At 39.3% G+C, this 57,671-nt stretch carries 53 protein-coding genes, 1 pseudogene and 1 riboswitch; of the genes and pseudogenes, 27 read left to right on the top strand and 27 right to left on the bottom strand.

The window, feature by feature from the left end:
• Nucleotides 1–10: 10 nt before the first annotated feature.
• Together L655_RS0111235 and L655_RS0111230 are read left to right on the top strand one after the other, a co-directional pair.
• A complete protein-coding gene (locus L655_RS0111235; protein ID WP_029751782.1) occupies nt 11–1,144 on the top strand; it encodes a 1-acyl-sn-glycerol-3-phosphate acyltransferase in 1,134 nt (377 codons plus the stop codon).
• Nucleotides 1,145–1,249: 105 nt separating this feature from the next.
• The gene (locus L655_RS0111230; protein WP_008170756.1) at nt 1,250–1,495 is read left to right on the top strand and encodes a DUF1289 domain-containing protein; all 246 of its coding nucleotides are present in this window, start codon (nt 1,250–1,252) and stop codon (nt 1,493–1,495) included.
• On the opposite strand, the gene L655_RS0111225 is transcribed toward L655_RS0111230, so the two are convergent.
• A complete protein-coding gene (locus L655_RS0111225; protein WP_024596203.1) occupies nt 1,492–2,190 on the bottom strand; it encodes a transporter substrate-binding domain-containing protein in 699 nt (232 codons plus the stop codon). The genes L655_RS0111230 and L655_RS0111225 overlap by 4 nt on opposite strands.
• Nucleotides 2,191–2,309: 119 nt before the next feature.
• Here L655_RS0111225 and L655_RS0111220 point away from each other — a divergent pair, with 119 nt between their 5' ends.
• From L655_RS0111220 to L655_RS0111210, 3 genes are read left to right on the top strand one after another with little or no spacing between them, the layout of a single operon-like run.
• Entirely contained in the window at nt 2,310–2,513 is a 204-nt protein-coding gene (locus L655_RS0111220) for a DUF3283 family protein (RefSeq protein WP_024596204.1), read from the top strand.
• Nucleotides 2,514–2,527: 14 nt separating this feature from the next.
• On the top strand, nt 2,528–2,929 hold the full coding sequence (locus L655_RS0111215; protein WP_024596205.1) for a GNAT family N-acetyltransferase: 402 nt from the start codon (nt 2,528–2,530) through the stop codon (nt 2,927–2,929).
• A gap of 25 nt (nt 2,930–2,954) precedes the next feature.
• On the top strand, nt 2,955–7,460 hold the full coding sequence (locus L655_RS0111210) for an EAL domain-containing protein (protein WP_024596206.1): 4,506 nt from the start codon (nt 2,955–2,957) through the stop codon (nt 7,458–7,460).
• A gap of 13 nt (nt 7,461–7,473) precedes the next feature.
• On the opposite strand, the gene L655_RS0111205 is transcribed toward L655_RS0111210, so the two are convergent.
• A complete protein-coding gene (locus L655_RS0111205) occupies nt 7,474–8,427 on the bottom strand; it encodes an ion transporter (protein ID WP_024596207.1) in 954 nt (317 codons plus the stop codon).
• Nucleotides 8,427–11,096, bottom strand: coding sequence for a bifunctional acetate--CoA ligase family protein/GNAT family N-acetyltransferase (locus L655_RS0111200; protein ID WP_024596208.1), 2,670 nt, complete (start codon nt 11,094–11,096; stop codon nt 8,427–8,429). Before L655_RS0111200 ends, L655_RS0111205 begins: the two co-directional genes overlap by 1 nt.
• Before the next feature lie 114 nt (nt 11,097–11,210).
• Between L655_RS0111200 and L655_RS0111195 the strand changes: the two genes are divergently transcribed.
• Nucleotides 11,211–11,927, top strand: a complete 717-nt coding sequence (locus L655_RS0111195) for an SIMPL domain-containing protein (protein WP_024596209.1) — start codon at nt 11,211–11,213, stop codon at nt 11,925–11,927.
• Between the two features lie 320 nt (nt 11,928–12,247).
• Entirely contained in the window at nt 12,248–12,691 is a 444-nt protein-coding gene (locus L655_RS0111190; protein WP_024596210.1) for a hypothetical protein, read from the top strand.
• On the opposite strand, the pseudogene L655_RS01000000125505 reads toward L655_RS0111190, so the two are convergent.
• The 8 genes and pseudogenes from L655_RS01000000125505 to L655_RS0111150 all read right to left on the bottom strand — a co-directional run bounded on the left by L655_RS01000000125505 (nt 12,674) and on the right by L655_RS0111150 (nt 19,699).
• Nucleotides 12,674–13,343: pseudogene (locus tag L655_RS01000000125505) on the bottom strand (hypothetical protein). The gene L655_RS0111190 and the pseudogene L655_RS01000000125505 overlap by 18 nt on opposite strands.
• 90 nt (nt 13,344–13,433) lie before the next feature.
• Nucleotides 13,434–15,272 (bottom strand): DUF885 domain-containing protein, encoded by a 1,839-nt coding sequence (locus L655_RS0111180; protein WP_024605074.1) that lies wholly within the window; start codon nt 15,270–15,272, stop codon nt 13,434–13,436.
• A 68-nt stretch (nt 15,273–15,340) separates the two neighbouring features.
• Complete coding sequence (gene hemW / locus L655_RS0111175) at nt 15,341–16,477, bottom strand: radical SAM family heme chaperone HemW (protein WP_024596213.1); 1,137 nt, start codon at nt 16,475–16,477, stop codon at nt 15,341–15,343.
• The gene (gene rdgB, locus L655_RS0111170; protein WP_024596214.1) at nt 16,474–17,073 is read right to left on the bottom strand and encodes an RdgB/HAM1 family non-canonical purine NTP pyrophosphatase; all 600 of its coding nucleotides are present in this window, start codon (nt 17,071–17,073) and stop codon (nt 16,474–16,476) included. The genes hemW and rdgB overlap by 4 nt, the downstream gene beginning before the upstream one ends.
• Nucleotides 17,074–17,077: 4 nt before the next feature.
• Nucleotides 17,078–17,521 carry a DUF4426 domain-containing protein gene (locus L655_RS0111165; RefSeq protein ID WP_024596215.1) on the bottom strand — a complete coding sequence of 148 codons (444 nt, stop codon included), beginning with the start codon at nt 17,519–17,521 and terminating at the stop codon, nt 17,078–17,080.
• Between the two features lie 64 nt (nt 17,522–17,585).
• Nucleotides 17,586–18,119, bottom strand: a complete 534-nt coding sequence (locus L655_RS0111160; RefSeq protein ID WP_002962568.1) for a YggT family protein — start codon at nt 18,117–18,119, stop codon at nt 17,586–17,588.
• Nucleotides 18,120–18,146: 27 nt separating this feature from the next.
• The gene (proC, locus tag L655_RS0111155; RefSeq protein ID WP_024596216.1) at nt 18,147–18,968 is read right to left on the bottom strand and encodes a pyrroline-5-carboxylate reductase; all 822 of its coding nucleotides are present in this window, start codon (nt 18,966–18,968) and stop codon (nt 18,147–18,149) included.
• A 17-nt stretch (nt 18,969–18,985) separates the two neighbouring features.
• Nucleotides 18,986–19,699, bottom strand: a complete 714-nt coding sequence (locus tag L655_RS0111150) for a YggS family pyridoxal phosphate-dependent enzyme (protein ID WP_024596217.1) — start codon at nt 19,697–19,699, stop codon at nt 18,986–18,988.
• A 2-nt stretch (nt 19,700–19,701) separates the two neighbouring features.
• Between L655_RS0111150 and L655_RS0111145 the strand changes: the two genes are divergently transcribed.
• Nucleotides 19,702–20,742 carry a type IV pilus twitching motility protein PilT gene (locus L655_RS0111145; RefSeq protein ID WP_024596218.1) on the top strand — a complete coding sequence of 347 codons (1,041 nt, stop codon included), beginning with the start codon at nt 19,702–19,704 and terminating at the stop codon, nt 20,740–20,742.
• Nucleotides 20,743–20,751: 9 nt separating this feature from the next.
• A complete protein-coding gene (locus L655_RS0111140; protein WP_024596219.1) occupies nt 20,752–21,888 on the top strand; it encodes a PilT/PilU family type 4a pilus ATPase in 1,137 nt (378 codons plus the stop codon).
• Nucleotides 21,889–21,976: 88 nt separating this feature from the next.
• Here L655_RS0111140 and ruvX read toward each other — a convergent pair whose 3' ends face one another.
• The 6 genes from ruvX to L655_RS0111110 all read right to left on the bottom strand — a co-directional run bounded on the left by ruvX (nt 21,977) and on the right by L655_RS0111110 (nt 26,441).
• A complete protein-coding gene (ruvX, locus tag L655_RS0111135; RefSeq protein WP_024596220.1) occupies nt 21,977–22,426 on the bottom strand; it encodes a Holliday junction resolvase RuvX in 450 nt (149 codons plus the stop codon).
• A 37-nt stretch (nt 22,427–22,463) separates the two neighbouring features.
• Nucleotides 22,464–23,021: a YqgE/AlgH family protein gene (locus L655_RS0111130; RefSeq protein ID WP_024605073.1), complete on the bottom strand. Its 558-nt coding sequence runs from the start codon at nt 23,019–23,021 to the stop codon at nt 22,464–22,466.
• Nucleotides 23,022–23,176: 155 nt separating this feature from the next.
• Entirely contained in the window at nt 23,177–24,127 is a 951-nt protein-coding gene (gene gshB, locus L655_RS0111125; protein ID WP_007585399.1) for a glutathione synthase, read from the bottom strand.
• Between the two features lie 54 nt (nt 24,128–24,181).
• Nucleotides 24,182–24,916 carry a 16S rRNA (uracil(1498)-N(3))-methyltransferase gene (rsmE, locus tag L655_RS0111120; RefSeq protein WP_024605072.1) on the bottom strand — a complete coding sequence of 245 codons (735 nt, stop codon included), beginning with the start codon at nt 24,914–24,916 and terminating at the stop codon, nt 24,182–24,184.
• A gap of 69 nt (nt 24,917–24,985) precedes the next feature.
• Complete coding sequence (locus tag L655_RS0111115) at nt 24,986–25,462, bottom strand: hypothetical protein (protein ID WP_024596223.1); 477 nt, start codon at nt 25,460–25,462, stop codon at nt 24,986–24,988.
• Nucleotides 25,463–25,547: 85 nt separating this feature from the next.
• Nucleotides 25,548–26,441, bottom strand: coding sequence for a hypothetical protein (locus L655_RS0111110; protein ID WP_024596224.1), 894 nt, complete (start codon nt 26,439–26,441; stop codon nt 25,548–25,550).
• A gap of 77 nt (nt 26,442–26,518) precedes the next feature.
• Between L655_RS0111110 and glnE the strand changes: the two genes are divergently transcribed.
• Nucleotides 26,519–29,314, top strand: coding sequence for a bifunctional [glutamate--ammonia ligase]-adenylyl-L-tyrosine phosphorylase/[glutamate--ammonia-ligase] adenylyltransferase (gene glnE / locus L655_RS0111105; protein ID WP_024605071.1), 2,796 nt, complete (start codon nt 26,519–26,521; stop codon nt 29,312–29,314).
• Between the two features lie 61 nt (nt 29,315–29,375).
• Here glnE and L655_RS0111100 read toward each other — a convergent pair whose 3' ends face one another.
• The 3 genes from L655_RS0111100 to tolC form a co-directional block, all read right to left on the bottom strand.
• Entirely contained in the window at nt 29,376–29,948 is a 573-nt protein-coding gene (locus tag L655_RS0111100; RefSeq protein WP_024596226.1) for a toxin co-regulated pilus biosynthesis Q family protein, read from the bottom strand.
• Nucleotides 29,949–29,989: 41 nt separating this feature from the next.
• Nucleotides 29,990–30,919 (bottom strand): LpxL/LpxP family Kdo(2)-lipid IV(A) lauroyl/palmitoleoyl acyltransferase, encoded by a 930-nt coding sequence (lpxL, locus tag L655_RS0111095; RefSeq protein WP_024605070.1) that lies wholly within the window; start codon nt 30,917–30,919, stop codon nt 29,990–29,992.
• 111 nt (nt 30,920–31,030) lie between these two features.
• Entirely contained in the window at nt 31,031–32,386 is a 1,356-nt protein-coding gene (gene tolC / locus L655_RS0111090; RefSeq protein ID WP_024605069.1) for an outer membrane channel protein TolC, read from the bottom strand.
• Between the two features lie 151 nt (nt 32,387–32,537).
• Between tolC and L655_RS0111085 the strand changes: the two genes are divergently transcribed.
• The 10 genes from L655_RS0111085 (at nt 32,538) to L655_RS0111035 (ending at nt 43,386) form a co-directional block, all read left to right on the top strand.
• Nucleotides 32,538–33,164, top strand: a complete 627-nt coding sequence (locus L655_RS0111085) for an NUDIX domain-containing protein (protein WP_024596229.1) — start codon at nt 32,538–32,540, stop codon at nt 33,162–33,164.
• Nucleotides 33,165–33,190: 26 nt separating this feature from the next.
• Complete coding sequence (locus L655_RS0111080) at nt 33,191–33,649, top strand: DUF1249 domain-containing protein (protein ID WP_024596230.1); 459 nt, start codon at nt 33,191–33,193, stop codon at nt 33,647–33,649.
• Nucleotides 33,636–34,421, top strand: a complete 786-nt coding sequence (locus L655_RS0111075; protein ID WP_002961959.1) for a metallophosphoesterase — start codon at nt 33,636–33,638, stop codon at nt 34,419–34,421. Before L655_RS0111080 ends, L655_RS0111075 begins: the two co-directional genes overlap by 14 nt.
• Nucleotides 34,406–34,966, top strand: a complete 561-nt coding sequence (locus tag L655_RS0111070) for a YqiA/YcfP family alpha/beta fold hydrolase (protein WP_002961960.1) — start codon at nt 34,406–34,408, stop codon at nt 34,964–34,966. Before L655_RS0111075 ends, L655_RS0111070 begins: the two co-directional genes overlap by 16 nt.
• A 107-nt stretch (nt 34,967–35,073) precedes the next feature.
• Entirely contained in the window at nt 35,074–36,963 is a 1,890-nt protein-coding gene (gene parE, locus L655_RS0111065; protein ID WP_024605068.1) for a DNA topoisomerase IV subunit B, read from the top strand.
• Nucleotides 36,964–36,992: 29 nt separating this feature from the next.
• Complete coding sequence (locus L655_RS0111060; protein WP_024605067.1) at nt 36,993–38,087, top strand: PQQ-dependent sugar dehydrogenase; 1,095 nt, start codon at nt 36,993–36,995, stop codon at nt 38,085–38,087.
• Between the two features lie 10 nt (nt 38,088–38,097).
• Entirely contained in the window at nt 38,098–40,392 is a 2,295-nt protein-coding gene (gene parC / locus L655_RS0111055; protein WP_024605066.1) for a DNA topoisomerase IV subunit A, read from the top strand.
• A gap of 162 nt (nt 40,393–40,554) precedes the next feature.
• Nucleotides 40,555–41,268 carry a 1-acylglycerol-3-phosphate O-acyltransferase gene (locus L655_RS0111050; protein WP_024605065.1) on the top strand — a complete coding sequence of 238 codons (714 nt, stop codon included), beginning with the start codon at nt 40,555–40,557 and terminating at the stop codon, nt 41,266–41,268.
• The gene (gene rraB, locus L655_RS0111045) at nt 41,268–41,603 is read left to right on the top strand and encodes a ribonuclease E inhibitor RraB (protein ID WP_002961968.1); all 336 of its coding nucleotides are present in this window, start codon (nt 41,268–41,270) and stop codon (nt 41,601–41,603) included. The genes L655_RS0111050 and rraB overlap by 1 nt, the downstream gene beginning before the upstream one ends.
• A 610-nt stretch (nt 41,604–42,213) precedes the next feature.
• Nucleotides 42,214–43,386 (top strand): polysaccharide lyase family 7 protein, encoded by a 1,173-nt coding sequence (locus L655_RS0111035; protein WP_024605063.1) that lies wholly within the window; start codon nt 42,214–42,216, stop codon nt 43,384–43,386.
• 56 nt (nt 43,387–43,442) lie between these two features.
• On the opposite strand, the gene L655_RS0111030 is transcribed toward L655_RS0111035, so the two are convergent.
• Complete coding sequence (locus L655_RS0111030) at nt 43,443–44,414, bottom strand: zinc transporter ZntB (RefSeq protein ID WP_024605062.1); 972 nt, start codon at nt 44,412–44,414, stop codon at nt 43,443–43,445.
• A gap of 287 nt (nt 44,415–44,701) precedes the next feature.
• Between L655_RS0111030 and L655_RS0111025 the strand changes: the two genes are divergently transcribed.
• Genes L655_RS0111025 through L655_RS0111015 form a run of 3 tightly spaced genes read left to right on the top strand, consistent with a single transcriptional unit; the run spans nt 44,702 to nt 47,089 of the window.
• The gene (locus L655_RS0111025) at nt 44,702–45,136 is read left to right on the top strand and encodes an ATP-dependent zinc protease (RefSeq protein ID WP_002961974.1); all 435 of its coding nucleotides are present in this window, start codon (nt 44,702–44,704) and stop codon (nt 45,134–45,136) included.
• A gap of 2 nt (nt 45,137–45,138) precedes the next feature.
• Complete coding sequence (gene rimK, locus L655_RS0111020; RefSeq protein WP_002961977.1) at nt 45,139–46,044, top strand: 30S ribosomal protein S6--L-glutamate ligase; 906 nt, start codon at nt 45,139–45,141, stop codon at nt 46,042–46,044.
• On the top strand, nt 46,031–47,089 hold the full coding sequence (locus L655_RS0111015) for a succinylglutamate desuccinylase/aspartoacylase family protein (protein WP_002961978.1): 1,059 nt from the start codon (nt 46,031–46,033) through the stop codon (nt 47,087–47,089). The genes rimK and L655_RS0111015 overlap by 14 nt, the downstream gene beginning before the upstream one ends.
• Nucleotides 47,090–47,179: 90 nt before the next feature.
• Here the strand turns inward: L655_RS0111015 and L655_RS0111010 are convergent, their stop codons facing one another.
• The 4 genes from L655_RS0111010 to recQ all read right to left on the bottom strand — a co-directional run bounded on the left by L655_RS0111010 (nt 47,180) and on the right by recQ (nt 51,802).
• Nucleotides 47,180–47,752, bottom strand: coding sequence for a mechanosensitive ion channel domain-containing protein (locus L655_RS0111010; protein ID WP_024605061.1), 573 nt, complete (start codon nt 47,750–47,752; stop codon nt 47,180–47,182).
• 64 nt (nt 47,753–47,816) lie between these two features.
• Nucleotides 47,817–49,526: a BamA/TamA family outer membrane protein gene (locus L655_RS0111005; protein ID WP_024605060.1), complete on the bottom strand. Its 1,710-nt coding sequence runs from the start codon at nt 49,524–49,526 to the stop codon at nt 47,817–47,819.
• A 160-nt stretch (nt 49,527–49,686) separates the two neighbouring features.
• Nucleotides 49,687–49,971 (bottom strand): DUF3630 family protein, encoded by a 285-nt coding sequence (locus L655_RS0111000; RefSeq protein WP_024605059.1) that lies wholly within the window; start codon nt 49,969–49,971, stop codon nt 49,687–49,689.
• A gap of 7 nt (nt 49,972–49,978) precedes the next feature.
• Nucleotides 49,979–51,802: a DNA helicase RecQ gene (gene recQ, locus L655_RS0110995; RefSeq protein ID WP_024605058.1), complete on the bottom strand. Its 1,824-nt coding sequence runs from the start codon at nt 51,800–51,802 to the stop codon at nt 49,979–49,981.
• A 133-nt stretch (nt 51,803–51,935) separates the two neighbouring features.
• On the opposite strand from recQ, the gene L655_RS0110990 reads away from it, so the two are divergent.
• On the top strand, nt 51,936–52,391 hold the full coding sequence (locus L655_RS0110990) for a thioesterase family protein (RefSeq protein WP_024596241.1): 456 nt from the start codon (nt 51,936–51,938) through the stop codon (nt 52,389–52,391).
• A 51-nt stretch (nt 52,392–52,442) separates the two neighbouring features.
• Nucleotides 52,443–53,360, top strand: coding sequence for an EamA family transporter RarD (gene rarD / locus L655_RS0110985; RefSeq protein ID WP_024605057.1), 918 nt, complete (start codon nt 52,443–52,445; stop codon nt 53,358–53,360).
• A 16-nt stretch (nt 53,361–53,376) separates the two neighbouring features.
• Here the strand turns inward: rarD and L655_RS0110980 are convergent, their stop codons facing one another.
• The gene (locus L655_RS0110980) at nt 53,377–54,612 is read right to left on the bottom strand and encodes a response regulator (RefSeq protein WP_024605056.1); all 1,236 of its coding nucleotides are present in this window, start codon (nt 54,610–54,612) and stop codon (nt 53,377–53,379) included.
• A gap of 86 nt (nt 54,613–54,698) precedes the next feature.
• On the bottom strand, nt 54,699–55,073 hold the full coding sequence (locus tag L655_RS0110975) for a DUF413 domain-containing protein (RefSeq protein WP_024596244.1): 375 nt from the start codon (nt 55,071–55,073) through the stop codon (nt 54,699–54,701).
• Between the two features lie 91 nt (nt 55,074–55,164).
• Here L655_RS0110975 and L655_RS0110970 point away from each other — a divergent pair, with 91 nt between their 5' ends.
• Both L655_RS0110970 and L655_RS0110965 read left to right on the top strand, forming a co-directional pair.
• Nucleotides 55,165–56,037: a LysR family transcriptional regulator gene (locus L655_RS0110970; protein ID WP_024605055.1), complete on the top strand. Its 873-nt coding sequence runs from the start codon at nt 55,165–55,167 to the stop codon at nt 56,035–56,037.
• A 166-nt stretch (nt 56,038–56,203) separates the two neighbouring features.
• On the top strand, nt 56,204–57,097 hold the full coding sequence (locus L655_RS0110965; protein WP_024605054.1) for a porin: 894 nt from the start codon (nt 56,204–56,206) through the stop codon (nt 57,095–57,097).
• Nucleotides 57,098–57,157: 60 nt separating this feature from the next.
• Nucleotides 57,158–57,292: riboswitch (cobalamin riboswitch) on the top strand.
• The last annotated feature ends 379 nt before the right edge of the window (nt 57,293–57,671 follow it).

The following is a 57,671-nucleotide window of genomic DNA, read 5'->3' as shown; positions in this document are numbered from 1 at the left end:
AGATGTAGTAATGAGTGAATTAGAAGATAAATACGCAGATATACGCCCATACAACGACGACGAAGTTGCGGCGTCGCTTACACGTTTGATTAACGATGATGCGTTTATTGATGTAATAGCAAAGTATAATTTACCGCGCTTTTTATCGGCAGTGCCTTTTATTGCACGTCCAATGGTAAGAAGTCAGTTACGCAAAAAATGGGGCAAAGTAAGCACCGTCGAAGACGTGCAAAACGAAGTTGCGCAATACTTAGATAAATTAGTAAAGCGCACCACGTCAAAAGTAACCTTTTCTGGGTTAGATCAGTTAGATGCTAACCAGGCCTATTTATTTATTTCAAACCACAGAGACATAGTGCTTGATCCTGCATTAGTAAACTGGGGTTTATATCAACATAAAATGAAAACAGTGCGTATTGCTATTGGCGATAATTTATTGCAAATACCTTACATTACAGAGCTTATGCGTCTAAATAAAAGCTTTATCGTTAAGCGCTCTGCTAAAGCACCAAAAGAGATGTTAAAAGCACTGACTCAATTATCGTCATACATTTACGATTCTGTAGTGGGTGGAAATTCTATTTGGATTGCGCAAAAAGAAGGGCGTGCAAAAGACGGTTTTGATCAAACTGATCCTGCGCTTCTAAAAATGTTGCAATTAAACGGGCGTAAACAAAAGAAAGAGTTTGGCGATTATATTAAAGAGTTAAAAATAGTGCCGGTTTCTATTTCTTATCAATATGAGCCGTGTGCAATTGCTAAAGCCAAAGAGCTTTACCATAAACAACACCATGGTGAGTACGTTAAATCGGCTGGTGAAGATATTGCGAGCATTGTTGAAGGCTTTAGTACTGCGAAAGGGCATGTGCATTTAGCATTTGGGCAACCAATTGAATCTAAATGTGATAGTGCTGAAGAGCTTGCTAAAACGATTGATAGGCAAATTGTTGATTCGTTTTATTTACACCCAGGCAATTACATTGCTGGTGGCTGTAAAGAGGCGGTAATAGACTCTCCAGATACAGCGACGTTTGAACAGCGTTTAGCCTGTGTACCAGAAGAGTTAAAACCGTTAGTGCTGGCCATGTACGCTAAGCCATTTCACCGTAAAACAGAGATAAATACCAATAGCTGTGAGTATTAATAATCCCAGCTCAACAAAACTAAGCAGCAATTAAATTGCTGCTTTTTTTTTGCTCAAAAATAACGCTATACTAATACCTCCTATTCAACTGGGAGGTACTTATGCATGCAACAAATTGAAATATTTGATATTCCAAGTCCTTGCAAAAGTATTTGCTTAGTTAACAACAGAGGGTATTGCAAAGGGTGTTATCGTAGTCGGGATGAGCGCTTTTCGTGGAATACCTTATCGAACGACCAAAAAAAGAAGGTGCTTAGTTTGTGCCAGCAGCGCTACAAGCGCTACCTTCAAAAAAAGCAGCAAAATGCAGTGCCAAGCACGCAGGCGCAGCAGCAAGGGTTCGACTTTTAAAAGCTTAATCCATATTTGGCTCTTAGTGCGTACACAGTGCCATTGTTAGTTAGGTTAATTAATGACATTTTAAGCTTTTCTACTAAGTTTTCATTACGTTTATTTAAATAATGATAAAGCGGATAAGTACTCAATACTTCTTTTACAAAGCAGCCTTGAGGTGACGGGAGTTCATTGTTTTGCATTATAAAGTTAATCATTAAAGCTCCCTGTACTTTTTTCTGAGCAAGCAAATTAAGTTGGGTATTCATGCTTTTAACTTTAATAATATTCCCTGCAAACTGTGTGCTTACTAAATAATGTTCTTGCACAGGGTAGCCATCAACAATTGCGACGCTATCGAGCTGTTCTAAACTGTTAGGTAAACAGTTTTTATATAATACTAAGTCAAACTTAAATAGCTCATAATCGACTCTAATTAAGTTTTCGTAATTTTTTTCAATGCTTGCATCTCTTCCTAACTGCCCATCAAGTACGCCATTATTTGCAGCGAGCAAAGCATTTTGGTGACTAAAATCGATTATATGTATTTTAAAACCGATATCTGCGTATGCTAACTTTAATAGCTCTAAGGCATAATCAGCTTGAGGTGTACTTTGCGGACGATTAAAAGTGAGGTTGTATTGATGACTAAAACAAGAGGCACTAAAAAATAAATTTACCAATAATAACAAGATACTAAAATGTCTATTCATTATCAGTTCCAATTACTACAGAAATAAATAAAATAAGACGCGTATAATAACAAGGAGATTACCTCTTGCCCAGTTTAGAGGGGGAATCAAATAATCTTAAAAGCGAATGAGGAAGTATTGTGAGTTTTAATTTATGCCTATTACCACGTGAAGAAAAATATCAAATTCAGTTAGATTATGAAGCGTCTTTTTGGGCGTATCAAATTAAGCGTAATAAAAAAACGAGAGAGCAAGTTTACAACACAATCCACAGCCGCCCAGTGGCAGAGCAAATGGTTTTGAAACAAAAATTTGAACAGTATTTAGCGCTAATGCTTAGCTAAATATCGATATAAAAATGTATAAAGTTGAAGTGTTAAATGAACTAAAAACCCCACTTGTGAATAAATTCTACAAAAAGCACAGCGTAAGAGGGCGTGCTAATAAACAAGATAAGGTATGGGTAACTTACTATAATAATGAAATAGTGGCAGCATGTAGGTTACAAGATAAAACAGAGTTTTTATTTTTATCTACCATGTTTGTTGCGCTGGAACATCGCGGTAAAGGGATTGCAAAACAATTGCTTTCAACACTCTTAAAGTCGCAAAATAGAGAGATAAAGACCTTCGCATATGAAAACGTAGCTGATTTATATTGTGCTATTGGTTTTAACCAGGTGTTAACATATACTCTTGCTTTACAAGTACTTTTTGATACTTACAAACATCGAAATATAGTCGCTCTAGAGTACCCATAATAATAAATAATAATATGGAATAAGCATGAGTAAATACGTTAATGGGATCATTAGTTGCTTTGTAGTTTTAATAACTATTCTAAGTTGCCAAGTAGGGGCACAAGTAAAACGTTTATCTCCTAGCGAAGGCTTATCACAAAGCTACGTTAATACAATGCTTATAGACACTAACGGTTACCTTTGGCTTTCGACAGAGGCCGGGCTTAATCGTTATGATGGCTATCAAGTTATTCCAATAAACGGCCCTAATGGTGAGTTAGAAGAGGCGATCATCGATCGTATTTACCAAGACCCTCAAGGGCACATTTGGATAGCCTCTTTACTTGCAGGCCTGTTTAGATACGACCCCGTAACAGATTCATATCAGCAATTTCTAGAAAAACCGACCAGTGAAGAAGAAATTATCAATCAGTCTGTTTTTAGTATGGTGGCCGTTGATAAAAAAACACTTTGGATTGGGCGAGGCCGCGATTTTGCAAAGCTTGATATAGCAACCGGAAAAATAACAACTATTTTTGAGCTTCCGGCTAAATATAAAAATACTCTTGTGAGAAAGCTGTTTGCCTACAATGGTTATATATTTATAGGTACAAGCCATGGTGCATACGTATTTGATATTGCCACCGAGCAAGTTAGACCTCTACAGCATTTAAAAGGTGAAGCTGAACATATTTACCAAAATAATGTGAAGTCTTTCGCATTAGGTGAAAATAAACAGTTGTTAGTAGGGGCGGTACAAGGCTTATACGAAGTTGATATTAGTAACTTATCAAAAATGTTTGAACGCCCAGATTTACCTTTTAAAAGTAAAATATTACTCAATGATTTAAATGTGTGGAGCATAGTAAACGAACACGGAAAAATAGATTTAGCCACCGATAAAGGCTTGTTTAAATTTGATTTAAACACAAAAGAGATGATTAAAAATACCCGAATAGCCCAAAGTAAGTACACACTTGCTGATACCAGTATTATTGATATGGCTAAAGATAAATCGGGTGGTACGTGGGTTGCGACTAAAACTGATGGTGCATTTTACTTATCTCACGACAGCTATCATTTCAATAATGTCGATGGCACTTTGCTCGGAGGTGATGGTTTATCGCATCATTCTATTTGGGGTATTACCGAGTATAAAGACAAGCTTTGGCTTGCAACGCATAATGGTATTACTGAGGTTGATTTAAAAACAAACATTGGTAAAGCTTATTTAAAAGACTACAAAGTTGACTTACTCACCACTGAATTTACCGTATATGAAATAACGCCCTATAAAGATAATTTATGGCTTTATACAAACCGTGGTTTATTTATTTTTGACCCTGTAACGCATCAAGTTAGCGAACCTAAAGTACATAACCCTGCTGATCAAGAGCTGATTACTGGTAGGGTGCATGGCGTTACACTAATGCCAAATGGCGATCTATACTTTGTGCACTCAGATCATGGGGTATTTATATACAATATAGATTCACAGGTAGTAACGCGTTTGGGTGGCCAATTGGATCAATTTGAACCCTTTTTAGCTCATGGCTTTTTACCCGCGTTGAGCAATAAGCCAGACTCGCCACTATTTTTTAATGCTGGAATTTTATATCAAGTAAACCCAAGTGATTTAGCACTTAAAATGATTTACAAAGTGCCAAAGCAGCACGAAAACGTAGCCATTAGCGTGCTTTCTTATTTAATTGATAACAACAATATATTGTGGATATCACTTTCTAATTTTGGCTTGATAGGCCTTGACGCATCTACTTATCAATTAGTACATACAATCGATTTAGAGAAGAATAAATTAGGCACATTGCTTTACGATATGGTGCTAGATGATGATGGCATGATCTGGATGAGTAGCCATAAAGGCATTTGGCGATTAAACCCAGAAACACTTCATTTTCAACAATTTTCTACGTCAGAAGGGCTACTCTCTGCTGAGTTTAATAGTAACGCCATGGCACAGCTCAAAGATGGCCATATTGCGTATGGTAGCTTAAAAGGTTTTACTTATTTTCACCCAATGGAAAACCAAAATTACCAATCACTTATTGATCACGTAAATATTACGCGAGTTGATTTAATGTCACGAGATCTATCGCTTGATTTAAAACAGCCGCTCAACGAAGTTGTGTTAAACCATGATGATATTGGGCTTGAAGTGGCATTTTCGGCCATGGCATTTAGTAATCAAGAACGCATCATTTATGAGTATCAACTCGATAACGGACAAAAAAGTTACACTCGAAATAACAACCGCGTATTGTTTCCAAAATTGAATCCAGGTAATTACCAATTAAAAGTTTGGGCTAAAGACCCCCTGACTGGCGAATATACCTCGCCTGCTATTTTAAAAATAAAAGTAAAGTATCCGCTTTGGCGTGCACCTTATTTTATGGTGCTTTACGCCATGCTGTTTATTGGTTTTGTTGCTATGTGGGTTATGCGCCGTAATAAAATTCAGCGTATTTTATTGGCAGCAAATAAAGAAAGTAAAGAAAGCGAAGCGCGTTTAAAATTAGCACTTGAAGGCAGCGAATCGGGTGTTTGGGATTGGGAGTCGAGCAACCCAAGCATTTACCAACCTCGCTTAGCGAGTGAGTTAAGCTACGAAAATGAAACCGTAAGCCTTGATGAATATTTATCTAAAATTCATCCGCAGGACAAACAGCTATTTCGCTTAGAGTGGCTTGAATTTTTATCTACCGATAAAGGCTACTTTAATTGTACCTACCGCCTGCGCCATGCAAAAGGCTATTGGCGCTGGTATAAGGACTTTGGAAAAGTAGTGGAGTGGGATGATAAAACTCCACAAAAAGTAGCGGGTACTTATACAAATATGACCCGTGAGATGGTGTTTGAAGAACACGCTTTACTATTTACGGCAGCATTTGAGCAAACACGTGATTGGGTGTTTATACTCGATAAAAACTTAAATATTCGGGCTTCTAATAAATCACTGCAAACCGCCTTTAACTTCACCGCTGAGTCGTTATCTAGCCGGACTTTAAATTTAGGTATATCGCGCAGCAATCGTTTTGATTATTTACGCATTATGCAAAAGCTATCTGTTGGGGAGCATTTTTCGTGCGAAGACAGTGTGGTTTTAGCTAATGGTGAATCGCGTCATGTACTTGTGAAAATAAGTGCAGTGGCCGATAACGAGCAGCGCCTTAATAGTTATGTCATTATTTTAACCGATATAAACGCACAAAAATCAGCTGAAAACGAGCTGCACCTATTGGCCAACTACGATGCCTTAACTGGGCTGCCAAATCGTACATTATTTAATGACCGCGTTGAACACGCCCTTGAACAAGCAAAACTGCATGGATGCAAAGTGGCTTTGTTACATATCAATATTAAACGTTTTAAATACTTTAATGACTCATTAGGGCACGAAGCGGCTGATGAGCTAATTAAAGAAGTTGCTGAGCGCTTAAAGTGCTCTTTGCGACCATCGGATAGTGTTGCGCGATTTGGTGGCGATGAGTTTGTCGTGTTAGTAGAAGATATTCATCAGATAGAGCAAGTACTTATAATATGTACTAAGTTGATGGATTGCGTGAATCAAAATATTGCGATTAATGGTCAAGTTGTAAACGTTAATTTAAGTATTGGTGTGTCGATATCGCCAGATGACGCAGAGCAAGGCCCCGCACTTTTAAAAGCTGCGAGCATAGCGTTATATCATGCAAAAGACTCTTTAGAAGGGCGCTACCAGTTTTATAAGCAAGAGATGAACCAGCATGTTCAAAGAGCGCTGCATCTTGAATCTCAGCTTACTAGAGCGTATCGAGAAGAAGAGTTTTGTAATTACTATCAGCCTATTATTAATGCTAAGAGCCAAAAAACAGAAGGCTTTGAAGTGCTGCTGCGTTGGCCCGAAAATAAACTAGTACAAACTCAAGAGTTTTCGCTGGCTGCAGAGGGGATAGGCTTAATTACAAAAATTATGCTGCAGACCTTTGCGCGCGCTTTATTGGAGTTAAAAGAGTGGCGAAAAGCCTCACCTCACTTGTATCTTTCTATTAATTTATCGGCGCTCGATTTTGAATTCGAAGATTTAGTACCCGAGATTAGAAATGCGCTAAATCATGCGCAGGTATCATCAGAAGCCATTGTTTTTGAAATAACAGAATCTGTACTTATGCGCGACTCTCATCAAGCTCTGCAAAGCATGGAGCAACTTAAAAAGCTAGGTTGCAAGCTCTACATGGATGACTTTGGTACGGGGTATGCATCGCTCACTTATTTAAAGCGCTTTCCGATTGATGTATTAAAAATTGATAGGAGCTTTGTAGAAGATATTGGGATTGATTCTGACGACGAAGCCATTATTCAGTCAACCCTTGCATTGGCCCACAGCTTAGGAAAAGAGTGTGTTGCGGAGGGTGTAGAAAGCTCGCATCAACTTACCTTTTTAAAGGCTCGAGGATGCAAGCATTTCCAAGGGTATTTGTTTAGTAAACCGGTACCAAATAACGAAGTGCTGGCACTTATTAATCGCGATTGGAGCGATATTTTCAATCAATAATAGCGATAGAAAATTAAGGGCGTTTACCACAATGGCGACAATAAATATGACTATTGTGCTGATTGAGTTGGGTCTTAATCGCTTTATTGGCCTCAAGTTTACTTAGCCCTAATTTGTAGCGTAGATCTTCTAAGTGTTCGTGTTGGGCTTGGTTAAGTGTGCCATCTTGAATTTGTTCATGCACTGCATCCTCAAAAAATTGGCGGCGCTTACGTATTTGTTCTGAAAAGCTAGACGCCAATAACCCTGTAGGAATTGCGACCATGCCCATGCTTAGCAATGTGATCACACCGCCAAAAAATTTCCCCATTGCCGTTATAGGCACTACATCCCCATAGCCCACGGTAGTTAGCGTTGCCATTGCCCACCACATAGCCGCAGGAATAGAGCCAAAAGTATCTGGCTGTATATCGTGCTCAATTAAATAAATTCCGCATGAAGCTAAAATAAGCACGACGGCCATTATAAAAAAAGCAGCCATTAATGAACTACCTTCATCCATAAATGCTTGTAACAATAACTGCATTGCACGGGAGTAACGAGTGAGTTTAAATACTCTTAATAACCTAAGTACGCGTAAAAAGCGTAAATCGAGCGGGAATAAAAACATCATTAAGCTAGGTAAAATAGCAATTAAATCAATAAGTGCCAGTGGCGATAAAAAATATTTTAATCTGCGTTTACTGTTCGAGCCTTCCATTGCTACATATTGTGTTTTATCTATACAGGCCCAAAGTCTGGCTAAGTATTCAACAGCAAAAATAGCGACAGAGACAATTTCTAAAACTAAAAATTCGTCATAATATTTAAGCGCCACACTGGGAATAGACTCAATAACAATGGCTACAACGTTAATCATTATTATGCTAATGAGTGCAATATCAAGAATATGCCCTGAACGTTGATATTGACCTGTACCTTCAAACAGGCAAGCCATTTTTTGGCGTAAAGTTTGCGGTTCATTCATTATTTAAGTTTAAGTACCATGTTAATACTGCCTTCTTCAAAGTCGCGACTAATTTTAAAACCTAACTTACGGGCAAGCTCAATCATCCCCGTATTCTCTGGTAAGGTTATGCCTTCAATCGATTCCACACCTTGGCGTTTACAGTGGTTAATTGCAGCACTCATTAGTATGCGACCAAGCCCTAAACCTTGGCAATCTGAGCGTACTACAATGGCAAACTCAGCATGCAGGTTATCGGGGTCCATAATAACGCGAGACACACCCAGTGTACGAGTTTTACCTTCAAAGCGTTGGCAAACAATAAACGCCATTTCGCGGTCATAATCAATTTGGGTCATTTTAGCGAGTTGGTCGTGGTTAAATTGTGGTAGTTCGCCAAAAAAGCGTTTATATCTGTCCTCTTTATTAAGTGACTCGTCAAATGCTTTATGGGCTTGTTCATCTTCTGGCTTTATCGGTCTGAGCGTAGCTTGGGTGTTGTTTTTAAGCGTTACCACTTCAACAAGTTCAATAGGGTAGGGACGAATAGATAAGCGCTTACGATTGATCTGAGTTTGATAGCGGCTAAGTGTCATGGTGGCATCGAGCACTAAAAATTGACCATTACTGGCAAGTATAGGATTTAGTTCCATTGAGCTTATGTCAGGTTGATCAATAACTAACTGAGAAATACGCGTTAGCAGTGCACACAAACGATACTTATCAACTTTTTCGGGGAGTATGCGCTCCTTTAATACGCCTTTATCGTGCGCTGCGGCAATTAAATATTTTGCTAAGTTCATATTCAGAGGGGGCAGAGCAACGGCGGCTTGCGCATATTCAAGGCCGGTGCCTGCTTCACCTAGTAATATAACAGGGCCAAAATTAGGCTCGGTTTTAATCGCAATTCGCAGCTCATTAGCGCCTGCTCGCGGCGCCATTTTTTGTAATGAAAACCCTTCAATAACAGCATCCGGATACGTATTTTTAATACGGATAAGCATCGCAAAAGCAGTTTGTTCAACCTCGTTGGCGTCGTTTAAGTTAAGTACCACACCACCTACTTCAGACTTCGAAGCAATACTTGGGCTAATAAGTTTTAACGCGACCGGAAAACCAAGCTCAATGGCTTGCTCTTTGGCTTCTGTTGGGGTGTAAGCCACTTCAGTTTGAATGCATTTAATACCATAGTGGTTTAATACTTGGCTTGCCTGATGAGTAGGTAAGTAGCTTTGTGCATCATCTAAAAACTCATTAATAAGGGTTCTAGCTGCCACCTTATTTATTTTAGCGTCATCAGTGTTCGACTCGGGTGTTTGCGTTAAATGCTTTTGGTTACGACGATACGTTACCAAGTGCATAAATGCACCAACAGCCCCCTCTGGTGTTCTATAAGTGGGTATTGCGTTGTTTGAGCACACTTTTCTGGCAGCGTAAGATGCGTCTTCACCCATAAAGTTAGTTATAACGTAAGGGCGCGCCATTTTAGGTAATGTTTGTAAGGTTTCTACAATAATGTTGGCGTAGTCTTCGCTGGGCGCAAGCGCTGAGGGAGTATGGATAATCAGTAAGTTTTTAACTTCTTTTGCGTGCAGTAAAACTTCTAATGCTTGCTTATAACGTGCAGGTGCTGAGTCGCCAAAAATATCCACAGGGTTTGAGGTGGTTTCGGATTGTGGGATGACTTTATTTAGCGCATTTCGGGTCTCAATGCTTAGCTCTGCTAATTTACCGGAGCTTTGAATTAGCTCATCAACGGCCATAACACCCGGGCCGCCACCATTAGTTAAAATAGTCAGTTGCTCTACTTTTAATAATTTGGGGTGCATGGCGAGTGTTTGTGTCGCTGCAAACAGTTCACGTAAGTCATTTACGCGCAGCATACCAGCGCGTTGAAATAACGCATCGTAAACAGCATCAGAGCTTTGCTTTCCGCCGGTGTGAATTTCGGCCGCGAGTGCGCCGGCACTTGTTTTACCTGTTTTAATCGCAATTACAGGTTTGCTAAAGGCCGCAGCTCTTGCTGCTGATATAAAGCCACGAATATCTTCAATGTTATCAATGTAGAGTAAAATAGCTTTGGTTTTAGCATCGCGACCTAAAAAGTCGAGTAGTTCATTAAAGTTTATATCAAGGCAATCGCCTACTGATACAAAATATGAAAAGCCAATTTCTTTGTTTTTAGCCCAATCTAAAATGGTTGAGCATACTGCTGCTGATTGCGATACAAATGCTATTTTACCTGGGCTTGCCACGGTATGTGAAAAGCTCGCATTTAACCCAATATGAGGGATCAGCAAGCCTAAACAGTTGGGTCCAAGCAAAGTAACTTGCTTGGCTTGAGCGCATGCTTCAAGCGCGCTTTTTTGCTCCCCAGACAGCCCATCGGCAATAACAATAGCGGTTTTACAGCCAAGCTCTCCAAGCTGCTCAATAATATCAATTAAGGTGTTTTTGTTAGTACAAATAACAGCAAGGTCGGGTACTTTTGGTAAGTCAGCAATAGAAGGGTAAGCAAGTACGCCATGTACTGCGCTATGGCTTGGAGTAACAGGCATTATCGGCCCTTTAAAGCCACCTTGAAGTAAGTTGCGCATAACCACAAAACCAGCCCGAGTTGATATGTTAGAGGCGCCAATAACGGCCACTGAGCTTGGGTTAAAAAATTGGGTTATACGCTTAAGGCTCATGGTTTTTCCTAGGCTGATTAAATTTTGCGTTATTTATAGTTTCAATGTACCCTGTTTACTGTGTTATTTCGAGCGTCTCGATGCTTATTATTGATATCAATCAAGGAGATTATTGTGAATAAAACCCCCGGTTTTTACATTGTTATAGCGGCTATTTGTTTAAGTATAGGCTTAATTAGCTTAGGGTTTATTTTAAAAAGTACCGCTTTGAGTGTGAAAGGAATGGAACGTACTGTGCAGGTTAAGGGATTGGCCGAGCGAGAAGTAATAGCCGATACGGTAATTTGGCCTCTGCAATTTAGTGATGCCGACAATAATCTTGAAAAATTAGTAAGCCGGGTTGAGAAAAAAAATGATGCGGTAACTGCTTTTTTAAAACTCCATGGTTTTGACAACGATGAAATAACAATAGGTAGCCAGTCAGTTATTGATAAGCAAGCACGTGAATACAGTAATGAAAATCAACAATTTAGATACATAGTGCGCTCAAATATTATTGTTTATTCTGCTGCGCCAGATAAAGTGCAAAACGCGCTGAGTAAAGTAAGCCAGCTTGCTAAACAAGATATCGCAATAGTGCAAGATAGCTACGAAACAAAAGTTGAATACATCTTTACTGGCCTCAATGATGTAAAGCCTGCGATGGTGCAAGAAGCAACTGAAAAAGCGCGTGAAGTCGCTAATAAATTTGCTAAAGACTCTAATTCAAAATTAGGCAAAATAAAAACAGCTCGCCAAGGGCAATTTAGTATCAGTAATCGAGATTCAAACACACCGCAAATAAAAAATATAAGAGTGGTAACCAGTGTTGAATATTACTTAAATGACTAGGGCCTGTTGACCTTTCAGAATTAAAATTTGTTCAATCTAGGTGCGATTTAATCGCGGCGTGAGGTTTGTAACCTAGCGGGCTAAGTAAAAACCGAGCTAAGCTTCCGCGTCCTGCTCACGCCCCTTACCTACATCCATGTAGGCAACAAAGAGTAAATTGCCCCTAGGCAGAACCCTTCGGCAGCGCATGTTTGGCATTTATTCCACGTTACCGCCTATTTATGGGAAATAACCACACTGCATAGGCTCTGCCTTGCCTAAATACCAAACATACTGCTGCAAATTTAACCTCGAAAGATAAATAGGCTCTAGGAAATAATATGTCAGAGTCTAAATATGGTCAGTTTGTACTGGCGCCCCGTTCGTATTTTTTCACTGCTATAGCGAGCGTAGTATTTGCGTTTATAGGCTTTAGTTATAATGCATGGCGGGTGGAGGCAAGTGAAGATAACAACAATACACGCATTGTTAGCTTTCAAATTTTACAAGAACTAGCCGAGCTTGAGCTTATTGTATTTGCAGCACATTACGATAATAACAAAATAGATGGCAGCCCCAGAAAAGGCTGGGTTAAAGTTAACTTAATTCATGACTTAAGCTACTTAGCCGTTGATAAAGTACATTTAAAAACAAAAGACTTACAAAAGGTCTGGCAAACAAATTGGCCAAATATGGTTGATCACCAAAGTGCTGCGCAATCTATTACACATGCCATAGACAGTGTGCGTACAGAAGTTGTGAGTGAATTAAAGCGCCTTGATTAAGTGAGCAACTTGCGCCGTTGAGCGTTGCAAGTAAGCGGCGCTCAGTAAAATTGTGGTCTCGTTAACTTTTTGCCCTTTTATTACGTTGGTAAGCTGCTGTTTAGCGTTAGGATTTTGTTTTTGCTCTATTTCCATTAATGCTAACAAAGCTGAAAATTCATGCTTTACCGGTGTGCTAGGTTTATTTGCATAGGCTATGTAGCAGGCAACCGGTGTTAAGCCATGAGAGTTGGGCTGCGCCAGCGCTTTAGCTAACTCATCATTTGATTCAAACAACATCAAAGAGCGCACATAGTTAAATGGCAGCTTTGTAGCATCGGCATGCTTAAACACATTGTGCAGTACGTTATTTCCTTGTGTATCTTGTACTAAAAAGCCTTTATTTACTCTCAGCGCTGGGGTAAAAAAAACTCAATGCGTCAATATTAGTGAGTTGATTAATAAATGGAGAAGGTGCTGTATTAGTACTTAGTATACGGGTTGCTATGTTTTGCATAAAGTCATACTTAACACTCAACCGTTGGGCACTGTCATATAAATGGTTAAGCTGCAAAGTTTGCTGAGCAGGGCTTAACTGCTTAAAGTCGTTATCGAGCTCATTTAACTGCTGCTTTGAAATACGCGCATTAAGTAGTTGTATGCTTAAATCCATTATTATTTCCAAAAATCTTTTTTACTACTATAAAACAAAAAAGGCCGCAAATGCGACCTTTCATATTTAAAGCAATTGTTTAAATTGGTTTTAAGCCTTTTTGCTTGCTACCCATTCATTTACAAAATTTTCTAGTACATTTAGTGGTACAGGACCATTTTTAAGTACTACGTCGTGGAACTGGCGAATATCAAATTTATCACCCAGTTGCTTTTTAGCGTCTTCACGAAGTTCTAGAATCTTAAGCATACCCACTTTATAAGCCGTTGCTTGTGAAGGCATTACAATGTGACGCTCAACCATTTTAACACCGTCAGATGTTGCATTAGGCGTGTTATTTACGTAGTAATCAATACCTTCTTGGCGAGTCCACTTCATTGCGTGAATACCCGTATCAACTACTAGACGACATGCGCGCCATAATTCCATTGAAAGACGACCAAAATCTGAGTAAGGGTCTGAGTACATGCCCATTTCTTTAGGAATGAACTCTGAGTATAAACCCCAGCCTTCAATATACGCTGTGTAGCCACCAAACTTACGGAATTTAGGAACACCTTCTAACTCTTGCGAAATAGCTATTTGCATGTGGTGTCCTGGAATACCTTCATGGTAAGCCAGTGCTTCCATTTGATACGTTGGCATTGCTTCCATGTCGTAAAGGTTTGCGTAGTAAACACCTGGGCGTGAACCATCCGGAGCTGGCTGTTGGTAAAATGCTTTACCTGCCGCTTTTTCACGGAATGCTTCAACTGCTTTTACTTTTAAATCAGCTTTTGGCTTAACAATGAATAGCTCATCTAAACGCGTTTTCATTGTATCAATAAGCCCAGTGGCTTCATCAAGATAGCGTTGTTTACCTTGTGCATCATTAGGGTAGTAAAATTGCTTGTCAGTTTTCATAAACTGCATAAACGCTTTTAAGTCGCCTTTAAAGCCCACTTTGTCTTTAATTTCACGCATTTCATCATGAATACGTGTCACTTCAGATAGACCAATTGCATGAATTTCTTTAGCCGTTAAATCTGTTGTAGTTGTGCGCTTAAGTGCGTTGTTATAAAACGCTTCGCCGTCAGGTAGTTTCCATGCGCCATCGCGATCATCAGCACGTTTCTCAAGCTGCGCTAGGTAATTAATTAGCTTAGAGTAAGATGGTTTAACAGCCGATTTTAATGCATCCGATGCATCGCTGATTAACGAGTCTTTTTCGTCTTGGCTAATCTCAAGCGCTGTTACTTTACGTTTAAAGTCAGCAAGCAATGTAGAATCATCGCCTTTTTCAAACGGTGCACCGTGAATAATGTTTTTGCTTGAATCAATAACATGTGGGAACACAAATTTAGGGGCAATGATGCCTTTTTCTGCACGTACAGTTAAATCAATAATAAGCTGATCAATAACACCAGTTACACCATTTAAACGTGAAATGTAGTCTTTAGCTTCTTTTACATTACTAATTGAGTGCTGATTAATTAAAAATGCAGGGATCATAGAATGTGTACCAAACATTTGGTTCACAGGGTAGTTATGGTAACGCCATTTAAAGTCAGCAATTGAGCTTTCAAGATCTTGTTTTTTTAAGTCGTAGCTAACTTTTGTCGCATCATCTAATAAATCACGGCTAATTGCTTTTAGTGCAACGAGGTCAGCTTTTGTTTGCGCTAAATCTTTAAGCTGTCTTTCTTCGCTGCCATCGTCCCACTTATCGTAATCTTGCTTAATACCCATGTATGTTTGATATACAGGACTGCTCATTACATCGCGGTTAAATGTATCTTCAAAAAACGCATTGGCTTTGTCTATTTCACTTTGTTGTGATTGAACTGCTGTTTGTGCAATAGGAGCTGAAGTCGCTTGTTGTGTTGTTTGCTGGCAACCAGCAAGTAGTGCAACGCTTACTGCGGCCGCAATAAAGGTAAGTTTACGCATTGTTTTCCCTTTTGTTGTTAGAAACCCATTAGGGTGTTTTATATTTATTTTTTGTGTAGCGCTGGGCGCTACACAAATAATTCTAGCAGGTCATTCAAAAAGCGATGACCTTTTAAGCTTACCTGCCAATGACTGCCTGTTTGAGTCAATAAACCTTTATTAATTGCTTGGTTTAATGCACTTTGCTGACTTTGCAGTGGCAGTGTTGTTAATTTATTAAAATCATTAATTGGGCAAGGCTCAACAAGGCGAAAGCGATTCATAAAAAATTCAAACGCTAAATCGTCTTGCTCTACATGCCAGCTTTTGTACATATACGGTTTAATTAAATCCATATAGCCGCGTGGGTGTTTAACCTTTTCGGTACGCGTAATAAGCCCTGTATTTGCATCAGTAACCTTACCATGCGCGCCGCAGCCAATACCGAGATAATCGCCAAAACGCCAATAATTCAAGTTATGTTGGCACTGATAGCCTGGTTTTGCATAGCCTGATATTTCGTATTGTATGTAACCTGCTTGAGCTAGTAACTCGACCCCTTGTTCTTGAATGTCCCACAGTGTTTCGTCTTGTGGCAAGGTGGGAGGTTTTGATGCAAACTGAGTATTAGGTTCAATAGTTAGTTGATACCAAGATATATGCGGAGGATCTAGCGCTATTATTTGCTTTAAATCACTCAGTGCATCGTCAAGTGTTTGCCCCGGTAAGCCGTGCATTAAATCAAGGTTAAAGCTGTTTAAACCGGCTTCTTTAGCTTGCTGCGCAGCATAATTAGCCTCGTCGCAGCCATGAATCCGACCAAGTGCTTTTAACTTGTCGTTTTGCATGCTTTGCACGCCAATAGAAATACGGTTAATACCTGCTTTTACGTAATCTTTAAAACGACCTGTTTCTACTGTGCCAGGGTTGGCTTCAAGGGTAATTTCGCAGTTGTCTTCAAGTCCAATTAGGCTATCGACTTCTTTTAGTAAGCGGGTGTAAGCTGTACCAGTTAATAAGCTTGGAGTGCCGCCACCAATAAAAATGCTGTGAATTTTACGCCCTTGCACTAAGTGCAAATCAGCTTTTAAATCATCAATTAAATGCTGAACATATTCAGCTTCAGGTATTTCACCTTTTTGTCCGTGGCTATTAAAATCGCAGTACGGGCATTTTTGCACGCACCAAGGCACGTGCACATATAAGCTCAGTGGTGGAAGGTTCACAGGCCGCCTTTTTGCTTTAGCTCTAGCAATAATTTTTGTAGCGCTTGTCCGCGATGACTCACTGCATTTTTTTGCTCTTTTGTAAGCTCAGCACTCGTACAATTTTTCTCTGCTACAAAAAACACCGGATCGTAACCAAAGCCACCGTTGCCATTTTGAGTGAGCGTAATTTCGCCTTCCCAGCTTGCACTGCAAATAAGTGGAGTAGGGTCATCTGCGTGGCGCATTAATACCAGTACACACCAAAAACGTGCACTACGGATAGGGTTATTACCCAAATCAACGAGTAACTTATCAATGTTATCTTGATCGCTGGCACCTAGGCCTGCAAAGCGGGCTGAGTAAACACCGGGTGCGCCATTTAAGCCATCAACTTCTAAACCAGAGTCATCGGCAATAGCTGCCATGCCAGTAATTTTAGCGGCATGGCGTGCTTTAATAATGGCATTTTCAACAAAGGTAGTGCCGGTTTCGGCAACTTCACTTACATTAAAATCGCTCTGTGGAACTACATTAATATTCAGAGAGCTTAGCATGTTAGCTAGCTCTTTTACTTTGCCAGGGTTACCTGTAGCAAGTACTAAAGTTTTGGTCATGTTATTAATCTACGTAAAATTTTTGCTGAAACTGTAATTTTTGAAATTGATTACTTTGTTGTATTTCAATCTCAAAGCGTAAAATCTCTTCGTTGGTGTAATCAACTTGGGCAAGGTAATAAATTGACTCACCTTCTTTTACTTCTTTAAAAGTAAGCGTTTGCTTGTTGCCAAGTAGGTTTTTAGCTGTGCCTGTAAGCTTTGCCGTTTGGGCTGTGTTTTCGGCATCATTTTTTAAAACAGAAATATTCACAATGCCTTTGTATCCGCTTCGCTCAAGGCCATACGCTTTCGCTATTTTTGGCTGAATAAAAGTAGAAGGAAAAGCGATGTAATGCACTTGCCAAGGGCCAAGCTCTTTGTATTGTGCGCCTTGCATTTCTTCGCTTTGCGCGTTAAATGCAAATGCTAAACAAGCAATAAAACAAAACTTAATTAAACGGTTCATTATGTATTCCTCAAAACATATAAAAAAGAGGCCTTTGGGCCTCTTTTACTCAAAAATTAAGTGCTTAGACTAAAAAGTCCATAAGCAACATTTGCAAAAACTGAATACCAATAATAAGCACTAAAACTGATAAATCTAAGCCACCCATTGATGGTAATATTTTACGAATTGGTTTTAGCATTGGCTCAGTAAGCTGATGGAAAACCGCTTCTATAGGGTTATAACCTTGGCTAACCCAACTTAAAATAGCGCGAATAATAAGTACCCAAAAAACTAAGTTAAGGCCTTCTTTTAGTACCGTTATAAGTGCTTGAATAAGTACAGGCTGTATTGCCCACGCATTATATATAACAAGCATTAAAGTACTAATTTTGGCTACAGCCACTATAAATGCCAGCAACAAAGATGCTAAATCAAGTCCGCCAAACCCCGGAATGATTTTACGCAGTGGTTTTACCGCAAACGACGTGGCTTTAACCACAAACTGGCTCATTGGATTATAAAAGTCGGCTTTTGCCCACTGCAGCCAAAAGCGCAGTAATACCACCATTAAAAACAAATCAAACAGGGTACTGATCAAAAATTGCATGGCATTCATAGTGTAACCTTCAATAAAAAAGTGGTTTTAAAGTTCTTTTTCCATTTGCATCGCACGCGCAATACACGCATCCATTGCATCGCCAACGGTTTTAGTTAAGCCTTCATCTTTTAAGTGCTCAACAGCTGCGTGAGTCGTACCGCCTTTAGATGTTACGTTTGAACGTAGTTGCGAAATAGTAATATCAGGTTGGCTAAGTGCCATTTCGGCGGCGCCAAGGGCTGTTTGTTGTACCAGGCGACGAGCGTCTTCATCATTAAAGCCCAGCGCTTTGGCTTTTTCTTCTATGGCTTCCATAAATAAGAAAAAGTAAGCAGGCGAAGAGCCAGTCACAGCAATAATGTCGTTAATTTGAGATTCTTTTTCAACCCATACAACAATGCCAGTGCATTCAAAAACTTGTTGTACAAACTCGTGTTCGCTTTGTGTTTCGCCCGCGCCATATAAACCTGATACACCACGGCCTAATAAAGACGGTGTGTTTGGCATACAGCGTACCATTTTAACGTCTTGACCTAGCATTTCGCGAAGGCGTTTTACAGTTAAGCCCGCAGCAACAGAAATGAATAGTTTGTCGCTAAAATCTACGCCCGAATCTTGAAACGATTTACATAAATCGCCCATCATTTGTGGTTTAACAGACAAAACAATTACATCAGCATCGCGCAGGGCTTCGTTATTGTCACTGGTGGTTTGCACCTTGAAATCGGCTGCTACCTTTGCAAGCTTTTCTTGGTTGCGGTTAGTCGCAATAATGTTACTTGCGTTAAAACCGTTTTTTACCATGCCACCAATAATGGCGTAGCTCATATTACCTGTGCCTATAAATGCGATTTTTTTATCTGACATAAATCTGTTATCACCTTTTAAGTTCGTGTTCCAAAAATGTCTGTGCCGACTCTTACCATGGTTGAACCTGCACTAATGGCAGCTTCAACATCACCGCTCATACCCATCGACAAAGTATCTACTTGAGGATATTGGGTCTTTAGTTTATCAAAGCAAGTTTGTAATTGCTCAAAAGATTGAATTTGCGTATCCAGATCGTCACTTTTAGCCGGAATTGCCATTAAACCGCGAAGTGTTAAGTGCTTACATTGGTTAATAAAATCGGCAAGTTCAGAAATTTGCCCAACACTACAACCCGATTTGGCTTCTTCTTCGCTTATATTTACTTGAATAAGTATATTAAGAGGCGATTTATCGTTTGGGCGCTGGGAATCTAATCGTTTGGCTATTTTTATACGATCAACACTTTGCACCCAATCAAAGTTGGCAGCCACTAAAGCACTTTTATTTGATTGAATAGGTCCAATGAAATGCCAAATGATATCGCTATATGACTGTAGTTGAGCTATTTTATCTATAGCCTCTTGAACATAAGATTCACCAAATTCGCGCTGGCCATGCTCATAAGCTGCAATAACATCTTCGCTTGGTTTAGTTTTAGACACTGCCAGTAAAGTGACTTCGTTAGTGTTTCGCTGTGCGTTTTTTGCCGCGTCTGCAATTCTAGCGTAGGCGGATGTGAGTCGTTCTGCTATTGTAACCATATATTTATCAGTTAGTTGTGGAGTCATAAATGGATATTACCGAATTATTAGCGTTTAGTGTGCAACACAAAGCATCCGATTTACATTTATCGTCGGGTGTTTCACCTATGATACGCGTAGACGGTGATGTTCGCCGCATTAACATACCAGCCCTTGCAGACAAAGACGTAAACAGTCTGGTTTACGATATTATGAACGATAATCAACGCAAGGACTACGAACAAAACCTCGAAGTGGATTTTTCGTTTGAAGTGCCTAATTTAGCACGTTTTCGTGTGAATGCGTTTAACTCTAATCGCGGGCCTGCTGCGGTATTTCGTACCATACCAAGTGAAGTGTTAACGCTTGATGATTTAGGTGCGCCAGATATTTTTAAAACAATCTCTGATACCCCACGTGGACTCGTGTTAGTAACAGGGCCAACGGGTTCAGGTAAATCAACAACACTTGCCGCTATGGTCGATTATATAAATCAAAATAAACATCACCATATTCTAACAATAGAAGATCCAATCGAGTTTGTTCACGATAATAAATTAAGTTTAATTAACCAACGTGAAGTTCACCGCGATACACATAGCTTTTCAAACGCGCTACGTAGTGCATTGCGTGAAGACCCTGATGTAATACTGGTGGGTGAGTTACGTGATTTAGAAACAATTCGTCTTGCAATGACTGCTGCCGAAACGGGTCACTTAGTGTTTGGCACGCTACATACAACATCTGCACCAAAAACCATTGACCGTATTATTGATGTATTCCCAGGTGAAGAAAAAGCCATGGTGCGTTCAATGTTATCTGAATCTTTACGTGCGGTAATTTCACAAACGCTGCTTAAAAAAATTGGTGGTGGGCGAGTTGCAGCACACGAAATTATGATTGCAGTTCCTGCTATTCGTAACTTAATTCGTGAAGATAAAATTGCACAAATGTATTCGTCTATTCAAACCGGTGCGTCTGTGGGCATGCAAACAATGGATCAGTGTTTAACTAATTTAGTTAATCACGGTATTGTTACAAATACGGCAGCGAAAGAAAAAGCGCAAGACAAAACACAATTTGGTGGGTAAGAAATTATTATGGCTTTATCTTTAAACGACTTTTTACTCATAATGATTGAGAAAAAGGGTTCTGACCTATTTGTATCGAGTCAATTACCCGTGAGTGCAAAAATAAACGGTGAACTAACAGCTCTCAGTGACGATAGACTGACTGATGAGCAATCACTTGAGTTAGTAGAATCTGCAATGAGCGAAAAGCAAAAAGCAGAGTTTCATACAACGAAAGAATGTAACTTTGCGATTGCTACCGACGAAGGGCGTTTTCGTATTTCTGCTTTTTGGCAGCGCGATAGAGCGGGTATGGTTATTCGCCGTATTGTGACGCAAATTCCTGATGTAAGTGATTTAGGTCTGCCATCTACGCTGACAGATGTAATTATGTCTAAACGCGGTCTTGTCTTGTTTGTAGGTGGTACAGGTACGGGTAAGTCGACCTCACTAGCTGCACTTATTGGTTATCGAAACCGTAACCAACGAGGTCATATACTGACCATTGAAGATCCGATTGAGTTTGTTCATGAGCATCGTAAAAGTATTATTACTCAGCGCGAAGTAGGGCTTGATACAGAAAGCTTTGAGTCGGCACTTAAAAGCTCATTACGCCAAGCTCCAGATGTTATTTTGATTGGTGAAATTCGCTCGCAAGAAACCATGGAATACGCCCTAAGCTTTGCTGAAACCGGTCACCTGTGTGTTGCAACACTACATGCTAATAATGCGAACCAAGCGATTGACCGTATTATGCATTTAGTACCAAAAGAAAAACACGATAAGCTTAAGTACGACTTAGCACTTAACTTACGTGCCATTGTTGCTCAGCAACTAGTGCCGACTGCTGATGGTGAAAGCCGTGTTGCAGCTATTGAAATATTGCTTAACTCACCAATGGTCGCTGAACTGATTAAAAATGGTGATATTGGCGGAATTAAAGAGGCAATGGCTAAGTCAAAAGAGATGGGCATGCAAACCTTTGACCAAGCGCTATTTGAGTTGTACAGGCAGCAGCGAATTAATTACGCTGATGCACTGCATCATGCTGATTCGCCGAATGATTTACGCTTAATGATTAAACTGCGCAATAACGAACAGCAAGGTGCGGGCTTTTTACAAGGCGTTACTATTGATGGCCTTGATGATAAAAATAGCGATCAATAAACTAAAGATTTATTATATAAATACTTAATAAATAAAAAGCGCCAATTGGCGCTTTTTTTGTATATAACGAGTTGTTTATATAGCCCGCTTATTCACCGTAACTAGATTCAAAAAAACTTTCTAAAATAATAACCGCAGACATATTATCTACGTTACCTTTGCCTAAGTTTTTATAGCCACCACTTTCAAAAAGTCGCGCTTTAGCATCCGCGGTCGTTAAACGCTCATCTTGTGTTTGCACAGGAATGCCATAATGATTATGCAATCTGTTGGCAAACTTTTTTGCTTTAAAGGTAACCTCTTGTGACGTTCCATCCATATTTAGTGGTAAGCCAACAATCATTAAGTCAGGCTGCCACTCGGCTACTTGTACAGCAATATGGTCCCAATTAGGAATACCATCTTGTGCTTTTACAGCCTTAAGGCTAGAGGCGCTGCCTGTTAGCTCTTGCCCAATAGCAATACCAATACTTTTGGTGCCAAAGTCAAAGCCCATTACAGTGCGTTCGCCTTGCGGCTTAAGCGATTTTTTTGTCATGTGTATCTTGTTTAAGTTTGCTAAGGGTTAGTTACTATTATGCGTGACCAGCTTCAGGGCTGAGTTGGCTAATATCAAAGCCCAACATTGAAACTGCTTTTTCCCACCGTTTTTCAACGGGGGTATTAAAAATGATCTTTGGATCTGCTTCTATGATCAACCAGCTGTTATCAAGTAACTCTTGTTCGAGTTGTCCTTGCTCCCACCCTGAATAACCCAGTGTAATAATAAATTGCTCAGGTGCTTGTGCTGTGGTTAAGCTTGCTAAAACGTCTTTTGAGGTAGTGATCATAATATCGCTACTGAGCTTTTGACTTGCTGAATAACCCGGTTGAGGAGAGTGCAGTACAAAACCACGGTCAGTTTTAACGGGTCCGCCTGCAAATACACTTATTTTTGCTGCGTTTTGAGTTTTGTCGTTATCAATTTCTATTTTATCTAAAAGTTCGCCAACAGTAACATCAATAGGTTGGTTTATTACCAAGCCCATAGCCCCATCTTCATTGTGCTCACAAATATAGGTAACAGCACGTTTAAAAAAAGGGTCTTGCATCGACGGCATCGCGATTAAAAAATGATTTTCTAATGATTGCATAGACTTCACCCTTTTTAGTTAATGAACTTTGAGTATGGCACATACCTTTGTTTTTAAAACTAAAAAAGCACTCTCATACGGTTTAAAGATTAATAGTTAACAACTATATTAAAATTCATGACACGAAAGTGCTTTTAATAACGACAGATAGATGCTTATTTATCTAACTTTCTTTCAATTGCATCAAACAAAATACCTGTAATAGAGATATCATAAGCAGCTTCAATTTCGCGCACGCACGTTGGTGCAGTTACGTTAATTTCAGTTAATTTATCGCCAATAATATCTAAACCTACAAATATTAAGCCTTTTTCTTTAAGCGTTGGCGCAACTGCTTGCGCAATTTTTAAATCAGATTCACTAAGTGGGCGCGCTTCGCCTCGACCGCCAACAGCTAAATTACCGCGTGTCTCACCATTTTGTGGAATACGCGCTAAACAATACGGAATAACCTCGCCATCAATAACCAATACGCGCTTGTCGCCTTGTTTGATCTCTGGAATGTAATTTTGCACCATAGCAAAGCGGCTGCCGTGCTCGGTTAGCGTTTCACAAATTACACCAATGTTGGCATCGTCTTCTCTAAGGCGGAAGATAGATGCGCCGCCCATGCCATCAAGGGGTTTTAAAATAATGTCTTTATGCTCGGCTAAAAACTCACGAATTTGTTTTTGACTGCGTGTAACCAGGGTATCTGGTGTATGTTCGCTAAACCATGCTGTAAATAGCTTTTCGTTAGCATCGCGAAGGCTTTGTGGCTTGTTAATTATTAACGTACCTTCTTGTTCTGCACGTTCTAAAATATAAGTCGCGTAAATGTATTCAGTATCAAAAGGAGGATCTTTACGCATTAAAATCACATCAAGATCGGCAAGCGCTATAGTGGCTTTTTCTTCAAGCTCGTACCATTTTTCTGCATTATTAAACACTTGCGCTTTAGACGCTGTAGCGTACGACTTACCTTTACGAAGAGATAAATCATCCATCTCCATATAATAAATTTCGTAGCCGCGTTCTTGCGCTTGCATCATCATTGCAAAACCGGTGTCTTTTTTGATGTTAAATCCACTAATAGGATCTGAAATAATACCTAACTTAATTGCCATGCGCTGTGCCTTACTATAAATGTTACTGTTTATATGAGGGTGCTTTTAGTTATTTCAATTAGCTAAATCGCCAAATTGAAGTTGTAATGCACTTAAGACCGTTAAAGCGGCTGTTTCCGTTCGTAAAACGCGCGGGCCTAAGCGAATATCTACAAATTCTAGTTGTTTAGTTAGTGCCATTTCATCGTCGGTAAAGCCGCCTTCTGGGCCGACTAAAAAGCGTACGCCATCTTTAGGTACCGTAATGGTTTTAATGCTGTGCTCAGCACGAGGATGGAGAGTGAGCTTAATTGCATTGGTTTGTTGTGCAAGCCATTTTTTTAAATCGACAGGAGGATGAATAATTGGCACAAAATTACGCCCAGATTGCTCTGCCGCTGCAATTGCAATTTTTTGCCATTGTTGGTGTTTTTTCTCAAGGCGATCGCCCATTAGTTTCACGCCACAGCGCTGACTAAAAAGTGGGGTGATTTCGGTAATGCCCAGTTCAACTGACTTTTGAATTGTAAAGTCCATTTTATCACCACGGGATACACACTGGCCTAAATGAATTTTAAGCGGAGATTCTACATCGTGGGGATTAAGCTCTAATGGCATTACGACGACTGTTTTTTTTGTTACTTCAATTATTTCACTAAGGTATTCGCCGCCTTCGCCATTAAAAATAGATACATGATCGCCTACTTTCATGCGCAGCACTCTGCCAATATGCCCTGCAGCATCCTCATCTAAGGTTACAGGGGTGTTTAGGGCAATACTCGATGTTTGATAAATATGAGGAACTCGCATAGTGCGTCACTTACTACTTAGCATAAAAATATATACTGCTATGGTAAGTAAGCTGGGAGCTGTGCGCAATTATTTATTTTTATTAAGTTGCTCGGCGAGATCTATTAAATCTTGTGGTGTGTGTGCTATATCATGGTGATTTTGCGAAGGTTCGGTTAATGTTTCGTCAGTAACCCGGCTTAGTGTATAGCCTGTATCATCAAGGTTTATTAAAAAGCGTTTTTCATGTAAGGAGTTATAAATAAAGCGTTGTTTATCACTTGCGAGTAAGTAATCGGTATTATTAAAAAGTACTCCGTGTAAATCGTGATGCTCTTTTAGATAGTTAATTAATTCAGAAACGCTGATTTCGTTCTCAAGATCGCAATAACTATAGTCTTTAATAAGCTCGTCAAACATCATTTTTACTAACTGACGGGTATTATTGCCTGCTGCAATAAGCGTACTCGCTTTGGTTTTGCCATTATTAACATAGAATTCGGCAAATGCACGGCTAAATTCGTTGTCTATGTCAATTAACAAATAGTTAGTAGCTTCAAGTGGCATAGAGCTCGGGCCTTGTTACATTTAAGTAATTACCATTATTACTGAAATGCAGACGTTTTAATTGCTGTATTTTTAGTAAAAAGGTCTAAAGAGAAAACATGCTAATAAGTAAATAACCTATAGCACAAAAAACAGCAAACTCTATACATGCTACGCCAATATTATCTTGATGGTCTATTTCAAGAGCTGTATCAATATTTGGTAAAGAGATAACTTTTATAACATACGTTAAGCTGTAGAGTAGTATCCACATTACACCGCAATGCATAACGAGTGTAAATATGTTTTCTACCATTTTACCGTTTTGAAATGCTGCGCTAGATAAACCAGCGTACACAGATAATGCTAAACCGATTGATTTTCCAGCATATCTTATACCTATAGAGGTGTTTTCTAAGTTGAAGTTACTTTGTAGCGAAGCGCCTTGGTTTGCTTTGGCAAAACGATATTCTCGTATTTTACTATCCAGTGCAAACATTCCCTGAAGTGTAAAAAAGCTAACGCAAGCAATAAGTAAGTTACTAAACCCTTGGGTATGTGTCCACGTGTATAAACCTAGTGCAATAATACAGTTGGCGATTAACATGCCCGAATCCACCAGTGCAGCACATACATTTTGCTTTAATATTGCAGCTTCTTCATTAAACCTGTGCAATATCCATTTACGATGAATTAAGTGACCTACCTTAATAAATGTAAATAATAAAATAATAATGACCAAAACTTTTAATGGATTGGATTGCGCGGTGCTTATGCTTATTTCATCAAATAAGAAGGCCATAGTGGCTATGACAACTGATATTTCAGATGCGAAGCTAATACCCATGGCAAAGTTATCGTGCTGCGCAAGTTCATCTTTAAGCGCTTGTTTTGCTTTGATTTGAGTGACAACTCGTAAACTAAAAATAGTTATACAAATAACCGCAAAACTAATAGCAATCGCAATAAAACTAGTGTTAGATAAAGACAAATATGACATGGTGATCCTAATTAAGTGAACCTTTCTAGGTTTTAGTCATTCTAGTACGGTTATTGATGATATAAAAGAGAGGATTGATGAGTAACGTAAAGCAACTTCCTATTCAATTACAAAAACTTGGCTTAGAGCGCTTCGAACAATTATATTCACAGCAAAGTAATGAAAGCGAAGTTATACGATTACTCGCCTTGAGCGACTTTGCCTGGCGCTGTTTAGAATCACAACCAACGTTAAAAGACTGGCTGCTGTGCAAAGATGAAATTCAAAACAGGCATGTTACCTCTCCCTTTGATAGCATTGAACTTAGTGATATTGACGATGCTAAGTGTAATCAAATCTTACGAAAGTACCGCGAAAAATACTGGCTTAAAGTCGCCTTTTTAGATTTATGTTGTAATAACCCTATTGCCGATAGCATTAATTACATAAGCCAACTGGCTGATATGCTGATTGATAGCGCTAACCAATGGGCGCATGCGCAGGTGGCAAAAGTAAATGGTGAGCCGCTTGATGAGCAAAGCCAAGCATTGCCATTAATGGTTTTAGGGATGGGGAAGCTCGGCGGGCAAGAGCTAAATTACTCCTCTGATATTGATCTCATTTTTGCGTATCCGCGCAGTACAAAAACCCAAGGTGGTCGCAGAAGCCTTGAGGCCCAAGTATTTTATACCAAAGTTGCACAAAAGCTCATTGCATCACTTAACCAAGCCACCGGTGACGGGCAGGTATTTAGAGTTGATATGCGCCTACGCCCGTTTGGCGAAAGTGGCCCTTTGGTCATGAGCTTTAATGCTATTGAAGATTACTATCAGGAGCAAGGGCGCGACTGGGAACGCTACGCAATGTTAAAAGGGCGCCTAATTGGCACCCCTAATAAATATTGGGATGAATTTATTAAGCTTTTAAAGCCGTTTGTTTATCGCCGATATATTGATTTTTCGGTAATTGAATCTTTGCGTAAAATGAAGTTAATGATCGCACAAGAGGTTCGCCGTAAACGCTTAACTAATAATATAAAATTAGGCGCTGGTGGTATTCGTGAAGTTGAATTTATAGTGCAAGCCCTGCAAATGGTACGAGGTGGCCGAGAGGCTAATTTACAAACTCAATCATTACTTAAAGCATTAAATGAGTTGGCACTTAGCCAAGTTATAGATGAGCAAGAAGCAAGCGATCTGAGGCGCAATTACCTTTATTTACGTAAAGTTGAGCAGTACCTTCAAATATTTGACGATCAGCAAACGCAAACACTCCCTGATGATGAATTGAATCAGCAGCGCTTAAATTTATTATTAGAACAAGCTGATTTTTCTGCCACTTTAAACACTATAGAAAAGGTGATGAAACAAGTTAACGGTGAGTTTGCACTTGTGATTGGCGAGGAAACCGTGCCACTTGATACCTGTGAAGGCGCATTTATTAGTGCTTGGGATCATGGTGATGTGAGCTTTTTAAAAGAGGCCAGAGATGAATGGCAAGCACCCCTTAACGATTTTAAATTAAGGCTGTCTAAGGTAAATATAGGTAACCGAGGGCGTGACACTCTTGATAAGTTAATGCCTGTTTTACTAAATCAATTAAATGACTTTAATGCCGGTGCAGCAGCTTTCACAATGGTTTGCCAAATTTTTAATAAGATAATTTCGCGTACTGCCTATTTAGAATTGCTTTACGAAAACCAAGGTGCATTAAAGCAACTTGTTTTACTGTGTTGTCATAGCAAATGGATAGGGGAGCATATTTCTCGCTACCCTATATTGCTTGATGAGCTAATAGATCCGGCGGTTCTTTATAAACCGACACCATTAACGGCTTATAAAGATGAAATAAGACAGTATTTTTTACGAATAGAGCATGACGATTTAGAACTGCAAATGGAGTCGCTTAGGCAATTTAAGCAAACGCATCAATTACGAATTGCTGCCGCCGATGCAACCGGTGTTCTTGACGTAATGAAAGTAAGCGATCATTTAACCGTACTGGCAGAGGCGATTGTTGACCAAGCTGTTAATATTGCATGGCATAACACTGTTAAGCGCTTTGGTATGCCCCCAGGCACCGATGATGAAAATAAAGGTTTTGCTGTTATTGCATATGGTAAAACAGGTGGTTTAGAAGTCGGGTACGACTCAGATCTAGATTTGGTGTTTGTGCATAATCATGATGGCTCAAGCCTAACTAATGGTGTAAAACCGATAGATTCTCGTCAGTTTTATTTAAAGCTCGCTCAGCGCTTAATGCATTTATTTAATACCCGTACTGCATCGGGCATTTTATACGAGCTTGATACACGACTTCGCCCTGAAGGTGCATCGGGTTTACTGGCTATCAATTTAGAGAGCTTTAATCACTATCAGCAAACTCAAGCATGGACGTGGGAGCATCAAGCACTTGTTCGGGCTCGATTAATTTTAGGTCAAAACGATCTGATAGATCGTTTTTCACAAATTCGTAAAAATATACTTTGCCAGCAGCGCGATGATACCGTGCTAAAAGCTGATGTAATAAAAATGCGCGAAAAAATGCGCGACCATCTAGCGAAAGGAAATATTGATCAATTTGATTTAAAACAAGATGTTGGTGGCATGGCTGATATTGAGTTTATTACGCAATATTTAGTACTTAAACACGCAAACGAGTTTGAACAGCTTACAGTTTACTCAGATAACGTAAGAATATTAACGGATGCAGCAAATATAGGTTGTATTACTAAAGAGCAAAAACAGCAGTTGATAAAAGCGTATATTGATTATCGCTCGTGTTACCACGTGCAGAGCTTGGAGCAAAAAGGCAAGTTGATCCCACGAGAAACGTTTTTACAAGATATTACTAACGTAACTAATATTTGGAATAGTATTTTTGAATTGAATTGAATTGAATTGAATTGAATTGAAAAACCCAAGCGCTTGCTTGGGTTTTTGTACGTGTAAACCCTTAAACCTTTAGTTTTAAACAGTTTGTACGTACAAATTCTGATGGTAACTCGGTAATAACCGCGGCTCTTTGTTTATGGCAAAAGTAAGTATAAACCTCGTGCTCAAAGTCATCATTTATAGCGCGTCCAATTTGGTACAGTGCTGAAGTAAAGTTACTGTCTACTCTAAAATGATCTTTAACTACGTAATCTTTACTTAAGTACCAGTAGAGCTCAATTCCCTCGTTTTTAGCATATTGATTAAGTACATCTTTAAGGGTTGTGCCATTTTCAAAGCGCCTAGGTTCAACCTCTCCAGTCCAAGTGGTCGGCATTGGATCTACTGTTCGCGCACGTTCAGCCAATACTCTATCCAAGGTTTGTTCTGGTGTTTTAAGTTTTAAAACAAATTGATCTCGTTCTTTATTACTTTTTACTTGGTTACGAATGGAGGAGTAAAAGCGTGATAGTCCTTCGGCGGCTGCATTTTTAGATTTTTTAATATCAAATACAGAACCATCACCCACTAAAAAGTATACGGCGAGTGCTATTAGCACGGCTGCAAATGATAAATGTCTAATCCAAAACCACATGATTATTACCCACCTTATTTGTTCCTATTATTGTTATACCATTACTTTTTATAAAAAGAAGGGGTATTTTTATCAGGTCGAGTTTTAAAGCGACGGTGCAGCCACATGTATTGCTCTGGAGCTGCATTTATACATAGCTCTACGCGTTGATTAACCCGTGTTACATCAGCCTTGTCATCACCACTTGGGAAGTTTTCAAGCTCAGGTACTACCTCTAAATGGTACTTACCATTTTCGTCACGGCGCGAGATTAAACTCATAGTTTCGCAGTTTTTACTGCCAGCAAACATAAGAGTACCTGTTGTCGTTGCAGTGTCGGGAACTGCGTAAAATGGGACAAATTCACAGCGGTTACGGCCGTAATCTTGATCGGGTAAGTAATAGCATACTTTTTTATTTTTTAATGATTTAAGCAAACCTTTTACATCTTTTCGGCCAATTAAGTATTCGTTAGAACGAAGACGGCCATTAGTTGTAAAGTATTCCATTAGTGCGTTGTTGTGAGGGCGATAAAAGCCTAAGCCTTGGCATTTCAATCCCATCACACGACTAGCCATTTCAAGATGCAAGATATGGGGGACAAGTAATAAAATACCTTTACCAGATGCTTGTACACGCTCAAAGTGTTCTAGACCTTTGATTGAACCATATACACTTTCAACTCGCCACTGCGGCCACCACCAGGCCATACCAGTCTCAACCATAGCAATGCCGGTATTTTCCATATTTTTTAGTACAAGATCTTTTTGATCTGCTGCGCTCATATCAGGAAAACATAATTTAATGTTAACTTCTGCAATATGGCGACGGCGTTTCATAAATTTATGAACTAAGCGACCAAGCTGTTTTCCCATCGCCAACTGTAGTTTTTGTGGCAACCAAGAAATCAAATATAAAAATAAAACGCCAACCCACGTTAACCAGTATCGAGGGCCTAAAAAAGATGCTTTAAAAGGAGAAGAAGTGACCACAAAAATCTCTCTGAGAATAAAAACGATAGTTTAACGCTAAGCGCTGTGAAATACAAAAAGCCAGCTAAATGCTGGCTTTGAATAAATTTATATTATGTTTAGCTGTAAAAGTTAAGCTGATTTTAAACCTTGGTTTATAGCAACTAAATCTTCACTTGTTAGTGTACCCGCTGCTTGTTTTAAGCGAAGGGTAGATAACACATAACGGTAACGCACATCAGCAAGGTTACGTTTTGCATCGTATAAATTTTGCGTACTCACGAGTACGTCAACAATGGTACGAGTACCTACTTCAAAACCAGCTTCAGTTGCTTTAAGGGCACTTTGAGCTGAAACAACCGCTTGCTCTAGCGCTTTATAAGTCGCAATATCTGAAACAACTTGATTATAAGATGTAATTACTGTGCGAGTGACTGCGCGGTAATTTGTTTCATAATCTTGGCTCGCTGATACGTAAAACGCACGGGCTTGGTTTGTTGCAGCAACTGTTGCACCACCTGAATACAAAGGCACGCTAAAGTTAAGCCCAACAGAGCTTGAGTCTGAACGTGGTTGATCATCAAAATTAGCGCCATTTATTTGAGTGTCTGTAAGAGAGTCACCATAATTTGCACTTAGAGTTAGTTTTGGATAATGGCCTGCTTTTGCTAATTCAATTTGATCTTTTGCAATATCAACCGTTACTTTAGACACCTGCAGGTTGATATTTTTATCTTCAGCTACTTTAACAAAGTCGCTTGAGCGCTTAGTTGGTTTAGTTGTTGAGAAAGTATCTGTATTTAAAAAATCTAATTTTTCGTGGTATTTACCTGTAATCTCACGAAGCTGCTCGCGTGCTGTTTCTACAGCATTACCTGCAATAATTTCTTGAGCTACCGAGTTATCAAACTGAGCTTGCGCTTCGTGTACGTCTGTAATTGCTGTTAAGCCTACCGCATAACGTTGTTTTGTTTGCTCAAGCTGACGTTCAATTGCACGTTTTTCAGCTTCAACAAATTCAAGGTTATCGCTGGCACTTAATACGTTAAAATAACCCTCAGCAACGCGTACAATTAAGTTTTGTTTAGCTGCATCGTATAGGCCGCTTGCTTGAAGTGCTTGCTTGTCGGCAATATCTAACGTATTCCAGGCACCTAAATCAAATAATGTTTGGCTTAAACTTACACCACGAGAGAATTGGTCTGTGTCACTTTCAACTTTAACTTGGTTAGATAAGTCGCCAACGCTTTGGTACGACGTTGCATCGCTTTTTGTATAACCCATGGTTAAACCAATTTGAGGTAGTAGTGCACTCATCGCCAAATCGCTTTGGTAAGACTGTGCATCAGCTTGGGCTTTGGCTTTTAAAACAGTAGGATCGTTAGCTGTCGCTATTTCAAAAACTTGTAGTAAATCTTCAGCTTTCACTGCTGTTGCACCTAGTGCGCATGATAAACTAACTAGCGCCGCAAGAATGTTCTTTTTCATGTGGGGTTCGGTCCTTAGACAATTTTTGTACTAAAAGCATGTTAACCTGTTTTACTGCATAACAAAAAAAATAATTAGTAAAACAGTATGTTCAAGTGTAACAGAATATATTAACGCATTTTAAAACTTTAGATAAGTAGGAAGTAAGTACATGGTTGATAAAAAGCTCGTTCAATTTACACATAAAGATGTGGATTTAAAGCCAATTAAAAACCTTTATAAAGGTTTTTTTCAGGTTGATTTATACCAGTTTGAACATGCTCTTTTCGCAGGTGGAAAATCTAAAGTAATTAGCCGCGAAATATTAGAACGTGGCGATGCCATTGCAGTACTGCCTTACGACCCAATATCAGATACTGTTCTTTTGATTGAGCAAATACGTATTGGCGCTATTAAAAGTAAGCATTCGCCGTGGCTACTAGAATGTATAGCCGGAATGACAGACGGCAGTACGGATTACGAATCTGTTGTAAAAAAAGAAGCGTATGAAGAAGCAGGGCTTGAATTAACCGAGCTTGAATTTATGCTCTCATACCTATCAAGCCCAGGTGGAACAACTGAGCGCTTACACTTATATTTAGCACGTGCTGATTTAAGCCAAGTAGAATCAGGTGTATATGGTCTTGAAACTGAAGGCGAGGATATAAAAACTCATATTTTATCGGTTGATGATGCGCTAATGCGCCTCAATAACGGTGAAATAGATAATGCGGCAACGGTTATTTGTATGCAGTGGCTTGCGCTAAATCGCGAAAAAATGGCAAGTAAATGGGCATAAACTCTTACTAATATTATGGCGGAACTTTGACAGCACAATTAGCAACAAATCGATATATTCAAAACCTCCCAAAGTATTTAACACTTTGTGAGCATAACTATGTGCGACTATTAAAGTTGTTACCGAGCGAGCGCAATATAGGAAGCATTCGTGAAGTAAAACTTGGCAACAGTGAATTTGCTACAAAAATTGATGGCAGCGCAAAATACACTATGGATATTTCAATTAAGCAGCTAACAGGAATGGTTAAAGGGATAGCGCCGCTGTATTTAACGGCTCGCTTGTATCATGATGCGAAAGTAGCTGAAATAATTCATCACGATTATCATCAACGCATAAAACCATCGTACGGATACCCCAATCCTAAAATGCATCAAAAAGATGAAAAGTATCAACTTAATGCTTTTTTATACGACTGGTTAGTGGCCTGTGTAGAGCACGGGCAAGCAACATTAAATTGGGATGTAAATAATGGCTTGGTTTGATGATACATATACATTTGATAAATCATCTTTGTGCATTGCGCATATTACCGACAGCCATTTATTTGCAGATAAAAATGGTGAATATTTTAATGCAAATACTGCAGCTCATTTTGAACAAGCTTTGGCACACATCGCTGAGCAGCCAGTAGATTGCGTAATTTTTGGTGGTGATTTAACACAAGACCATAGTTTCGAATCGTACTTATTATTTAGTGAACTTATAAATGCCAGTGACATCACTTGCCCTGTATTTTGGGTACCAGGTAATCATGATGAACTAGTAATGCTTAATCGCATAAGTGGCGGAAAAATAAATTCGGCTAAACATATTATTGCTAACGGGGTTGAGCTGCTTCTTATTAATTCTAAAGGGCCTACACCCGCAGGATGGGTTACTGGCGCGCATTTAGATGAAATAACTGATACTTTAGTCAACTCGAATAATAGTAAAGTTATCTTTTGCCATCATAATCCGCTGCCAATAAATGGCTATCTTGATAAGCACTTATTAGAAAATGGTCCACAGCTTTTAAATATTTTAGTTAATAGTAATAATGTATCTGCGCTTTTTCATGGTCATGTACACAACGATTATGAACAAAACTTTAGAGGCTTGCCTATATATGCAAGTCCTGCCAGTTCAGTCCAGTTTGTAAAATACACTCCAAAGTGGGAGCAAAAAAATGCAGGGCCTGCTTACAGAATGCTAAATATAAAGAGTAAAAAAGATAAAGTCGAAGTAAAAACGGAAGTGGTATGGCTAAGCGCGTAATTTATATTCATGGCTTTAATAGTTCACAAAAATCATATAAAGCTGTGCGCTTTGGTGAGCTTATGGCAAACTATGACGTTGATTATTGTGTACCGAACTTAAACCACGAGCCCCTACAAGCTATAATTGAGCTTGAACAATTACTAACGCCAGATACCGTTTTATTAGGTAGCTCGTTAGGTGGTTTTTTTGCCACGTATTTATCGCAGCGTTATCAAATTCCTGCAGTGGTCATTAATCCCGCGGTCGCACCTTATAATTTATTACAGTCGTTACTTGGGCCTAATTATAATCCGTATCAAGATTATCATTACGATTTAAATAACAGTCATATTGAGGCGCTGAAATTACTCGCTGTAGATAAATTAGCACATCCTGAGTTACTGTATTTATTACAGCAAACAGGCGATGAAGTGTTGAACTTTCAACACGCAGTAAAATATTATTCGCAATGCAAGCAATTGATAGAGTTTGGTGGCGATCATAGCTACGTTGAATTTGAACGCACCTTTGCAAGTATTGTAGATTTTCTTAAAATCACGTAAAACTAGTTAGCCTGAACTGAGGTTAGTTACTATATTAACGCTTTAGCGCATATAACAATAAAACTAGTAAACGTATTAGAGCCTTAGCGGATATAAAGACAAAAACTATGAGTGATCAAAATTATAACGCCGAAGCCATTGAAGTACTTAATGGATTAGATCCGGTAAAACGACGCCCAGGGATGTACACCGATACCGTACGCCCAAACCATTTAGGCCAAGAGGTTATCGATAACAGTGTCGATGAAGCTATGGCGGGTCATGCCACTCGTATCGACGTAATACTCCATGAAGATAACTCGCTCGAAGTGAGCGATGACGGACGTGGTATGCCTATTGATATTCACCCAGAGGAAGGTATCCCAGGGGTTGAACTAATCTTCACTAAGTTACACGCCGGTGGTAAGTTTTCTAATCAAAACTACCAATTTTCCGGTGGTTTACACGGTGTAGGTATTTCTGTAGTAAATGCGTTATCTACACGTGTAGAAGTAACGGTAAGGCGCGACGCTCAACAATTTAGAATGGCCTTTGAAAACGGCGACAAGGTAGAAGACTTGAGCGTAATTGGTACTGTTGGTAAGCGCAATACAGGTACCACCGTTCGTTTTTGGGCTGACGTTAGCTATTTTGATTCTCCAAACTACTCAATTACCAAGCTTAATCATTTATTAAAAGCCAAAGCGGTTTTATGCCCAGGACTGCGTATTAAGTTTGTTAATAAGCAAACGAAAGAAACCAAAGAATGGTTTTACGAAACTGGCTTAAAAGATTACCTAATTGAAGCCGTTAAAGGGTTTGAAACATTACCGCAAGACCCATTTGTAGGTGAATTTAAAAGCTCAATTGAAGGCGCTGATTGGGCTGTTGTATGGCTACCTGAAGGTGGCGAATCAATAGCGGAAAGCTACGTAAACTTAATTCCTACCGCGCAAGGTGGTACACATGTAAATGGTCTGCGCCAAGGCTTGCTTGAAGCAATGCGAGAGTTTTGTGAGTTTAGAAATTTACTACCTCGTGGCGTAAAGCTAACACCGGATGATATTTGGGAGCGTTGTAGTTACGTATTGTCGGTTAAAATGCAAGATCCACAATTTGCAGGGCAAACCAAAGAAAAACTTTCATCACGTTCATGTGCCGCATTTGTATCGGGTGTTGTAAAAGATTCGTTTAGTTTATGGCTAAATGAACATACCGATACCGCAGAATTATTAGCTGAGTTATGTATTTCAAACGCGCAAAGCCGTTTGCGTGCAGCTAAAAAGGTCGTACGTAAACGAGTTACTGCAGGGCCTGCATTACCAGGTAAATTGACCGATTGTAGTGCTGCCGATAATGACCGAACCGAGCTGTTTTTAGTGGAAGGTGATTCTGCTGGTGGTTCTGCTAAACAAGCGCGAGACCGTGAATTTCAGGCAATTATGCCGCTACGTGGTAAAATTTTAAATACTTGGGAAGTAGAGTCGGGGCAAATACTAGCATCACAAGAAGTACATGATATTTCAGTGGCACTGGGTATTGACCCAGAATCAACAGATATGTCGGGACTGCGTTACAATAAGATTTGTATACTGGCCGATGCTGACTCGGATGGATTACACATTGCAACACTGTTATGTGCACTGTTTGTTCGTCATTTTCCAGAGTTAGTAAAAACAGGGCATGTGTATGTTGCAATGCCGCCATTATTTAGAATAGATATTGGCAAAGAAGTTTATTATGCCCTAGATGAAGAAGAGAAAACCGCTATTTTAGCGCGCATAGAAGCCGAGAAAAAACGCGGAAAAGTAAACGTACAACGATTCAAAGGTCTGGGTGAAATGAATCCGTTACAGCTTCGTGAAACCACTATGGATCCTAATACACGACGCTTAGTGCAGCTTACGCTTGATGAAGAAGTAGAAACCATGGAAATGATGGATATGCTACTTGCTAAAAAACGATCGCCTGATCGTCGTCAATGGTTAGAAGATCATGGTAACAAGGCGCTCGTTTAATTGCTTGTGCCTAACACTAGGAGAGACGAATGAAAAAATTACTAGGAAGTTTGCTGTTACTTGGGCTGACTAGCGCTCCTGCAATGGCTAAAAATATACTTGATAAGCTCACCGTAGCACCTGGGTTTGAAATTAGTTTATTTGCAAATGATGTAGAAAATGCACGTCAAATAGCTGTTTCAAAAAAAGGTATTGTGTATGTTGGCTCTCGTAAAGCAGGCAACGTATATGCGCTTATTGATCACAATAGCGACGGCGTAGCAGATAAAAAAATTGTTGTGGCTAAAGGCTTAAACATGCCCTCTGGCATAGCAATTAAAGATGGCGATTTATATGTAGGCGAAGTGCATCGTATTATTCGCTTTAAAAATATTGATACCCAATTAAAAGATCCAAAGTTTGATGTGGTCTATAACAAACTACCGAGTGAGCGTCATCATGGTTGGAAATTTTTACGTTTTGCACCAACGGGAGAATTAATCATTCCGGTGGGTGTACCGTGTAATATTTGTGCTGAGGATGAACGTTTTGGTCGTATTTTTGCCCTTAATGTAGAAACAAAACAAATAAAAACAATAGCTAAAGGCGTTAGAAACACAGTGGGTTTTGATTTTCATCCTGCTACTCAAGCTTTATGGTTTAGTGATAACGGTCGCGACATGATGGGCGATGATATTCCGCCTGATGAGTTAAACCGTGCAACGCAAGAAGGTGAGCATTTTGGTTTTCCGTATGTTCATGCCGGCGCAATTATTGACCCTGAGTTTGGGGAAGGTAAAAACATTGCCGATTACACATCGCCAGCACTTGCACTTCCAGCGCACGTAGCGCCACTAGGTATTCATTTTTATAACGGTAAGCAATTTCCAGCAAGTTATAAGCAACAATTATTTGTTGCTGAACATGGCTCATGGAACCGTTCTAAAAAGTCAGGCTATAAAGTAGGCCTTGCAACAATCGAAGTAGGTCGCGTAACTAAATATACGCCATTTATTACTGGCTTTATGAAAGACGAAACAACATTTGGACGCCCTGTTGCATTTGCAGAATTAGGTGACGGCAGTCTGTTAGTAAGCGATGATTACGCCAATGTAATCTACCGTGTAAGCTATAAGAAAAACTAGGTAAGCTTTAATGAGTGATACAGATACCTTGCTAATGCAAGGAATTGAGCAACAAACAATGGGGCGTTTTACCGAAGACGCCTATTTAAATTATTCCATGTACGTAATCATGGATCGTGCCCTACCGCATGTAGGTGATGGCTTAAAACCAGTGCAGCGTCGTATTATTTATGCGATGAGCGAATTGGGCTTGTCGGCTAACGCTAAGTACAAAAAATCAGCCCGTACAGTGGGTGACGTACTCGGTAAGTACCATCCACACGGCGACAGTGCCTGTTACGAAGCGATGGTATTAATGGCGCAGCCGTTTTCTTATCGCTACCCTTTGGTAGATGGACAAGGAAACTGGGGTGCGGCAGATGACCCTAAATCGTTTGCAGCAATGCGTTATACCGAAGCGCGTTTATCTAAGTTTTCAGAAGTACTGCTCAAAGAGCTTGGCCAAGGCACTGTTGATTGGACACCAAACTTTGATGGCACCATGGATGAACCTGTAGTATTGCCTTCTCGTTTACCGCATATTTTACTCAATGGTATAACGGGTATCGCCGTAGGTATGGCAACAGATATTCCGCCACATAACGTACGTGAAGTGGCTAGCGCATGTTGTTTATTACTTGATAAACCAAAAACAGAGCTTGAAGAATTACTTGAGCTTGTACATGCACCAGATTACCCAACAGATGCTGAAATAATTACCCCAAAAGCCGATATTCATAAAATATATAAAACCGGTCGTGGGTCTATCAAAATGCGTGCGGTTTACACCGAAGAGCATGGCGATATTGTTATTACAGCGCTGCCGCATCAATGTTCAGGTGGTAAAGTACTTGAGCAAATTGCAGCGCAAATGAACGCTAAAAAATTACCTATGATTGCTGATTTACGTGACGAGTCAGATCACGAAAATCCAACGCGTATTGTAATTATTCCGCGCTCAAACCGCATTAAAGCTGAGCCATTAATGGCGCACTTATTTGCAACCACCGATCTTGAAAAAAATTACCGCGTAAACTTAAACATGCTAGGCCTAGATGGTCGCCCGCAAGTTAAAGACTTGCGCTGTATTTTAAGTGAGTGGCTAACATTTAGACGCGAAACAGTGCGTCGTCGTTTGCAGTATCGTTTAGATAAAGTATTAGCACGTTTGCATATTTTAGAAGGTTTATTAGCAGCCTTTTTAAATATCGATGAAGTGATTGAAATCATCCGCAGCGAAGACAAACCAAAGCCTGTATTAATGGAGCGCTTTGATTTAACTGATACGCAAGCAGAAGCTATTTTAGAATTAAAACTTCGTCATTTAGCAAAACTTGAAGAGTTTAAAATTCGCGGTGAGCAAGATGAACTAGCCAAAGAGCGTGATAAATTAGCGCAAATTTTGGGCTCAGAACGTCGTATGTCGACACTGCTTAAAAAAGAAATTCAAGAAGCCGCTGAAATGTACGGTGACGATCGTCGCTCGCCAGTGATTGAGCGCTCAGAAGCGAAAGCACTTAACGAAAAAGATTTAATTCCGTCAGAGTCAGTTACTGTTGTGCTATCAGACAAAGGCTGGGCACGCGTTGGTAAAGGTCATGACTTAGATGTACAAGGCTTAAATTATCGCTCAGGTGACGGCTTTAGAGCCTCTGCTCGTGGTAAGAGTAATCAACCTGCGGTATTTTTAGATTCAGCAGGGCGGGCGTTTGCAACTGATGCGCACAGTCTACCTTCGGCGCGTAGCCAAGGGGAGCCAATGACAGGTCGTTTTAACTTAACACCAGGCGCTAATTTTGAGCACGTGGTAATGAGTGAAGACGAGCAAGTATTGCTTATGGCGTCAGATGCAGGTTACGGCTTTATTACCGACTTTAAAGACTTAGTGAGTAAAAATAAAAACGGTAAAGCGCTGGTAAGTGTCCCTAAAGGTGGAATATTACTTTCTCCTATTAGAGTGAACGATGTTGCTAGCGATTACTGTATGGCTATTTCTAACGAAGGTCGAATGCTTTTATTCCCGCTGCGAGACTTACCAAAGTTAGGCAAAGGTAAAGGTAATAAAATCATCTCTATACCAGGTGCTAAAGTACAAGCCCGTGAAGAGTTTGTAAAAGTGCTTGCTGTTGTACCACAAGGAAGCAGTGTTACGCTTCATGCTGGTAAGCGTAAACTAACGCTTAAACCAAGTGATTTAGAGCATTATCATGGTGAGCGAGGGCGTAGGGGTAATAAACTACCGCGCGGCTTACAGCGTGTTGACGAAGCCGTTGTTGAACTAACCCCACAAGATGATGAACCAATAGAAGCCATTAACGAAGAGTAACCAATTACTTTTTTGTATAAATAAAAACGGTCTGCATTTGCAGGCCGTTTTTGTTTTAAAATAAAGAGCTTGCATATTTCAGCGTACACTTGTTCGCTATTGACTCGTCTGTGTCACAAAATAACGCTATAATAATCATAATTGATCTTTGGAGAAACTCATTTGCTAGCTGTTATACGCGTTTTTATTATGCTGATGTTTATATTATTCAGTTGTATTTTTGGTTTATTACTTTCGATTGTAAGACCATTTCATCCCAATAATGTACATATTATAGCGGGCTGGTTTGGCTCAATGGCTAAAATGATTGGCGTTAAATTAGTTTTAACACGTCATGAAGATGCAATTGATGCAGGCCCTGCAGTTTATGTTGCTAATCATCAAAATAGCTACGACTTATTTACAGTGCCTGCAATGGTGCCTAAAAACTGCGTAAGTTTGGGGAAAAAGAGCTTAAAGTGGATCCCATTTTTCGGTCAGCTTTATTGGTTGTCGGGTAATATATTAATAGACAGATCGAATCGCTCCAAAGCAGCGGGAACTATCTCCAAAGCAGCCGAAAAAATTAAAAATAATGGCTTATCTGTATGGATGTTTCCAGAAGGCACACGAAGCTATGGAAGAGGGTTGCTACCGTTCAAAACAGGTGCTTTTCACACCGCAATGAGCGCAGATGTACCCATAATTCCGTTGTGTATGAATACAACACATAAAACCATTAAGCTAAATCGTTGGGATAATGGTACAATTTACATCGAAATGTTAGCGCCTATACCGCTTGATAAAGAAATTAGCGCGCGTGAGCATGCTAAAAGCGTGCATAGCATTATGGCTGCTAAAATAACTGAATTAGATGCTCAAGTGAGAGAAAAATAATGGAAAACTGGCGTGAAATAAGTGAAGACATCGTAAGTTCACTACTTGAAGATGGATCAGATCCTGAAATACTTTATGAAGTAGAACACCATTTTGTGTGTGAAGACTTCCCTAAACTAGAGCAAGCTGCATTGGCTGCTTTTAAATTAGGCTACGATGTTGAAGAGCCAGCAGAGCTTGAGCTTGAAGATGGCAGTAAAATTTGGAGCTTTGACATTGTAGTTGAAGCTGAGCTAGACGTAGACGTTATTATGGAAGACGTTGATAAGCTAGCGCAACTAGCCGTTGAGTGCGATGTTGAATACGACGGTTGGGGCACTTACTTTCAAGAGTAATTAATTACCCAGCATTAGAAAAATAGTAAAGGCGAGCATTTAACAATGCTCGCCTTTTTTTAGTTTTACTCCCTGTTTAAGCTTTAAATACACTCATTAGCCTCTATATAAATCAAAAATGTACATTACCAATTTAAATATGGTTATTACCAATTTGAAATTAGGCTTTAATTTATCTCTATTTTTATTTTTTATTCATACTAAATTAATATTGTCCATAATTATTGGTAAGCAGTGTTATTTATTTTTTAGTACTTATGTCTGAAATTAAAATTTATTTTTAAAAATTAATTCGTTACTTAATAAAATATAATGTGTTGATTAAATTGAAAATTAAATTTGTTTTTAATTGGTAATAAAGATGTAAGTAATACTTATTTGCTGTACCACACTGTGTTGACATATTGGTAACAATAAATATAACCTTTACCCCGCCTTCGGGCATACTTTTTGGTAATGTTAATTGGTAAGTTTTATTTGCCATTTAAATTACCATTACTATTCATACACAATTAAAAACCTGTATAGCGGTAAGATCTAAGTGTTAGTGAATTTCACTAACCTAAGTAGTTAGGTTGTTTTTATGTTCAGGTTTAAAGGAATAAAGATAATGATTAACCACAAGAAATTGTTTATTTGCACTGCAATTACTGCAACCTCAGCGTTATCTCACGCTGCAACTATTAATAACCCTGGCTTTGAAAGCGGTTTTAGTAGTTGGAACGAAACTGAGCCAGCGGCTATTTCATCTGATGCATATAGCGGATCTAAATCGTTAAAAATTCAGGGTAGTCCTGCACGTGTTTATCAATTAGTAAATATTCAGCCAAACACTGAATATACGTTAAGTGCTTATGTACTTGGTAAAGGGCAGATTGGGGTTAACGACTTAAACGGTTTATTTAAAAACAAAACCTTTGATGTATCGTCTTGGACTAAGGTAACTAAAACGTTTACTTCAGCGAATACCAATTCACTGCAAGTATTTGCTAAGCATTACAATAGCTCAAGTGATGTACGCTTTGATAATTTTACATTAGTTGAGGGCAGTAATAATGGCGGTGGCACTGATGATGGTGCAGGATCTGGAGACGGTACAACGATTCCAAGCAGCATTACAAGTGGTAGTGTTTTTGATTTAGAAGGGGATAGCCCTAACCCGTTAGTTAACGATAGTACGTTAGTGTTTGTACCTTTGGAGGCACAGCATATTACGCCTAACGGGAATGGCTGGCGTCATGAGTACAAGGTAAAAGAAAGCTTGCGTGTTGCCATGACACAGTCTTACGAAGTATTTGAAGCAACTGTAAAAGTTGAAATGTCTGATGGCGGTAAAACAATTATTTCACAGCACCACGCCAGCGATACTGGGACTATTTCTAAAGTGTATGTTTCAGATACTGATGAATCAGGTTTTAACGACAGCGTAGCGGGTAATGGCATTTTTGATGTCTATGTTCGTTTGCGTAATACCAGTGGCAATGAAGAAAAATTTGCGCTAGGTACTATTACAAGCGGTGAGTCATTTAACTTGCGAGTGGTAAATAATTACGGCGATGTAGATGTAAGTGCACTAGGTAATTCGTTTGGTATTCCTGTAGAAGATGATTCTGAATCTTACTTTAAGTTTGGTAACTACTTACAGTCTCAAGATCCAAATACTCTAGATAAATGCGGTGAAGCAGGTAACTCTAATTCATTCAAAAATTGCTTTGAAGATTTAGGCATTACCCAATCAAAAGTAACAATGACTAATGTTACTTATACCCGTCAAACAAACTAAGTAGCCACTTAATATGGCCACTCAATTGAGTGGCCATATTAAATATGCGTTTTAATTTACAGCCATTTTTTATTTTTAAAATACACACCAATACCGCCAGTGAGTACAATTAAAAATATGACAAAAGCACTAAACGCATAAGGGCTCTCTGTACCAGGAATACCTCCTACGTTTACACCTAAAAGCCCCGTTAAAAAGCCCAGTGGTAAAAAAAGTGCTGCCACTACAGACATAACATACATTCGCTGGTTTAACTGCTCAGAAACTTGGTTAGTGATTGTTTGCTGAATAATTTGCGCACGCTCAATCGAACTATCTAGCTCTTCAAGATAACGAATTAATAAGTTAGTGGTTTCATTAAGTTTTGCTTTATCGTCATCTAATAACCATAGGTAGTGGTTATTTACCATTGAGCTAAGGGCTTCTTTTTGCGGTTTTAAATAACGTTTTAAGGCAATAGTTTGGCGTCGCAATTGTGATAAGCCTTGGTTGTCAAACTTTTTACTTGGTTCATCTATTTCTTCTTCAAACTCGTCGAGTGTTTCATCTAGTGAGTCAATAACGCTTTGCATACGTGAGGTTAATTTTTGTGTAATAGAGCACACTAATTCAGAAATGTTGCATGGGCCTTTATTTTCATTTAAACAGGCGAGCGTATCTTGCACCGATAATAAACGGCGCTTACGGGTAGTAATAAGAATGTCTTCGCTAATAAATAAACGAATTGAAACCATGTCTTCAGGGCTTTGTGCTGGATTTAAATTTACACCACGTAAAAATAACATGTGCCCGTTAGTTGTAGCCGTAATACGTGGGCGTGTTTCATCAGCAATTAAAGACTCTAGTTCGTAATCGTTTAAATGAGGCTGTGCCTTGAGCCATTCAACTGCCTCACTTTGGCTATAATCCATGTGCACCCAAAGTTTACCTTGGCTTGGTTGCCAGCTATTTAGCTCATTAGTGCTTCCAATAGGACGAGCGCCGCCTTGTCCATCAAGTACAAGTGCATGTAGTAAACCATTAATCATAATTAGTTCTCATAATAGTGTATTTTTAATACTGTTAACTATAGTGTATCTACTTAGTTGCTTACAGGCTTACCTTTACTTTTAATAAGTTAAGCTTAAATAGCAAAATATATGCAGAGCCTCTATGTTGAGCAAAGTGGCATTAAAGTACGGCTTAGCAAGGCGTGCATTGTGTGACCAGTTGCTTAAAAAGATCAATTTAATTTACTAATCGACTAGATAAATTTATTTCATTGGTGTTTTTTGACCTGTAGAGTATAAGTCACTTTTTTATTAAGGGCACATTTATGACAGCAAAGATCACAGTTGGTTGGCGTGAGTGGTTAAGTTTACCTGAGCTTGGTATTAACGAGATAAAAGCAAAAATTGATACTGGCGCTCGCACTTCATGTATTCATGCAATTAACATTGAAGAATACGAAGTTGACTCAGAAAAATGGGTTAAATTTACGGCCCAACCACTGCAAGATGATGAACAAACACAAGTCACTTGCAATGCAAAAGTTAAAAAAATGAAGTACGTAACCAGCTCAAGTGGGCAAAAAGAGCTACGCTACTTTATAGAAACTACATTACATGCAGGCGAGCATAGCTGGCCTATCGAGCTTACTTTAACAAGCCGTGCAACAATGAAGTTTAGAATGTTATTAGGGCGTACAGCCATGGAAAATCGTATAGTCGTTGACCCGGCTTTATCTCAACTATTAGGTCGTAAGGTTTAACTATGAAAATCGGTATTTTATCTCGTAACAGAAAGCTATATTCAACACGTCGCTTAATTGAGGCAGCAGAAGCACGCGGCCACGAAGTTAAAGTGATTGATGCATTGCGTTGTTATATGAATATCAACTCTGAGCAACCAGAAATTCACTATCGCGGTGAAAACTTAAAAGAATTTGACGCAATTGTCCCGCGTATTGGTGCATCGGTTACATTTTATGGCTGTTCGGTACTTCGTCAGTTTGAAATGATGGGTGTTTATCCTGTAAACGAATCAGTCGCTATTTCTCGTTCGCGCGATAAATTACGTTCACTTCAGTTACTTTCGCGCAAAGGCGTTGGTATGCCAGTAACAGGTTTTGCCAGCAAACCCGATGACGTAAAAGACTTACTAGAAATGGTAGGCGGTGCACCTGTTGTAATTAAATTACTTGAAGGCACACAAGGCATTGGTGTTGTACTTGCTGAAACACGCAAAGCAGCTGAAAGTGTTATTGAAGCGTTTATGGGCTTAAAAGCCAATATTATGGTTCAAGAATATATTAAAGAAGCGGGTGGTGCAGACATACGTTGTTTTGTACTAGGCGACAAAGTAATCGCAGCAATGAAGCGCCAAGCACAAGAAGGTGAGTTCCGCTCTAACCTTCACCGTGGTGGTAGCGCTACGTTAGTTCGCATTACTCCAGAGGAACGTAAAACGGCAGTAGCAGCGGCTAAATCAATGGGCTTAAATGTAGCGGGAGTTGATTTACTTCGCTCATCTCGTGGGCCACTTGTGATGGAAGTTAACTCATCACCGGGTTTAGAGGGCATTGAAATAGCAACAGGTAAAGATATTGCAGGTATGGTGATTGATTTCATCGAAAAAAATGCCTCAAGTAAAGGAACAGCAACACGTGGCAAAGGTTAAAATTAACCGTCCTTTTTCCTTATTAGGAGAAAATGTAGGCGTAGGCGAGCGTAAAACGCTTGCCTTAGAAGCAGCTAAGCTTTACACCCATTCACCACTTAATATTCCTATTGAAGTGGTTAATGGTGTAATGGAAGGCCCTGTGCTTATGGTGTGTGCGGCTATTCATGGTGATGAGCTAAATGGTGTAGAAGTTGTGCGTCAGTTACTTGCTAAAATAGATCCAAGCCAACTGCGCGGAACAATAATCGCTGTGCCTATTGTGAATGTGTTTGGCTTTATTCACAAATCGCGTTATTTACCAGATAGACGCGATATGAATCGCAGTTTCCCAGGTTCTGAACGTGGTTCATTAGCTGGGCGTATGGCTTATATGTTTTTTAATCAAGTGGCAGTACATTGTACTCACATTATTGATTTGCATACTGGCGCTATTCATCGTACTAATTTACCGCAAATTCGCGCTAATTTAGAAGATGAAGCAACCGCTGAAATGGCTAAAGCATTTGGTACGCCGGCGGTTATAAATGCATCCCTTCGTAATGGTTCATTACGCAGTGAAGCCGCAAACTTAGGTATACCTGTTATTACTTATGAAGCAGGCGAAGCGCTACGCTTTGACCCTATCGCTATTGCGGCAGGTGTGCAGGGCGTTGATTATGTTATGCGTCATTTAAAAATGATCCGTGGCAAGCGCCCTAAAAAGTTACCAGATCCTATTATTGCAGGTTCTACTAGTTGGATACGTGCAGAGGTTGATGGCATTGTGCGTGCACAAGTATCACTAGGGGAGCATGTAACTAAAGGGCAAGTGCTTGCATATATAAGTAGCCCTCTAGGGGATTCTGAGCTTGAGCTTTTAGCGCCTAAAGGCGGTATTGTTATTGGTCAGCAAACGATGCCATTGGTAAATGAAGGTGATGCGGTATTCCACCTTGCTTACTTTGCAAACGACAATAGTTTAGTAGAGCAGCAACTAGAGAACTTTATTGATGAGATAAATGATTTAGATGACGAGCTTAAAACAGCTGAACTAAATAACTAATAGCTAAACTAAATTCTGTTTAGCTAAGCATTAAAAAGCCGCAGTAGGTAATTACTTACTGCGGCTTTTTTGTGAATATGATTTTTTAAACTATGTTTTTTTAGGACCAATAATACGCTTTATAACAGGGGGTTTAGTTGGCTTTGGTTCTTTATTTAAAACCATGACAGGACGGGTCACAAATAAATTGTTAGGGTAAATTACACGGTGCCCATCAATATGTTCAAGTACTACATTCATTAAGCCCATTTCAACAATGCGCCCTTCAACATGATTCGCACCATCAATAATTCGTACCCAATAACCAACGCGGCAATCGTTTTGAATAAACATCAGTAAAAATGCGGTGAGGTTACTCAATAATGACCAAGCGGCAAAAAGCGCTACCCCTAACATGGCAAATAAAGAAGAGCCTAAAACCAATAAACCACGCAGCTCTATACCCCAAAATACTAAAACCAAACACAGTACTACAAAGGCGAGTATAATTTTTAGTAAAAGCTCTGCACGGTATTTTCGGTGTAAATCTACTTTGCCTTTAATCGCTTTTTCGAGTAGTTTTTTGGTTATTTTTAATAGAAGAGGGAAAACCAAAATAGCGATTATAGTTACAACTAACTTATATTGTGATGCAAACAATTCTAAAACTTCTATTATTTCCACATTAGGTCCTGAACTTTCATAACAATTTAATGCAATTGGTATTAGTTTAACGTGTTTGTATTATTTAAAAAGTGTTTTTAACGCTTACTAGCCACTGGACTGAGTCTACATCGTCGTAGCTATCGACTGGGGCTGCAATATCAATGTGGATCATGGTTCCTGAATTTGCACGACTTGGTGCTAAACGAAGACCCACGCCTATATTTTTTAATACATGTGCGTTTTCGCCATTATCTTTATCGTTAAACCATGCTCTGCCTACATCTACAAAAGCTGCGCCACCCACTTTAAATAATTGTAGTAAGTCGTACTCCCAGTAATAGCGTTTTTCTAGATTAACTAAAAAGCTACGGTCGCCATGTTGATAATCCATAGGGTAACCACGCAGGCCTGTTTCGCCGCCTAAAGTAAGTTGTTGATCAGCAGTCAGGTTTTTTGCGTATTGCACGCGGGCTTTAACATACCAAGATTGGTCTTCACTGGTATTTAAATAATATTGTACTTGGCTGGTGGCCATAAAGTTTTCGAGTTTTTTCTGTTCTTTATTCCAATAGCCATCAATATCAGCACTAAAACGCCATAAGGTATTATCGTTAGTAAAGTGGGCTTTTTTAAAGTTAAAAGAATACACCGCGCGGCTGTCGTCATTACTTAATGATTCGTCTGAATAGCCAATTAAGCTTTTAATATTCCAGCCTAAGTTTAAATCCTCAGTGCGAGATATACTGTCAAAATTGCGTACTTTTATGTAGTTATCTTCAAACCAATGGCCGCTTATAAAGGGATAACTTAAACTTCTGTCATCGGCAAGTGGTGCAAATGTAGTGTCTATAGCTTCAAAGGTATGCTGCTCGTCGGTATAACCTAAGGTTAAGCGTTGGGTCCAATTATTATTAAGCGCTTTAGAGTGTCCTATAAATACACGGTTTAAATCGGTAGTTTGATCAAATTCGCTAAACTCTTCGCCGCGTTTATATAGTGACTCTTCGCGCTGCTCAGAATAGCTTAAAATACCGTAACTAAAAGGGGTGTCTATCGCGTAAAATGGATAGGTTAGCTCAAGTAAATGGCGCTTGCCATCGCTGTTATCAGCGTACTCTAAACGGCCGCGGTAGCGAGTAGATAAAATATTAGGATCGTCGTAAACAAATAAATAACCGCTACGATCGCTGTCAGTCGTGCGTGACAAAGAAAGGCGCTTCCCCCAACCAAGCAGGTTTGATTCTCTAAAACCTATACTTGATTTATTTTCTCCGCCGCTACGGCTAAAGTTTACTTCAGGTAAAAGTGTCCATAAATCACGGGTAACCACTTCTACATTAACGTCACCGTCGCAGTTTTCGATTGCACTAATTTGTGCATCATATAAGTAGCTTTCTTTACGAAGTAGGCGCTCAGACTCTGCAAGCTTTTTAGCGTCGTACTTGTCACCAGGGGAGAATAATAAAAGGTTATTAATAACATCGGGCTCTGTTTGAATATGAGCGCGATTAGCAAATCGGAATAAGGCATTATTTTCCTCTTCAAGCTCAGTATTAAATACATTAAGTTGCTTGAGCTTTATTGAGGCTATTTTAGCGTTACTATTACTGTGTGTGAGGGTTGTTTTGTCTTGAACTTCTCGGCGTAAGTTTTTATTTGTGCTTAAATCTGTCTGTTCTACAAGGCAGTTATCAGTTTTCGTTGAAGATTGTTGTGCGAATGTATTTGGCACATAAAAGCTTAAAACCGTTAAGCTAATACAACATTGTGCTATCCATTTCTTGTTCACCATTAAACCTCTTTACTGCAACGTAGCAAATGACTATCGTAATATCAGCTTACATCATTGTTATTATAATGTAAGTAAAAGGTATGGATTTTGAAACTAATTAATTGTTACCCGTTTTCACTTTTGTTAATGAAGACTGCTTAGGTAAATTTGACGTTTAAAATTAGCCTAAATAAAAGGCAAGTGCAGCTAATAAGTGTTCTGCTTCAGCACCTTCGCCATTAATCCAGACACTTTGACTGTAATGTTCGTAGTTTAAGTTAAAGGTATGGTGATTATAAGTAAAACGAACTTGATGACGATCGGCGCCTGCAGAGTATTCGTTGATGGTTATGTCATTTGAGTGTAAAAAGAGTGTACTCCACAGTTCAAAGTCTTCATCGTGTGGAGGCTCGACTGGTGTAATTAAAATGAATTTGTGAGCGTGGTCATATTCTATTTGGGTCATAATGCTCTTAATTAGTAGCTAGGTAATGTCGAATTGCCGTTAAAAATTCGCCGCCGTACTTATTTAACTTAGTAAAACCAACACCTGAGACCTTTAAAAATTCACTGTCGTTTGTTGGCATAAGCTGCGCCATTTCGGCTAACGTTTTATCATTAAATACTACATAAGGTGGCACATCGTCGGCATCAGCAAGTTCTTTACGAAGTGCGCGCAGGCGAGCAAACAGTTTTTTGTCGTAATTAAATTGCGCTAACTTATCTTGATAAACGTGTTTGGCTTGCAGGCGTGGCTCGGCTAATTGCAGTGCGTATTCACCTTTTAAAATTACACGCGCGGCTTCTGTTAATCTAAGTGACGCACCTTGTGTTATATCTTGGCTAAGTAAGCCTTGATGAATAAGCTGGCGTAAAATACTGAGCCAAAACTCACTGCTTTTATCTTTACCTATGCCGTAGGTACTTAACTCATGATGATTATTATCGCGTATGCGGCTAGTATTTGCACCGCGAAGTAATTCAACAATATAACCAAGTCCAAAACGTTGTCCCGCTCTGTACACACACGAAAGTGCTTGCTGGGCGACTAACGTACCATCAAAGCTTTTTGGCGGATTTAAGCAAATATCGCAGTTGCCACAAGGTTCGCGTTGATATTCACTAAAGTAGTTAAGTAATATTTGACGACGACATGTTTGCGCTTCGGCAAAGCTTGCCATTGCGTTAAAGCGTTGTTCTTCTACGCGGCGGCGTTGCTCGTCGTCTATGTCTTCAAAAAAGCGCCTTACGCGACCTATATCAGCTGGGTCAAAATACATTATAGCTTCTGCGGCAAGTCCATCTCGCCCAGCTCGACCTGTTTCTTGATAGTAAGACTCTATACTTTTTGGAATATCGTAATGCAGTACAAAACGCACGTTAGGCTTATTTATACCCATACCAAAGGCAACGGTTGCGACCACTATTTGAATATCGTCACGGGCAAAACCAGTTTGAACAAACTGTCGTTGCTCATTACTCATACCAGCATGGTAAGCGGCAGCGTTTAACCCTGCATCAGCCAATTTTTCGGCAATGTCGTCTACGCGTTTACGGCTGGTGCAATAAATGATACCGCTTTGGCTTTTTTGCTCCTTTAGGTAGCGAAGCAATTGCACCATAGGTTTAAATTTTTCTTCTATGGTGTAACGAATATTGGGGCGATCAAAGCTGCCAGTATGAATATAAGGCTGTTGTAGTTTTAATTGCTCAACTATATCAAACCGTGTGGCTTTATCGGCGGTGGCGGTTAATGCCATCATTGGGACATGTGCAAAACGTTGCTTTAATTCGTTTAAGCGAAAGTAATGAGGTCTAAAGTCATGACCCCAATGCGACACACAGTGCGCTTCGTCAATAGCAAATAAACTCACATTTAAATGCGATAAACGCTCTAAAAATTCGTGTTGTAATACTTTTTCAGGCGCCACATATAAGAGCTTAATTTGCCCCTGATGAAGCTGTTGATACACCAATTGCTGTTCTTCTCGTGCTAAGCTGTTATTAACGTAAGCGGCTTTTACCCCAAGAGCTTGCAGTTGCGTTACCTGATCTTGCATTAGCGATATAAGCGGAGATATAACAATGGTTACGCCTTCGAGTACTAAAGCAGGGATTTGGTAGCACACCGATTTTCCGCCGCCAGTAGGAAGCAGTACAAGCGAGTCTTGACCGTTAATAGCGGCATCAATAACTGCTTTTTGACCGTCGCGAAATTCACTGTAGCCAAACACTTGTTTGAGGACAGTTTCGGGTTTACGCACAAGGGTGCTAGAAGGTGGAGTTGATGTATTCATTGGCGGGTATTTTAGTGGTTTTTTAGTGAGATGTCTTTAGCTGAGTTACTTGATAAATTATTTAAGTGGAGTCTCGTAGTTTTACACTATGTATGTTTTACTCATCTTACCTGTTTTGACATAGAGAATAATAATGAATAAAGAAATGTTAATTGAACAAGTAGGCGCGTTATTTGTAAATGGCATGCCGTTTAACCAGTTTTTACAAATATCGGTTGAGTCGTTAAGCCCTGAACAGGCCAAAATTACGTTCCCGTGGCAGGATGTACTAATTGGTAATCCTGCGCAAAAAATACTCCATGGTGGTGTTATTTCAGCCGTACTTGATAATGTAGGCGGTATGCTCGCTGCAGCAAGTGTAATTGATAAACTCACCGATTTAGATATCACAAGTGTGCAAACAAAATTAGCCACGCTTGGGACTATCGACTTACGTACTGATTATTTGCGCCCTGGTAAAGGAGAGAGCTTTACTGCCAGCGCAACACTTATTCGTTCAGGTAATAAAGTATGTGTATGCAGAATGGAATTACATAACGAACAGTCTGTTCAAATTGCTTTTGGAACCGGTACGTATTTAGTTGGATAAAACGCGCGTGGCAAGTAAACTAGCGGCCTTTTAAATCACTAAGTGTTTATTATGTCGATTGATACCGAGCAGCGTAAAGGTGCTATTTTTGCTTGTCTTGCTTTTTTTATGTGGGGTCTTGCGCCAATATACTTTAAGTTAATTCAGCATGTTACTGCCTTTGAAATTTTAATGCATCGGGTTGTTTGGTCGGTTGTATTTTTAGTACTGGTAGTAAGTATTTTAAAGTATTGGGACAAAGTAAAACGCATCATTGTTCAGCCTAAGCTTTTGCTTATGCTTGTCATTACCTCTGCACTGCTTGGGTTTAACTGGGGTTTATTTATATGGGCTATAAATAATAACCATATGCTTGATGCGAGTTTGGGCTATTACATAAACCCTCTTTTAAATGTATTGCTGGGAATGCTCTTTTTAGGTGAACGCCTGCGTAAGTTTCAAGGCGTAGCAGTAGCACTTGCCTTTAGTGGTGTTGTACTGCAGCTAATTAGTTTTGGCTCGTTTCCGGTAGTTGCATTTTCATTGGCTATATCGTTTGCGCTTTATGGTTTAATACGTAAAAAGTTACCTGTTGAAGCTCTGCCTGGTATTTTACTTGAAGCACTTATATTACTGCCTGTCGCACTTATTTATTGGTGGTTAATGGTGCCTACAGCAACATCAAGCCTGCCAGCTAATGATTGGCATACTAATGTACTACTGATTAGTGCAGGTATTGTAACTACATTACCACTGCTGTGTTTTACCGGTGCAGCTAAGCGTTTGCAATATACTACACTTGGCTTTTTTCAATACATTGGGCCAAGCTTAATGTTTATACTAGCTGTGGTGTTTTATGGTGAAGTGTTTGATGCAGAGCGTGTAGTAACATTTGCATGTATTTGGAGTGCACTGGCTATTTTTAGTTGGGACTCTTACCATCAATCACGCAAACGTAAAAAAGCGGCTATTACAGCCGCAGAAGTATAATTAACTAATAAAATGGTTAACTAACTACTTTATTACGACCAGATTCTTTAGCGTCGTAAAGCTTTAAGTCGGCCTGTTTTAAAAGTTCATCAATTTGATAAACAGGCCCGTTTGCAAAGCCAATAGAAATGGTGAATTTTATTTTAGCTTTACTAAACTCTTGGCTATTCATTTCTATAAAATACCTAAAGCCTTCAAGGCGTTTAAGGGCTTCTTGTTTATCTGCATCTATAAAATAAACTGCAAACTCTTCACCACCTAAGCGCGCTACTAAGTGCTTTTTAAAGTATTTACTGAAGCAAATAGAGAGCCCTTTTAATACTTCGTCGCCAACATCGTGTCCGTATGTATCGTTAATTGATTTAAAGTGATCAATATCAAGCATAGCTAAAGCACCGTCACCTTTAGTATGTTTTATTTGCTTTAATGATTTTTCAGCTTCTTCAAAAAAGTAACGACGATTTGGTAAATTAGTTAAATAATCCGTGTTGGCTTGTCGCCTTATGGTGGCTATAAGGTCTAACATATCGACGTTTTGACTAAGCCTGCAGTAAAACTCTTCGCTATTAAAAGGTTTGTGCAAATAATCGTTTGCGCCATTTTTTAAAAATAAACTAGAAAGCCCTACAGAGTCAGAACCCGAAATACCAATAATAGCTTTTTCATCATTGCTGTATAAGCGGCGAATCTCGCTACATAGTTCATCGCCATTCATATTGGGCATTTCATTATCAGTAATAATAACTGAAATATCAGGTGAAGCTTCAAGCAGGTTTAACGCTTCTTGTCCGTCTTGTGCTTCAATAATTTGATACTTATGGCGCACTAATAAACTACAAATGTATCGTCGGGTCGATTTAGAGTCGTCAACAACGAGTACTTTTACATTTTCGTTGCGAGGCAGGCGCTGTAACTGTTTTTCGAGGTACTGATAAGCTTGTTTATTTTCTTTAATGATGTAATCGATGATTGGGTATTTTTCTACAGTGTCGCGAGTTTTTTTATCAATATTGCCCGTCATTACAATAGTTGGAATGTCTGCATTAATAGTACAAGGTATAGCCTCACCTAATGGGGCATCAGGTAATATGAAGTCAACTACAGCGCAAAAATAGCTATTTTTACTTATAAGCTCTTTTGTTTGCGCTAATGACTCAGCTATATCAACTTCATAACCAGCCTTAAGCGCGATGTGCTTTTGCACTCGCGCCATGGCAGGTGTATCTTCAACTATTAGTATTTTTCGCGTCACGGAACAACCCTATATATATTTTGCAAAAATATTTGCTTATACAAGTTGTAACTGTTAAAACGCAAAAAAGCAAATAACTTAAATACTTACAGATTATCCGCTTCTGAATAATACTCTTGGCTAATCGGCGCCGGGCTCGACATTTTTGAACGGCCAAATAAAGTATGAAACTTAGTTTTGCAGGTCGTTAGTTTTAAGTATTTTACCCAAGCTCGTTCGATTGGGTTGGTAGGTTCTTGTGAGCCAGTTACGACTGCTACAAACTGTTCTTGGTGTTCGTTTTGCGGCTCAATTGTTTTACTGTATAAGCCTTTTAAAACAACTCCGTGTTGTTCAAGTATGCTGGCTTCTAATAAGGTGAAGTTTCCGCTGCGGCTAAAGCCTCGTGGAAAGTTTTGATCATCATAAAATTGACGTTGGCTAACAAATGCTTGGCGTAGTAATGAAATGTTATTGCTCATAGCTTTATCCTCATACCTTAGTAATTAGCTGGAGTATGATGCAAGTTTGGCAATTTATTAAACAAATTATTTTTATCGTGAGGATAAAAAATTGGATATCGATTTATTAAAAACATTCGTTGAGGTAGTGCGTACGCGTCACTTTGGTAAAGCGGCCGAAAACCTTTATATTACGCAGTCTGCAGTGAGCTTTAGAATTCGCCAATTAGAGCAAGGGCTTGGTGTTAATTTGTTTATTCGCCAGCGTAATAACATTCAACTTACAGCACCTGGCGAGCGCTTATTACCGCACGCGCAAATGATTATTACAGGTATGCAGCGCGCCAAAGTAGATGTTGCGCTTGCCGATAATATGCATAAGCAAATTAGCTTAGCAGGAACGCCTAATATTTGGGATGCTTTTTTACAGTTTGGTATAACAAATATTGTATCGGCGATGCCGGGCGTGTCGTTGGTTGCAGAAGTTAAAGCACAACAAGAAAGCACTCGACTATTATTAGAGCGCACGCTTGATTTGGCAATATTGTTTGATCCACCAAAAGTAGACGAGTTAGTAGTAGAGCGAATTTGTGAGTTGCCAATCATTCCTGTAAGCGGATATGACACAGCAACCAACGAAAACTTTTTTGATAATCAGTATGTATATGTTGATTGGGGAACTACTTTTTCTATTTGGCATGCACGCCAGTTTACAGGAAAAACGCCACCTTACTTTAGAACTAGCACAGGACGTATTGCACTTGATTTAATACTGCAATGTGGCGGCAGTGCATTTATACCTCAAGTATTGGTAGAAGGGCATTTAGAAAAAGGTGAACTGTTTCATGTTAAAGATGTAGAAAATACCTCGCGAGACGTGTTTATAGCGTATCACAGAGACAACGAGCAAAAAGAGTTAATAGAAACCTTAGTTAATTTACTATCGCAAATGACCCCAAGCTTGTCATTGAAGAAAAGTAAGTAAGTTCGGCCGTTTATTAGGCTTTCATGTTATTTTGATTTCAAATTTAATGCATTTTTATTAATAAAAAAAGACATTAATATTTCCATTGTAATATTACTGTCATTTAGCGGTGACAAAATGCAGCAGTTTTAAAAATTAGTCTTTTGTGATTATCCAAGGAAATAACATGAAATTTGTAAAATCGAGCTTATGCTTAGCACTGTTAAGTGGTTTATCTTTTAATGCACTTGCCGATGTAGACATTTACGGTAAAGCGAATGTAACAGTGCAATCATCTGATGACGGCGAAGGGTCTTTTACTGAGATAAAAAGTAATGCATCTCGTCTTGGTGTTAAAGGTTCTGAAAAAATAAATGATAGTTTAGAAGCGGTATATAAGTTTGAGTTTCAAGTTGATGTGTCTGATGCTGATTCAAAAGGCGATAACGACGACAATATTTCTGCGCGTAACCAATACGTTGGTTTAAAAGGTGCGTTTGGCCAAGTGGTTATTGGTCGTAACGATACTGCGCTTAAACAATCTCAAGGTAAGTTAGACTTGTTTAACGACCTTGAAGGCGATATTAAAAATGTATTTAAAGGTGAAAACCGTTTAGGGAATACTGTTAGTTATTCATCAAACTCATACGAAGGTTTTAAAGTACTTGCTACTTTTGTAGCTGAAGATGATGTAGACGCTGATAACGGTTACTCAATGGCGGNTGCCTCTATCGCAGCCGATAGTGAAGTAAATGGCTACGATGTAGTACGCGCGTCAATCCAAGGTAAAGTTGAAAACTTTAAGTTAGGTGCAATGTACCAAACACAAGAAAAAGTTGACGGCAGCGCAGAAGCGGATGGTTATCTATTAAATGCAGCTTACAGCATGGGTAACAACACATTTAAAGTACAATACCAAGACATGGACTTTGACGACAGCGACGATAAGTCAGCAATATCAGTTGGTCTTGATCACAAATTAAATAAAAACATTAAAGTATTTGGCTTTTACTCAAGCTTCGACATGGACAACAACGTTGACCAAGACTACGTAGGCTTAGGTATGGAATACAAGTTTTAACTATTCGCTAAATTAGTTAAAACACTCCCTTTTAATCGCGCTCTTTTGAGTGCTGTTTTTTTTGCTTTAAATTATTTACTTAGCCGCCCATAATAGAGCTTCATTTGGAATGAGGTGCGAGTCCTCGACTGTTCTCGCAACTGTAATTAGCGCAAAGCTTTAAGTCAGATACAAATGGTATAATACCAATTTTATTAAAAACATGATCTTTCTAGCGAATTATATAACTTACTAACTTCGTTAAAAATTATTTATATAGAAAAAGTATATGTCATAATTTCCGCCTTGTTATTAAGCTATTTATTTGTCGCTATAATAAATCACTAATTTAATACAATTGGTATGAATTCTTTTAACGAGCGGGTTTACTCATTTTTTCTTGTAGTGCATTAGTATTTTTATCGCATTTTTAGTGAGTTTAACCTAGGGTCTGTTGAACTTTGCGGATTAAAATTTGTTCAAACTAGGGGCTATTTAATCGCGGCGCGAGGTTTGTAACCTAGTGGGCTCGATAACTGCTCCTGCGTTATTCTAATGGCTTACATCCATGTAAGAATAAGTAAAAACCGAGCAA

The sequence above is a fragment of the Pseudoalteromonas sp. TAE79 genome (genome assembly GCF_000498015.1).
Taxonomy (GTDB): Bacteria; Pseudomonadota; Gammaproteobacteria; order Enterobacterales; family Alteromonadaceae; genus Pseudoalteromonas.
The sequence above is the reverse complement of the archived record's forward strand: the minus strand, read 5'-3'. Positions and strand labels throughout refer to the sequence as shown.

What these genes read in the sequence shown, in the direction of transcription:
- L655_RS0111070 (WP_002961960.1), top strand. Translation starts at nt 34,406, where the DNA reads ATGGCTAAGCGCGTAATTTATATTCATGGCTTTAATAGTTCACAAAAA.
- L655_RS0110990 (WP_024596241.1), top strand. Translation starts at nt 51,936, where the DNA reads ATGAATAAAGAAATGTTAATTGAACAAGTAGGCGCGTTATTTGTAAAT.
- L655_RS0111150 (WP_024596217.1), bottom strand. Translation starts at nt 19,699, where the DNA reads ATGACTCCACAACTAACTGATAAATATATGGTTACAATAGCAGAACGA.
- L655_RS0111030 (WP_024605062.1), bottom strand. Translation starts at nt 44,414, where the DNA reads ATGATTAATGGTTTACTACATGCACTTGTACTTGATGGACAAGGCGGC.
- L655_RS0111160 (WP_002962568.1), bottom strand. Translation starts at nt 18,119, where the DNA reads ATGAATGCCATGCAATTTTTGATCAGTACCCTGTTTGATTTGTTTTTA.
- L655_RS0111005 (WP_024605060.1), bottom strand. Translation starts at nt 49,526, where the DNA reads ATGGTGAACAAGAAATGGATAGCACAATGTTGTATTAGCTTAACGGTT.
- L655_RS0111100 (WP_024596226.1), bottom strand. Translation starts at nt 29,948, where the DNA reads ATGTGGTTTTGGATTAGACATTTATCATTTGCAGCCGTGCTAATAGCA.
- L655_RS0111145 (WP_024596218.1), top strand. Translation starts at nt 19,702, where the DNA reads ATGGATATTACCGAATTATTAGCGTTTAGTGTGCAACACAAAGCATCC.
- parE (WP_024605068.1), top strand. Translation starts at nt 35,074, where the DNA reads ATGAGTGATCAAAATTATAACGCCGAAGCCATTGAAGTACTTAATGGA.
- tolC (WP_024605069.1), bottom strand. Translation starts at nt 32,386, where the DNA reads ATGAAAAAGAACATTCTTGCGGCGCTAGTTAGTTTATCATGCGCACTA.
- rdgB (WP_024596214.1), bottom strand. Translation starts at nt 17,073, where the DNA reads ATGACCAAAACTTTAGTACTTGCTACAGGTAACCCTGGCAAAGTAAAA.
- rsmE (WP_024605072.1), bottom strand. Translation starts at nt 24,916, where the DNA reads ATGCGAGTTCCTCATATTTATCAAACATCGAGTATTGCCCTAAACACC.
- ruvX (WP_024596220.1), bottom strand. Translation starts at nt 22,426, where the DNA reads ATGACAAAAAAATCGCTTAAGCCGCAAGGCGAACGCACTGTAATGGGC.
- L655_RS0111225 (WP_024596203.1), bottom strand. Translation starts at nt 2,190, where the DNA reads ATGAATAGACATTTTAGTATCTTGTTATTATTGGTAAATTTATTTTTT.
- L655_RS0111140 (WP_024596219.1), top strand. Translation starts at nt 20,752, where the DNA reads ATGGCTTTATCTTTAAACGACTTTTTACTCATAATGATTGAGAAAAAG.
- L655_RS0111210 (WP_024596206.1), top strand. Translation starts at nt 2,955, where the DNA reads ATGAGTAAATACGTTAATGGGATCATTAGTTGCTTTGTAGTTTTAATA.
- L655_RS0111180 (WP_024605074.1), bottom strand. Translation starts at nt 15,272, where the DNA reads ATGCGTAAACTTACCTTTATTGCGGCCGCAGTAAGCGTTGCACTACTT.
- proC (WP_024596216.1), bottom strand. Translation starts at nt 18,968, where the DNA reads ATGTCAGATAAAAAAATCGCATTTATAGGCACAGGTAATATGAGCTAC.
- L655_RS0111215 (WP_024596205.1), top strand. Translation starts at nt 2,528, where the DNA reads ATGTATAAAGTTGAAGTGTTAAATGAACTAAAAACCCCACTTGTGAAT.
- L655_RS0111230 (WP_008170756.1), top strand. Translation starts at nt 1,250, where the DNA reads ATGCAACAAATTGAAATATTTGATATTCCAAGTCCTTGCAAAAGTATT.
- gshB (WP_007585399.1), bottom strand. Translation starts at nt 24,127, where the DNA reads ATGGCAATTAAGTTAGGTATTATTTCAGATCCTATTAGTGGATTTAAC.
- L655_RS0111235 (WP_029751782.1), top strand. Translation starts at nt 11, where the DNA reads ATGAGTGAATTAGAAGATAAATACGCAGATATACGCCCATACAACGAC.
- recQ (WP_024605058.1), bottom strand. Translation starts at nt 51,802, where the DNA reads ATGAATACATCAACTCCACCTTCTAGCACCCTTGTGCGTAAACCCGAA.
- rraB (WP_002961968.1), top strand. Translation starts at nt 41,268, where the DNA reads ATGGAAAACTGGCGTGAAATAAGTGAAGACATCGTAAGTTCACTACTT.
- L655_RS0111200 (WP_024596208.1), bottom strand. Translation starts at nt 11,096, where the DNA reads ATGAGCCTTAAGCGTATAACCCAATTTTTTAACCCAAGCTCAGTGGCC.
- L655_RS0111130 (WP_024605073.1), bottom strand. Translation starts at nt 23,021, where the DNA reads ATGCAATCATTAGAAAATCATTTTTTAATCGCGATGCCGTCGATGCAA.
- L655_RS0111000 (WP_024605059.1), bottom strand. Translation starts at nt 49,971, where the DNA reads ATGACCCAAATAGAATATGACCACGCTCACAAATTCATTTTAATTACA.
- L655_RS0111110 (WP_024596224.1), bottom strand. Translation starts at nt 26,441, where the DNA reads ATGTCATATTTGTCTTTATCTAACACTAGTTTTATTGCGATTGCTATT.
- rimK (WP_002961977.1), top strand. Translation starts at nt 45,139, where the DNA reads ATGAAAATCGGTATTTTATCTCGTAACAGAAAGCTATATTCAACACGT.
- L655_RS0111165 (WP_024596215.1), bottom strand. Translation starts at nt 17,521, where the DNA reads ATGAACCGTTTAATTAAGTTTTGTTTTATTGCTTGTTTAGCATTTGCA.
- L655_RS0111190 (WP_024596210.1), top strand. Translation starts at nt 12,248, where the DNA reads ATGTCAGAGTCTAAATATGGTCAGTTTGTACTGGCGCCCCGTTCGTAT.
- rarD (WP_024605057.1), top strand. Translation starts at nt 52,443, where the DNA reads ATGTCGATTGATACCGAGCAGCGTAAAGGTGCTATTTTTGCTTGTCTT.
- glnE (WP_024605071.1), top strand. Translation starts at nt 26,519, where the DNA reads ATGAGTAACGTAAAGCAACTTCCTATTCAATTACAAAAACTTGGCTTA.
- L655_RS0111025 (WP_002961974.1), top strand. Translation starts at nt 44,702, where the DNA reads ATGACAGCAAAGATCACAGTTGGTTGGCGTGAGTGGTTAAGTTTACCT.
- L655_RS0111060 (WP_024605067.1), top strand. Translation starts at nt 36,993, where the DNA reads ATGAAAAAATTACTAGGAAGTTTGCTGTTACTTGGGCTGACTAGCGCT.
- L655_RS0110975 (WP_024596244.1), bottom strand. Translation starts at nt 55,073, where the DNA reads ATGAGCAATAACATTTCATTACTACGCCAAGCATTTGTTAGCCAACGT.
- parC (WP_024605066.1), top strand. Translation starts at nt 38,098, where the DNA reads ATGAGTGATACAGATACCTTGCTAATGCAAGGAATTGAGCAACAAACA.
- L655_RS0111035 (WP_024605063.1), top strand. Translation starts at nt 42,214, where the DNA reads ATGATTAACCACAAGAAATTGTTTATTTGCACTGCAATTACTGCAACC.
- L655_RS0111075 (WP_002961959.1), top strand. Translation starts at nt 33,636, where the DNA reads ATGGCTTGGTTTGATGATACATATACATTTGATAAATCATCTTTGTGC.
- L655_RS0111205 (WP_024596207.1), bottom strand. Translation starts at nt 8,427, where the DNA reads ATGAATGAACCGCAAACTTTACGCCAAAAAATGGCTTGCCTGTTTGAA.
- L655_RS0111115 (WP_024596223.1), bottom strand. Translation starts at nt 25,462, where the DNA reads ATGCCACTTGAAGCTACTAACTATTTGTTAATTGACATAGACAACGAA.
- L655_RS0111085 (WP_024596229.1), top strand. Translation starts at nt 32,538, where the DNA reads ATGGTTGATAAAAAGCTCGTTCAATTTACACATAAAGATGTGGATTTA.